This window comes from Streptomyces sp. NPDC014995 (assembly GCF_043080745.1).
Classification (GTDB): Bacteria; Actinomycetota; Actinomycetes; order Streptomycetales; family Streptomycetaceae; genus Streptomyces.
In genome coordinates this window covers 580,102-636,282 of the sequence record NZ_JBIBVX010000002.1, presented here as the reverse complement: position 1 = coordinate 636,282, position 56,181 = coordinate 580,102, and the positions used below count along the sequence as shown (strand labels likewise).

General features: G+C 72.9%; 52 protein-coding genes and 1 pseudogene (1 of these 53 only partly in view). 24 read left to right on the top strand and 29 right to left on the bottom strand.

What is annotated here, in order from left to right:
• On the bottom strand, positions 1–276 hold the 5' portion of the coding sequence (locus ACF1A1_RS07350) for a VOC family protein (RefSeq protein ID WP_391646337.1). 108 nt of this gene lie to the left of the window's left edge; the window shows 276 of its 384 coding nt (coding positions 1–276); it begins with the start codon at positions 274–276; its stop codon lies off the left edge, out of view.
• Between the two features lie 152 nt (positions 277–428).
• Positions 429–941, bottom strand: a complete 513-nt coding sequence (locus ACF1A1_RS07345) for a MarR family winged helix-turn-helix transcriptional regulator (protein ID WP_391646335.1) — start codon at positions 939–941, stop codon at positions 429–431.
• Between the two features lie 301 nt (positions 942–1,242).
• Here ACF1A1_RS07345 and ACF1A1_RS07340 point away from each other — a divergent pair, with 301 nt between their 5' ends.
• Positions 1,243–2,574, top strand: coding sequence for an MFS transporter (locus tag ACF1A1_RS07340; RefSeq protein ID WP_391646333.1), 1,332 nt, complete (start codon positions 1,243–1,245; stop codon positions 2,572–2,574).
• Between the two features lie 403 nt (positions 2,575–2,977).
• On the opposite strand, the gene ACF1A1_RS07335 is transcribed toward ACF1A1_RS07340, so the two are convergent.
• Complete coding sequence (locus ACF1A1_RS07335) at positions 2,978–3,967, bottom strand: LysR family transcriptional regulator (RefSeq protein WP_391646332.1); 990 nt, start codon at positions 3,965–3,967, stop codon at positions 2,978–2,980.
• Positions 3,968–4,088: 121 nt separating this feature from the next.
• Between ACF1A1_RS07335 and ACF1A1_RS07330 the strand changes: the two genes are divergently transcribed.
• The 9 genes from ACF1A1_RS07330 to ACF1A1_RS07290 all read left to right on the top strand — a co-directional run bounded on the left by ACF1A1_RS07330 (position 4,089) and on the right by ACF1A1_RS07290 (position 12,742).
• Entirely contained in the window at positions 4,089–5,072 is a 984-nt protein-coding gene (locus ACF1A1_RS07330) for a fumarylacetoacetate hydrolase family protein (RefSeq protein WP_391646330.1), read from the top strand.
• Positions 5,069–6,031 (top strand): cyclase family protein, encoded by a 963-nt coding sequence (locus tag ACF1A1_RS07325; protein ID WP_391646328.1) that lies wholly within the window; start codon positions 5,069–5,071, stop codon positions 6,029–6,031. The genes ACF1A1_RS07330 and ACF1A1_RS07325 overlap by 4 nt, the downstream gene beginning before the upstream one ends.
• Positions 6,032–6,294: 263 nt before the next feature.
• On the top strand, positions 6,295–7,458 hold the full coding sequence (locus ACF1A1_RS07320) for an FAD-dependent oxidoreductase (RefSeq protein WP_391646326.1): 1,164 nt from the start codon (positions 6,295–6,297) through the stop codon (positions 7,456–7,458).
• Positions 7,455–8,480 carry an amidohydrolase family protein gene (locus tag ACF1A1_RS07315; RefSeq protein WP_391646324.1) on the top strand — a complete coding sequence of 342 codons (1,026 nt, stop codon included), beginning with the start codon at positions 7,455–7,457 and terminating at the stop codon, positions 8,478–8,480. Before ACF1A1_RS07320 ends, ACF1A1_RS07315 begins: the two co-directional genes overlap by 4 nt.
• A gap of 13 nt (positions 8,481–8,493) precedes the next feature.
• Positions 8,494–9,432 carry a VOC family protein gene (locus ACF1A1_RS07310; RefSeq protein ID WP_391646322.1) on the top strand — a complete coding sequence of 313 codons (939 nt, stop codon included), beginning with the start codon at positions 8,494–8,496 and terminating at the stop codon, positions 9,430–9,432.
• A gap of 144 nt (positions 9,433–9,576) precedes the next feature.
• A complete protein-coding gene (locus tag ACF1A1_RS07305; RefSeq protein WP_391646320.1) occupies positions 9,577–10,548 on the top strand; it encodes a fumarylacetoacetate hydrolase family protein in 972 nt (323 codons plus the stop codon).
• On the top strand, positions 10,545–11,294 hold the full coding sequence (locus tag ACF1A1_RS07300) for an SDR family NAD(P)-dependent oxidoreductase (RefSeq protein WP_391646318.1): 750 nt from the start codon (positions 10,545–10,547) through the stop codon (positions 11,292–11,294). The genes ACF1A1_RS07305 and ACF1A1_RS07300 overlap by 4 nt, the downstream gene beginning before the upstream one ends.
• A 36-nt stretch (positions 11,295–11,330) precedes the next feature.
• Positions 11,331–12,086 (top strand): CoA transferase subunit A, encoded by a 756-nt coding sequence (locus tag ACF1A1_RS07295; protein ID WP_391646427.1) that lies wholly within the window; start codon positions 11,331–11,333, stop codon positions 12,084–12,086.
• Positions 12,087–12,106: 20 nt separating this feature from the next.
• Positions 12,107–12,742, top strand: a complete 636-nt coding sequence (locus ACF1A1_RS07290) for a CoA transferase subunit B (RefSeq protein ID WP_391646425.1) — start codon at positions 12,107–12,109, stop codon at positions 12,740–12,742.
• Between the two features lie 64 nt (positions 12,743–12,806).
• On the opposite strand, the gene ACF1A1_RS07285 is transcribed toward ACF1A1_RS07290, so the two are convergent.
• Positions 12,807–13,226: a DUF6069 family protein gene (locus ACF1A1_RS07285; protein ID WP_391646316.1), complete on the bottom strand. Its 420-nt coding sequence runs from the start codon at positions 13,224–13,226 to the stop codon at positions 12,807–12,809.
• A gap of 270 nt (positions 13,227–13,496) precedes the next feature.
• Here ACF1A1_RS07285 and ACF1A1_RS07280 point away from each other — a divergent pair, with 270 nt between their 5' ends.
• Positions 13,497–13,790 carry a zinc-ribbon domain-containing protein gene (locus tag ACF1A1_RS07280; protein ID WP_391646314.1) on the top strand — a complete coding sequence of 98 codons (294 nt, stop codon included), beginning with the start codon at positions 13,497–13,499 and terminating at the stop codon, positions 13,788–13,790.
• A 48-nt stretch (positions 13,791–13,838) separates the two neighbouring features.
• On the opposite strand, the gene ACF1A1_RS07275 is transcribed toward ACF1A1_RS07280, so the two are convergent.
• Positions 13,839–14,555: a TIGR03943 family putative permease subunit gene (locus ACF1A1_RS07275; protein WP_391646312.1), complete on the bottom strand. Its 717-nt coding sequence runs from the start codon at positions 14,553–14,555 to the stop codon at positions 13,839–13,841.
• A complete protein-coding gene (locus tag ACF1A1_RS07270; protein WP_391646310.1) occupies positions 14,552–15,571 on the bottom strand; it encodes a permease in 1,020 nt (339 codons plus the stop codon). The genes ACF1A1_RS07275 and ACF1A1_RS07270 overlap by 4 nt, the downstream gene beginning before the upstream one ends.
• A gap of 185 nt (positions 15,572–15,756) precedes the next feature.
• Between ACF1A1_RS07270 and ACF1A1_RS07265 the strand changes: the two genes are divergently transcribed.
• Positions 15,757–17,700 (top strand): NAD-binding protein, encoded by a 1,944-nt coding sequence (locus tag ACF1A1_RS07265; protein ID WP_391646308.1) that lies wholly within the window; start codon positions 15,757–15,759, stop codon positions 17,698–17,700.
• Positions 17,701–17,946: 246 nt separating this feature from the next.
• On the opposite strand, the gene ACF1A1_RS07260 is transcribed toward ACF1A1_RS07265, so the two are convergent.
• Positions 17,947–19,764: a prolyl oligopeptidase family serine peptidase gene (locus tag ACF1A1_RS07260; RefSeq protein ID WP_391646306.1), complete on the bottom strand. Its 1,818-nt coding sequence runs from the start codon at positions 19,762–19,764 to the stop codon at positions 17,947–17,949.
• A gap of 224 nt (positions 19,765–19,988) precedes the next feature.
• On the opposite strand from ACF1A1_RS07260, the gene ACF1A1_RS07255 reads away from it, so the two are divergent.
• Positions 19,989–20,816, top strand: coding sequence for an SURF1 family protein (locus ACF1A1_RS07255; protein WP_391646304.1), 828 nt, complete (start codon positions 19,989–19,991; stop codon positions 20,814–20,816).
• On the opposite strand, the gene ACF1A1_RS07250 is transcribed toward ACF1A1_RS07255, so the two are convergent.
• The 4 genes from ACF1A1_RS07250 to ACF1A1_RS07235 form a co-directional block, all read right to left on the bottom strand.
• Entirely contained in the window at positions 20,786–21,844 is a 1,059-nt protein-coding gene (locus ACF1A1_RS07250) for a hypothetical protein (protein ID WP_391646302.1), read from the bottom strand. The two genes, ACF1A1_RS07255 and ACF1A1_RS07250, sit on opposite strands and share 31 nt — an antisense overlap.
• 113 nt (positions 21,845–21,957) lie before the next feature.
• Entirely contained in the window at positions 21,958–22,650 is a 693-nt protein-coding gene (locus ACF1A1_RS07245) for a SigE family RNA polymerase sigma factor (RefSeq protein ID WP_391646300.1), read from the bottom strand.
• Positions 22,651–23,165: 515 nt separating this feature from the next.
• Positions 23,166–24,233 carry an aspartate-semialdehyde dehydrogenase gene (locus ACF1A1_RS07240; protein ID WP_391646298.1) on the bottom strand — a complete coding sequence of 356 codons (1,068 nt, stop codon included), beginning with the start codon at positions 24,231–24,233 and terminating at the stop codon, positions 23,166–23,168.
• Positions 24,233–25,525 carry an aspartate kinase gene (locus ACF1A1_RS07235; RefSeq protein ID WP_391646296.1) on the bottom strand — a complete coding sequence of 431 codons (1,293 nt, stop codon included), beginning with the start codon at positions 25,523–25,525 and terminating at the stop codon, positions 24,233–24,235. The genes ACF1A1_RS07240 and ACF1A1_RS07235 overlap by 1 nt, the downstream gene beginning before the upstream one ends.
• Positions 25,526–25,760: 235 nt before the next feature.
• On the opposite strand from ACF1A1_RS07235, the gene ACF1A1_RS07230 reads away from it, so the two are divergent.
• Both ACF1A1_RS07230 and ACF1A1_RS07225 read left to right on the top strand, forming a co-directional pair.
• Positions 25,761–26,465 (top strand): response regulator transcription factor, encoded by a 705-nt coding sequence (locus ACF1A1_RS07230; protein ID WP_391646294.1) that lies wholly within the window; start codon positions 25,761–25,763, stop codon positions 26,463–26,465.
• Positions 26,462–27,829, top strand: a complete 1,368-nt coding sequence (locus ACF1A1_RS07225) for an ATP-binding protein (protein WP_391646292.1) — start codon at positions 26,462–26,464, stop codon at positions 27,827–27,829. The genes ACF1A1_RS07230 and ACF1A1_RS07225 overlap by 4 nt, the downstream gene beginning before the upstream one ends.
• A gap of 17 nt (positions 27,830–27,846) precedes the next feature.
• Here the strand turns inward: ACF1A1_RS07225 and ACF1A1_RS07220 are convergent, their stop codons facing one another.
• The 4 genes from ACF1A1_RS07220 to ACF1A1_RS07205 all read right to left on the bottom strand — a co-directional run bounded on the left by ACF1A1_RS07220 (position 27,847) and on the right by ACF1A1_RS07205 (position 30,146).
• Complete coding sequence (locus tag ACF1A1_RS07220; RefSeq protein ID WP_391646290.1) at positions 27,847–28,344, bottom strand: SgcJ/EcaC family oxidoreductase; 498 nt, start codon at positions 28,342–28,344, stop codon at positions 27,847–27,849.
• Positions 28,345–28,457: 113 nt separating this feature from the next.
• Positions 28,458–29,111, bottom strand: coding sequence for a DUF5063 domain-containing protein (locus tag ACF1A1_RS07215; RefSeq protein WP_391646288.1), 654 nt, complete (start codon positions 29,109–29,111; stop codon positions 28,458–28,460).
• Positions 29,104–29,703, bottom strand: coding sequence for a recombination mediator RecR (gene recR, locus ACF1A1_RS07210; RefSeq protein ID WP_391646286.1), 600 nt, complete (start codon positions 29,701–29,703; stop codon positions 29,104–29,106). The genes ACF1A1_RS07215 and recR overlap by 8 nt, the downstream gene beginning before the upstream one ends.
• A 98-nt stretch (positions 29,704–29,801) precedes the next feature.
• A complete protein-coding gene (locus tag ACF1A1_RS07205) occupies positions 29,802–30,146 on the bottom strand; it encodes a YbaB/EbfC family nucleoid-associated protein (protein WP_391646284.1) in 345 nt (114 codons plus the stop codon).
• A 314-nt stretch (positions 30,147–30,460) separates the two neighbouring features.
• On the opposite strand from ACF1A1_RS07205, the gene ACF1A1_RS07200 reads away from it, so the two are divergent.
• Positions 30,461–31,198 (top strand): SLATT domain-containing protein, encoded by a 738-nt coding sequence (locus tag ACF1A1_RS07200; RefSeq protein WP_391646423.1) that lies wholly within the window; start codon positions 30,461–30,463, stop codon positions 31,196–31,198.
• A 47-nt stretch (positions 31,199–31,245) separates the two neighbouring features.
• On the opposite strand, the gene ACF1A1_RS07195 is transcribed toward ACF1A1_RS07200, so the two are convergent.
• The 3 genes from ACF1A1_RS07195 to ACF1A1_RS07185 all read right to left on the bottom strand — a co-directional run bounded on the left by ACF1A1_RS07195 (position 31,246) and on the right by ACF1A1_RS07185 (position 34,180).
• Positions 31,246–33,021, bottom strand: a complete 1,776-nt coding sequence (locus ACF1A1_RS07195) for a serine/threonine-protein kinase (protein WP_391646282.1) — start codon at positions 33,019–33,021, stop codon at positions 31,246–31,248.
• A 98-nt stretch (positions 33,022–33,119) separates the two neighbouring features.
• Entirely contained in the window at positions 33,120–33,578 is a 459-nt protein-coding gene (locus ACF1A1_RS07190) for a MarR family winged helix-turn-helix transcriptional regulator (protein WP_391646280.1), read from the bottom strand.
• On the bottom strand, positions 33,575–34,180 hold the full coding sequence (locus tag ACF1A1_RS07185; protein WP_391646278.1) for a DJ-1/PfpI family protein: 606 nt from the start codon (positions 34,178–34,180) through the stop codon (positions 33,575–33,577). Before ACF1A1_RS07185 ends, ACF1A1_RS07190 begins: the two co-directional genes overlap by 4 nt.
• Positions 34,181–34,356: 176 nt before the next feature.
• Here ACF1A1_RS07185 and ACF1A1_RS07180 point away from each other — a divergent pair, with 176 nt between their 5' ends.
• The 4 genes from ACF1A1_RS07180 (at position 34,357) to ACF1A1_RS07165 (ending at position 39,830) form a co-directional block, all read left to right on the top strand.
• A complete protein-coding gene (locus ACF1A1_RS07180; protein ID WP_391646276.1) occupies positions 34,357–35,712 on the top strand; it encodes an aspartate aminotransferase family protein in 1,356 nt (451 codons plus the stop codon).
• Between the two features lie 223 nt (positions 35,713–35,935).
• Positions 35,936–36,637, top strand: coding sequence for a GntR family transcriptional regulator (locus ACF1A1_RS07175; RefSeq protein WP_391646274.1), 702 nt, complete (start codon positions 35,936–35,938; stop codon positions 36,635–36,637).
• The gene (locus ACF1A1_RS07170; protein WP_391646272.1) at positions 36,634–39,108 is read left to right on the top strand and encodes a glycosyltransferase; all 2,475 of its coding nucleotides are present in this window, start codon (positions 36,634–36,636) and stop codon (positions 39,106–39,108) included. Before ACF1A1_RS07175 ends, ACF1A1_RS07170 begins: the two co-directional genes overlap by 4 nt.
• Positions 39,109–39,179: 71 nt before the next feature.
• Positions 39,180–39,830 carry a hypothetical protein gene (locus tag ACF1A1_RS07165; RefSeq protein ID WP_391646270.1) on the top strand — a complete coding sequence of 217 codons (651 nt, stop codon included), beginning with the start codon at positions 39,180–39,182 and terminating at the stop codon, positions 39,828–39,830.
• Positions 39,831–39,845: 15 nt separating this feature from the next.
• Here the strand turns inward: ACF1A1_RS07165 and ACF1A1_RS07160 are convergent, their stop codons facing one another.
• Both ACF1A1_RS07160 and ACF1A1_RS07155 read right to left on the bottom strand, forming a co-directional pair.
• A complete protein-coding gene (locus tag ACF1A1_RS07160; protein WP_391646268.1) occupies positions 39,846–40,139 on the bottom strand; it encodes a hypothetical protein in 294 nt (97 codons plus the stop codon).
• A 143-nt stretch (positions 40,140–40,282) separates the two neighbouring features.
• Entirely contained in the window at positions 40,283–41,566 is a 1,284-nt protein-coding gene (locus ACF1A1_RS07155; RefSeq protein ID WP_391646266.1) for an adenylosuccinate synthase, read from the bottom strand.
• Positions 41,567–41,799: 233 nt separating this feature from the next.
• Between ACF1A1_RS07155 and ACF1A1_RS07150 the strand changes: the two genes are divergently transcribed.
• Positions 41,800–42,636 carry a diacylglycerol kinase gene (locus ACF1A1_RS07150; protein ID WP_391646265.1) on the top strand — a complete coding sequence of 279 codons (837 nt, stop codon included), beginning with the start codon at positions 41,800–41,802 and terminating at the stop codon, positions 42,634–42,636.
• Between the two features lie 54 nt (positions 42,637–42,690).
• Here ACF1A1_RS07150 and ACF1A1_RS07145 read toward each other — a convergent pair whose 3' ends face one another.
• Entirely contained in the window at positions 42,691–43,185 is a 495-nt protein-coding gene (locus ACF1A1_RS07145; protein WP_391646263.1) for a GbsR/MarR family transcriptional regulator, read from the bottom strand.
• A gap of 73 nt (positions 43,186–43,258) precedes the next feature.
• Here ACF1A1_RS07145 and ACF1A1_RS07140 point away from each other — a divergent pair, with 73 nt between their 5' ends.
• Positions 43,259–44,155 carry an ATP-binding cassette domain-containing protein gene (locus tag ACF1A1_RS07140; protein ID WP_391646261.1) on the top strand — a complete coding sequence of 299 codons (897 nt, stop codon included), beginning with the start codon at positions 43,259–43,261 and terminating at the stop codon, positions 44,153–44,155.
• Positions 44,152–45,747: an ABC transporter permease gene (locus ACF1A1_RS07135; protein WP_391646259.1), complete on the top strand. Its 1,596-nt coding sequence runs from the start codon at positions 44,152–44,154 to the stop codon at positions 45,745–45,747. The genes ACF1A1_RS07140 and ACF1A1_RS07135 overlap by 4 nt, the downstream gene beginning before the upstream one ends.
• A 540-nt stretch (positions 45,748–46,287) precedes the next feature.
• On the opposite strand, the gene ACF1A1_RS07130 is transcribed toward ACF1A1_RS07135, so the two are convergent.
• The 8 genes from ACF1A1_RS07130 to ACF1A1_RS07095 form a co-directional block, all read right to left on the bottom strand.
• Positions 46,288–47,505, bottom strand: a complete 1,218-nt coding sequence (locus ACF1A1_RS07130; protein WP_391646257.1) for a cytochrome P450 — start codon at positions 47,503–47,505, stop codon at positions 46,288–46,290.
• Positions 47,506–47,636: 131 nt separating this feature from the next.
• A complete protein-coding gene (locus tag ACF1A1_RS07125; protein WP_391646255.1) occupies positions 47,637–48,302 on the bottom strand; it encodes a response regulator in 666 nt (221 codons plus the stop codon).
• Entirely contained in the window at positions 48,299–49,660 is a 1,362-nt protein-coding gene (locus tag ACF1A1_RS07120) for a histidine kinase (RefSeq protein WP_391646253.1), read from the bottom strand. The genes ACF1A1_RS07125 and ACF1A1_RS07120 overlap by 4 nt, the downstream gene beginning before the upstream one ends.
• Positions 49,661–49,758: 98 nt before the next feature.
• Positions 49,759–50,433 (bottom strand): response regulator, encoded by a 675-nt coding sequence (locus tag ACF1A1_RS07115; RefSeq protein ID WP_391646251.1) that lies wholly within the window; start codon positions 50,431–50,433, stop codon positions 49,759–49,761.
• On the bottom strand, positions 50,430–52,037 hold the full coding sequence (locus ACF1A1_RS07110; RefSeq protein ID WP_391646249.1) for a sensor histidine kinase: 1,608 nt from the start codon (positions 52,035–52,037) through the stop codon (positions 50,430–50,432). The genes ACF1A1_RS07115 and ACF1A1_RS07110 overlap by 4 nt, the downstream gene beginning before the upstream one ends.
• Positions 52,030–53,241, bottom strand: coding sequence for an acyltransferase (locus ACF1A1_RS07105; RefSeq protein WP_391646247.1), 1,212 nt, complete (start codon positions 53,239–53,241; stop codon positions 52,030–52,032). Before ACF1A1_RS07105 ends, ACF1A1_RS07110 begins: the two co-directional genes overlap by 8 nt.
• On the bottom strand, positions 53,234–54,319 hold the full coding sequence (locus ACF1A1_RS07100; protein WP_391646245.1) for an alpha/beta hydrolase: 1,086 nt from the start codon (positions 54,317–54,319) through the stop codon (positions 53,234–53,236). The genes ACF1A1_RS07105 and ACF1A1_RS07100 overlap by 8 nt, the downstream gene beginning before the upstream one ends.
• A 402-nt stretch (positions 54,320–54,721) precedes the next feature.
• The gene (locus ACF1A1_RS07095; protein ID WP_391646243.1) at positions 54,722–55,612 is read right to left on the bottom strand and encodes an alpha/beta hydrolase; all 891 of its coding nucleotides are present in this window, start codon (positions 55,610–55,612) and stop codon (positions 54,722–54,724) included.
• 220 nt (positions 55,613–55,832) lie between these two features.
• Here ACF1A1_RS07095 and ACF1A1_RS07090 point away from each other — a divergent pair.
• Positions 55,833–55,904 (top strand): annotated as a pseudogene (locus tag ACF1A1_RS07090) (TetR family transcriptional regulator); the annotation flags it as partial.
• Between the last annotated feature and the right edge of the window lie 277 nt (positions 55,905–56,181).

The window sequence follows — 56,181 nt, the reverse complement described above, 5'->3', positions numbered from 1 at the left end:
TTCGAGGTGCTCGTACCGCTCGAAACGCACGCCCCTGCCGCTCAGCTCGTCCACCGCCGCCTCGATGTCGTCGACGGGGAAGTTGAGGATCGTGTACGTGGCCGGGGTGTGGTCGGGCTTGGGGTAGACCAGGATGTCCCGGTCACCCGCGATGTGCAGGGTCAGCAGGCCGTTCTGCTCGGACACCCGGATCCCGAGCGTCTCGCCGTAGAACTTCCTGGCCGCGTCGATGTCGTCCACCGAGAAGCCGCTGAACGCCTTCGTCGTACCGAACATGATCGCCTCCGGGGGAGTTTGCACTCGGCTGAGTTCTCACCCATAGGACCGGCGGGCGGCTGGAAACTCATCGCTCCCGTTGGTTCCCGTGCCCATTCCCGTGCCCGTTCCCGTCCACGTTTCCATCCTCGTCCTCGTCCCCGTCCCCCGCTCTACCGTCGGCGCCAGGGCAGTTCCCGCTGGTCGTCGCCGACGGCGTCCGCGCGTTGCAGTGCGGCGTTGATCGCCTCGCCGATCTCCGCGAACTGCCGCACCTGTTCGGGGGTCAAGGCGTCGAAGACGGCTCGGCGTACGGCCTCCACGTGGCCCGGGGCCGCCCGTTCCAGCAGCTCGCGGCCCTTCGGGGCCAGGACGGCGAGCTGGTTGCGGCGGTTGCCGGGGTCCTCGCGGCGGTCGACGTAGCCGGCTTCCTGGAGCCGGTTCACGGCGTGGGTGAGCCGACTGCGGGTGATCTTCAGGCGCTCGGCCAGCTCGGACATGGTCAGGGCGCCCTCCGGGGTGGAGGACAGATGGGCGAGCAGGATGTAGTCGGCATGCGTCATCCCCGCGTCGCGGCGCAGCTGACGGTTGAGATGGTCGGCCAGCAGGGTCGAGAACTCGACGTAGGCGAGCCAGGCCCGTCGTTCCTCGGGGTCGAGCCAGCGCGGCGTGGTGGACGTGGGCATGCGCCAATCCTAACCCTTGACGTTTGAATATTAAAACGTAATTGCCGCCGATAAACGGTGACGGCAGGGCCAGTGCGTGCCCTCGGTCGCCGGTGCGGCTCATCCACGGCATGGATGAGCCGGATACGGGATTCGGATCGCGCCGAGGATGGTGACCGGGCGCCGGACGACCCATAGTCGTCCGTACCCGCACGCCGCTGTCCGGACCAGCCGCCACCGTGCGGCCGCCCTCAGCATGCCGTGCGCCGTCGGCGCCCGCGAAAGGCATGCCTTCTCCCGTACACCGTCTCCTGGAGTCGCCATGCCCGGTTCCGTCCCGCCGCCGTCTCCCACCGCGGTAGACGACACCGCTCCCGCACCCTCTCCCTCTCCCGTGGCCGTCTCGGGCCCGGCGCATCTGCTGCGCGTGACCCTGCTGATGGCCGGCAGCTGTCTGCCGATCCTGGGGGCGGTGCTGATCGCCCCGGTGCTGCCGAAGATGCAGGACCACTTCGCGTCGGTGCCGGGGGCCAAGGCGCTGGTTCCCCTCGCGCTGACCGTTCCGGCGCTGGCGCTGGCGCTGCTGGCCCCGTTCGCCGGTGTGATCGTCGACCGGCTGGGCCGCAAGCGGCTGCTGATCGTGGCGACCCTGCTGTACGCCGTGTTCGGAACGGCACCGCTCTACCTGGAATCCCTGGGCGCCATCATCGCCAGCCGCGCCCTGGTCGGTGTCGCCGAGGCCGCGATCATGACGTGCTGCACGACGCTGATCGCCGACTACTACTCCGGTCACCGGCGGGTGAAGTACCTCGCCCTGCAGACCATGTGCGCCTCCGCGTCGGCGACCGCCTTCTTCGTGCTCGGCGGCGCCGTCGGCTCGGCCGGCTGGCGCATGCCCTTCTGGGTCTACGCCGTGAGCCTGGTGATCGCCCCGCTGATGGCCACCGCCCTGCCCAACCCCGCGGCCCGCGCGGCCGCCGGCGGCAAGGCCCAGGACGTGGTGCCGGACGAGGCCACGGGCGAGGCCGGGGCCGGAACCACGGACGAGGTCACGGCCCGTCGTCCGTTCCCCTGGCGGCGGATGGCGGGCATCTGTGCCCTCACCTTCTTCGGGGCGATGGTCTTCTACACGGTCCCGGTGGAGATGGCGTACCTGCTCGACGACCTGGGGGTGGAGAACTCCGGTGTGATCGGTCTGGCCACCGCCATCGCGAGCGCCGCCACGGTGGGCGGAGCGGTCGCCTTCGCCCGGCTGAAGCGCTCCCCCGACCCGATGCTGCCCGCCGTTCTCGCGGTCTGTGCGGCCGGTTTCGGGGTGATGTTCCTGGCCGGCAACGTCCCGCTGCTCGTCGTGGGAGCGGTGATCAACTGTCTGGGCACGGGCATGCTGCTGCCCGCCCTCCTCACCAGCGCCATGTCCCGCCTGGCGTTCGAGGACCGTGGCCGCGGCACGGGGCTGTGGATGGCGGCCTTCTTCGGCGGTGAGTTCGTCTGCCCGCTGGTGCTGCTCGCCGTGGAGCCGGCGGTCGGCAGCCTCGCCGGTGCGGTGGGGGTGCTGGGGCTGGTCGCCGCCCTCGTCGCGGGCGGACTGCTGGCGGCCCGTCGCCGTGCGGACGCCGTCGCTCCCCGGCCGCTGCCGGAGCAGCCGGCCTGAGCCACGGAATCCGGCGGGCCGAGAGCGCGGTGCCGACGCCGGCGCCTCGGCCGGCGCCACGGCCGGCGACTGGACCGGCGACTGGACCGGCGCCACGGCCGGTGACTGGACCGGACGGCCGAGTCGGACGGCCGAGTCGGACGGCCGGATCAGACGCCTGGGTCAGACGGCCGGGTCAGCTGTGCGCTCGCCGTCGGCTCGGACAGCCGTATCGCCGTGGTGGATTCCTCGCGCGCCCGTTTCGCCGTCTCCGATACGACGGCGGGGCGGGCGCCCCCGGTCAGAGGGCCGTACGGCCGCGCCCCCGGTCAGAAGGCCGCACGGCCTAACCCCGCTCAACCGCCGCCGCCCAGGCGGCGGCTGGCGTGCCGGTCGCCGGACACCGGTTGCCGACCGCCCCCGATCAGGGCGACCGGTGCGACGCCCGCTGCTCGTCGCGTGCGGGTTCGTCGGGGATGCCGGGGGTGCCGGAGGTGCCGCGGCTGCCGGGGGTCGTCAGGGTTGCGCCCACCTCCGCGGCCTTCTGGCGGAGCCAGATGTGGGCCGCGTCCTGGGCGTGCACCGGGTGCCACCACATCGCCTCCTGCACCGGTACGGCCTCGAAGGGGCACGGCAGGACGCGTACGCCCGCGGAGCGGACCGCTCCGCGGGCCAGGCGTTCCTGGATCATCGCGACCCGGCGGGTGCCCTCGACCATGTGGGGCAGCAACTGGAAGGTCTGCACCGAGACCTCCACCCGGGGGCTGATGCCGATCATGCTCAGCTGGCGGGCGGCCGGGGCGTCGTAGGGCCTCTGGTAGACGGCCCAGGGCAGGCGGGCCAGCTGGTCGAGGGTGATGTCGTCGCCGATCTCGGGATGGTCGTCGGCGACCATGCACAGCCAGCGGTCCTGGTGCAGGTCGACGGCGGGGAAGCCGTCGATGACGCCGTGCGGCATCAGCAGTCCGTCGACGGTGCTCAGCACGGTGGCGGTGTTCTCCACGACGGAGGGCGCCGGGTGCTGGAAGGTGAGCCGGATTCCGGGGGCCTCCCCGTGCACGGTGCGGGCGAGCGCGGCGCCGAACACGGCCGCGCCGTAGTCGGAGGCGAGCAGGGTGAACTCCCGGGTCTCGGCGGCCGGGTCGAAGTCGGCCTGGCTGGAGAAGACCCGTTCCAGCAGGTCGCAGGCGGTGGCGCTGCGGTCGCGCAGGGCGACGCCGAGCGGGGTCAGCTCGTAGGAGTTGCCGGTCCTGGCGAGCAGTTCGTCGTCGAAGTGGCGGCGCAGCCGGGCCAGTGCCGCGCTCATCGCCGGCTGGCTCAGTCCGATGCGCTCGCCGGCCCGGGTGACGTTGCGCTCCTCCAGGAGGGCGCGCAGGGCGACGACCAGATTGAGGTCGAGTCGGGACAGGTTCACCGGGCAACCACCTAGCGGGCGAGAGGCATCCACGGCGTGGATTCGGGACATCCACAGAATCGATTTCCGTGATTTGTGGATCGGGGCCAGAGTAGACCGCAACCCAGCAGGAGGACATCTCATGGCAACGCTCGCGCAACCTGCCGGCCCGTTCGCGCTCGGCACGGTCTCCGCTCCGGACGGGGAGCCGTTTCCCGGCCTCCTGGTGAAGGACCGGGTCCTCGATCTGAGCAGGGCCCTGGACCGGGCGCCGTCCGGTGTGCGTGCCGTGCTGGAGCGGTGGGAGGAGACCCTTCCCGTCCTGCGCGCCCTGGCGGACGACGACTCCCTCGACTGGCTGCCGCTGGAGGGTCTGCGCGTGCACGCCCCGCTGGAGCCCCGGCAGGTCTTCCAGTCCGGCGCCAACTACCGGCAGCACGTGATCGACCTGGAGGTCGCCCACCGCTCCCCCGACGACCCGCGCACGGTCGAGGAGGCGCGCGCGGAGATCGCCGCGCTCATGGACCGGCGGGCGGCCGAGGACCTGCCCTACGTCTTCATCGGACTGCCCAGCACCATCGCCGGCCCGTACGACGACGTCGTCCTGCCTTCCTGGGCCCGGAAGCCGGACTGGGAGCTGGAGCTGGCGGCCGTCATCGCCAGGCCCGCCCACCGGATCTCCGTCGAGGAGGCCCTGGAGTACGTCGCCGGGTACACCATCGCCAACGACCTCACCGACCGCGCCACCGTCTTCCGGCGGGACATGCCGGCCATCGGCACCGACTGGCTGCGCTGCAAGAACGCGCCCGGTTTCACCCCGCTCGGCCCGTGGATCGTCCCGGCCGAGTCGATCGCCGACCCCGGTGACCTGCGGGTCACGCTGAAGCTCAACGGCGAGGTCATGCAGGACGAGTCCACCAAGGACATGCTCTTCGGCATCGCGCGGCTGGTGTCGTACATCTCCCAGACCTCCCGCCTGCTGCCCGGCGACCTGGTGCTGACCGGCAGCCCGGCCGGCAACGGCATCCACTGGGGACGCCTGCTGCGCCACGGCGACGTCATGGAGGGCTCCATCACCGGTCTCGGTGCGCAGCGCACCCGCTGTGTGGCGGAGGGCCCGGCATGAGCCTCGACCGTCACGACCCCGAGGGCGCGATCGCCGAGGCCGCCGAGGCGTACTCCAACTGGGGGCGCTGGGGCGCAGACGACGTGCTGGGCACGCTGAACTTCCTCGACGAGGCCAAGCGGCGCGAGGGTGCCGCGCTGGTGCGCCGGGGTGTCAGCTTCTCGCTCTCGCAGTCCTTCGACATGAACGGCCCGCAGAAGGGCTGGCGCCGGCGGACCAACCCGGTGCACACCATGCTCGACACGGGCACGGACGCGGCCCTCGGCAACCAGGGCTTCCCGCACGGCATCGGCGGCGCCGACGACGTGATCGCGATGCCGTTGCAGTGCTCCACCCAGTGGGACGGGCTCGGGCACATCTTCGACCACGGCAAGGCGTGGAACGGACGCGACGCCGAGAAGGTCGTCACCTCCGACGGCGACCTCGTCACCGGCATCGAGCACATGGCTCCGTACGTCGCGGGGCGCGGTGTGCTGCTCGACGTGGGCCGGGTCGTCGGCACCGACGGCGGGCTGCCCGACGGGTTCCCGATCACCGAGGAGCACCTGACCGCGACCGCCGGGGCGCACGGGGTGAGCGTCGGCCGCGGCGACATCGTCCTCGTCCGCACCGGACAGCTCGCCCGCGCCCGGCGGGACGGCTGGGGCGACTACGCGGGCGGGCCCGCGCCGGGGCTGTCGTTCACCACCGCCGGCTGGCTGCACGGCACCGAGATCGCCGCGATCGCCACCGACACCTGGGGTTTCGAGGTGCGGCCCAACGAGTTCGAGAACGCCTTCCAGCCGCTGCACCAGGTCGTCATCCCCAACATGGGGCTGCTGATCGGCGAGATGTGGGACCTCGACGCGCTCGCCGCGGACTGCGCGGACGACGGCGTGTACGAGTTCTGGCTGACCGCCGCTCCGCTTCCCATCACCGGCGCTGTCGGCTCCCCCGTGAACCCCGTCGCCGTCAAGTAGCCGCCCGGCCGCCGGCTGCGCGGCCTCCCGGACAGCAGCGGCGCGTCCGGCCCGCACTCCCGGCGACCAGCGGCTCACCATCCGCCCACCAGCCGCACCACCGTCCCCACACCCGGCGGGCGAGCCGCACCCCGTCCCCCACACCCGGCCCGCTCCCGACAGCAAGCCGCACCCCGTCCCACCCCCGGCCCGCGCCCCCAGCGGGCGAGCCGCACCCCCGCCGCCCGAAGTCGTGCGGCCCAACCCCGGGAGGTATCCCCGACATGGCTGACCGCCCCACCCTCCCCCAGCCTCCGGCCGGGGGGACCCGCACCGTCCTCGTCATCGGCGGGGGCGCCGCCGGCAGCGCCGTCACCATCCTGCTGCGCCGCGCCGGTGTCGCCGTGGACCTGATCGAGGCCACGCCCGACTGGAACGCCACCACCGGCTCCGGTATCACCCTCCAGGGCAACGCCCTCCGCGTCCTGCGTGAACTGGGCGTGTGGGAGCGGGTGCGCGCCTCCGGCTTCGCCTTCGGCTCGCTGGGCGTGACCGCTCCCGACGGCACCGTCCTCTTCGTCGCCGAGGACATCCGGACCGGCGGTGAGGACCTGCCCGCCACCCTCGGCATGCAGCGCCCGCAGTTGCAGCGGATCCTCATCGACGCGGTCCGCGCCTCGGGCGCCACCGTCCGCCTGGGCACCACCGTCGACACCCTGGAGCAGGACGCCGACGGCGTCTCGGTCCACTTCAGCGACGGGGCCGAGGGCCGCTACGACCTCGTGGTCGCCGCCGACGGCCTGAACTCCGCCACCCGCTCCGCGATCGGCGTCACCGACAGACCCGAACCCACCGGCATGGCCATCTGGCGCGTCGCGGCCCCCCGCCCCGAGGGCGTGACCCGCACGGACCTGGCGTACGGCGGCCCGGCCTACATCGCGGGCTACTGCCCGACCAGCGAGAACACCATCTACGCCTACGTCGTCGAGGCCAACCGCGACCGCGCATCCATCGACCCGGCCATGTACGCGGACGAGATGCGGCGGCTCGCACAGGGCTACGGCGGTCTCTGGCCCGAGATCACGAAGCACATCGACGATCCGGCCGGGGTCAACTACACCTGGTTCGACCGGCACCTGGTGGAGGGGCCGTGGCACCGCGGCCGGGTGGTGCTCGTCGGCGACGCCGCCCACTGCTGCCCGCCCACCCTCGCCCAGGGCGCGGCGATGTCCCTGGAGGACGCGTCCGTCCTCGTCGAGCTGCTCACCACCCGCGACGACTGGGACGACCAGCTCCTCACCGACTACCGGGCCCGGCGGCTGCCCCGTGTCCGCATGGTCGTCGACGCCTCCGTGCAGCTCGGCCGGTGGCTGCTCGACGGGGAGCGCGACGCGGACGTACCCGGCCTGATCGGCCGCACGATGACGGCGCTGAAGGAACTCCCGTGACCGAGCCCGTGCCGACACCGACGATCGACGTGCACGCCCACCTCCTGCTGCCGGAGGTCGAGGAGGCCGTCGCCGGTCACCCCGGCCTCGCCGAGGCCCGCGCCCTCGACGCCCGCCGCAACGGGCCGGCGGCCCTGGCCGTGAACGGGCCCATGGTCGGTGAGCGTGTGCCGCCGCTGACCGACGTCGCCGTGCGCCTGGCGGCCATGGACACGGCCGGCGTGGACGTGCAGCTGGTGAGCCCCTCGCCGTCGCACTACCACTACTGGGCCGGGCCCCGACTGGCCGACCGGATCTGCCGGCTGGCCAACGAGGGCACCGCCGGGCACTGCGCGAAGGCGCCGGACCGGCTGCGCGGCCTCGGCCTGGTCCCCCTCCAGCACCCCGGACTCGCGGTGGCCCTGCTCGACCACGCGCTGGAGCGGGGACTGAGGGGCGTGGAGATCTCCTCGCACGCCCCGGCGCCCGACGGGGGCCGGGAGGTGGAACTCTCCGACCCGCGGCTCGCCCCGTTCTGGGCGCGCGCCGAGGAGACCGGCGCCCTGGTCTTCCTGCACCCGTTCGGCTGCACCCTCGACGAGCGGCTGGACCAGTGGTACCTGTCCAACACGGTCGGCCAGCCCACCGAGAACGCGGTCGCCCTCTCCCACCTGGTCTTCTCCGGCGTCCTGGACCGGCACCCCGGGCTGAGGCTGATCGCCGCGCACGGCGGCGGCTACCTGCCCACCCACATCGGCCGCTCCGACCACGCCTGGCGGGTCCGCCCCGACGCCCGAGGCTGCTCGCGGGAGCCCAGCAGCTACCTGAGGCAGCTGTACTTCGACTCCCTCGTCCACGACCCGGCCGTCCTGCGGGAGCTGGTGCGGGCCGCGGGCGCCGACCGCGTGCTGCTCGGCTCCGACTTCCCCTTCGACATGGGCGCCGAGGACCCGCTGGGCGCGCTGCGCGCCGCGGACCTGCCCGACGCCGACTTCCACGCCGTCCGTGGCGGAAACGCCGCCGCACTGCTCGACCTCGCCTGAGGAGGATCCCCCCATGAGCGACCGCCTGCTCACCCATCTGCGGCACGTCGACCTCGCCGTGCCCGACTACGACAAGCAGCTCGACTTCTACGCCGGCGTCTGGGGCCTGACCAAGGTCGCCGAGGACTCCGGCATCTCCTTCCTGGCCGCCGAGGGCTCGCCCGAGCAGTACGTCGTCCGGTTGCGCAAGGCCGACGAGAAGCGGCTCGACCTGGTCTCCTACGGGGCCGGGAGCGCGAGCGACGTGGACACCCTCGCCGAGCGGCTCCTCGCCGGTGGCGTGCAGTTGGTCTCCCGGCCGGGCACGGTGGACACCCCCGGCGGCGGTTACGGCTTCCGCTTCTTCGACATCGACGGCCGCACCATCGAGGTCTCCGCCGACGTCGAGGTCAGGCGGCACCGCAGGATCGAGGAGAAGGAGTCGATCCCGGTCAAGCTGTCGCACGTCGTGCTCAACTCGCCGGACCTCGACACGACCCGCGAGTGGTACGAGCGCCACCTCGGCTTCCGCCACTCCGACACGCTCAGCTCGCCGTACGTCGGTGACGTCATGCACTTCATGCGGATCAGCAACCAGCACCACTCCATGGCCATCGCCAAGGGCCCGCACACCTCCCTGCACCACGTCTCCTTCGAGATGCGCGGCCTCGACGAGTACATGCGCGGCTCCGGCCGGGTGATGCGGGCCGGCCACCGCAAGATCTGGGGCCCGGGCCGGCACCTGGCGGGCGACAACACCTTCACGTACTTCCTCGACCCGCACGGCAACACCGTCGAGTACACGACGGAGCTGGAGCTCCTGGACGAGGACACCTGGCACCCGCACGTCTACGACTTCTCCCAGCCCGAGGTCACCGACCAGTGGGGCACGGCGAACCCGATGAACGAACTGGTCGCCAAGGAGTCCTTCAACGACGTCGACCGCGGCGTGTTCGTCGCCCCGCCGGTCTGACGGGCCGTCCGGGCGTCCGGCCGGCCGGGTCCCCCGTCACCGGGGGCGCGGCGATCCCCTGTCACGCCCTGACCGCCCGCCGAGCCCCCGGCTGTCCGAGCCCGCCCCCGCCCTCACGCCCCCGACGCCCCCAGGAACCCGCCCATGCGTTTCGCCACCTACGAACACCGCGACCGGCACCGTGTGGCCGTCGTCGACGAGGACGGCACGCTCCGCCCCCTGCCCGGTGTCCACTCCCTGACCGGGCTGCTCGCCGAGACGGGAGGCCTGCCCGGACTGCTCGCGGCGGGCTCGGAGACGCTCCACGTCCCGGCCGGCCCCCACGTCGGCGAGGTACGGCTGCTGCCGCCCCTCCAGCCGCCCACCGTCCGGGACTTCGTCACCTTCGAGGAACACGTCGAGGGCGTACGGCGGTCCGTGGACGGCGCGGCCGGGGTGCCGCAGCGGTGGTACGCGGCGCCGACGTTCTACTTCGGCAACCCCTACGCGATGTACGGCCCGCACGACGACGTCCCCGTGCCGCCGGGGTCGGGCGTGCTCGACTTCGAGCTGGAGGTCGCCGCCGTGATCGGCGGGGAGGGCCGCGACCTCACCCCCGAGCAGGCCCGGGACCACATCGTCGGCTACACCGTCTTCAACGACTGGTCGGCCCGTGACCTCCAGTCCGCCGAGATGAAGGTCGGCCTCGGCCCGTGCAAGGGCAAGGACACCGCGACCACGCTGGGCCCGTACCTGGTCACCGCCGACGAGCTGGAGCCGTACCGCGACGCGGACGGTTTCCTGCGGCTGGCGCTGACCGCCGAGGTCAACGGGCGGGTGGTCGGCGAGGACCTGCTGTCCAACATGAGCTGGACCTTCGAGGAGATGGTCGCCTACGCCTCGCGCGGCACGGTCGTCCGCCCCGGCGACGTCCTCGGCTCGGGCACCTGCGGCAACGGCGGCTGTCTCGCCGAGCTGTGGGGCGTACGAGGCACCCGGGACCCGGCGCCGCTGGAGCCGGGCGACACGGTGACGCTCACCGTCGAGGGCATCGGCACCGTCTCCAACACCGTGGTGAGCGGTTCCCCTCCCGTGCCGGTCCCCGCCGCCCGGCGCCGCCCGCGGGAGCGGCCGTGACCGGCCCGCACGCCCAGCGGCTGCTCGGCAGGGTCGTCGTGGTCACGGGCGCGGCCGGCGGTCAGGGCGCCGCGGAGGCCGAGGCACTGACCCGCGAGGGCGCCCGGGTCATCGCCACCGACGCGGCCAAGGCGCCCGGCTGCCGCCGGCTCGACGTCACCAGCGAGCAGGACTGGGCGCGGCTCGCCACCGAACTGCGCGCGGCGTACGGGCAGGTGCACGGGCTGGTCAACAACGCGGGCGTCACCTGGCGCGCCCGGATCGACGACGTACGCCCCGAGGACATGGCCCGGGTCCACGCGGTCAACGTCACCGGGCCGCTGCTGGGCATCCAGCACCTGGTGCCGCTGATGCGGGCGGGGGCGTCGATCGTGAACGTCGGTTCGTCGGCGGCGCTGACCGCCCACTACCCCGTCGCGTACACCGCCAGCAAGTGGGCGCTGCGCGGCCTGTCGAGGACCGCCGCCATGGAGCTGGGGCCGCGCGGCATCCGCGTGAACACGATCCATCCCGGCTTCGTCGAGACCGCGATGACCGCCTCCGCCGCGCCCGCGTTCCGGGAGGCGAACCTGCGTGCGACGCCGCTCGGCCGCACCGGGACCGTCGACGACATCACCCCGCTCGTCACCTTCCTCCTCTCCGACGACTCCGCCTTCGTCACCGGAGCGGACATCCCGGTCGACGGCGGCCTCACCGCGCACGGCGGCGCCATGCCGATCTCGGACGCCCTGCGCCCGGACGGCTGAGCGGCAGCGATGGACGACAGAAAGGTTCTCTCCCCCATGGACAAGGTCCGCGCGAGCGCCGCCGAGGCGGTCGCCGACATCCCCGACGGCGCGTCGCTGGCCGTCGGCGGCTTCGGCCTCAGCGGCATCCCCGACGTGCTCGTCCGGGCCCTGCACGAACAGGGCGCGACCGGCCTGGAGGTGGTGTCGAACAACTGCGGCGTGGACGGCCGGGGCCTGGGCGTCCTGCTGACCGACGGACGGATCGCCCGCGTGACGGGCAGTTACGTGGGCGAGAACAAGGAGTTCGCCCGCCAGTACCTGTCGGGCGAACTGGAGGTGGAGCTGGTGCCGCAGGGCACGCTGGCCGAGCGGCTGCGCGCCGGTGGCGCGGGCATCCCCGCCTTCTACACCCCCGCGGGGGTGGGCACCCAGGTCGCCCGCGGCGGACTGCCCTGGCGCCACGCGGCCGACGGCTCGGTCGCCGTGGCCTCGCCGCCCAAGGAGACCCGCGACTTCGCCGGCCGCCGTCACGTCCTGGAGCACGGCATCACCACCGACTTCGCCCTCGTACGGGCCTGGCGCGGCGACCGCCACGGCAACCTGGTCTTCCGCGGGTCGGCGGCCAACTTCAACCCGGTGGCCGCCATGGCGGGCCGGATCACCGTCGCCGAGGTGGAGGAACTCGTCGAGCCGGGCGGCTTGGGCCCGGACGGGATCCACCTGCCCGGCGTCTTCGTCCAGCGGGTCGTGGCCCTCACTCCCGCCGAGGCCGCCGACAAGCACATCGAGAAGAGGACCGTACGCGCATGACCACCACCGTCCGTACGCACCTGGGGTGGACCCGCGACGAGATGGCCGCCCGCGCCGCCGCCGAACTCACCGACGGTTCCTACGTCAACCTCGGCATCGGCCTGCCCACCCTGGTCCCCGGCCACCTCCCGCCCGGCGTCCACGTGGTCCTGCACTCCGAGAACGGCATCCTGGGCACCGGCCCGTACCCGGCCGAGGACGAGGTCGACCCCGACCTGATCAACGCGGGCAAGGAGACCGTCACCGTGCTGCCGGGCGCCTCCTTCTTCGACTCGGCGCTGTCCTTCGGCATGATCCGCGGCGGCCACATCGACACCGCCGTGCTCGGCGCGATGCAGGTGTCCGCCGCCGGCGACCTGGCCAACTGGATGATCCCCGGCAAGATGGTCAAGGGCATGGGCGGCGCGATGGACCTGGTCCACGGCGCCCGCCGGGTCGTCGTCCTGATGGAACACACCGCCAAGGACGGCAGCCCGAAGATCGTGCGGGAGTGCACCCTGCCGCTCACCGGCGAACGCTGCGTCCACCGGATCATCACCGACCTCGGCGTCCTCGACGTCACGCCGGAGGGCCTCGTGCTGGTGGAATGCGGGCCGGGCGTGACGCCCGGGGTCATCGCCGACCGCACGGACGCGCCGCTGGTCCGCAGGCCGTGAGCCGGGGACGCGTCGGGCGGGCGGGGACCGTGGTCCCCGCCCGCCCGACGTGTTCCGTCCGTCCTCACCGCCCCGACAGGGGCATGACCTTGCGGTAGGCGAACACGGCGACCGCCGCGACCACGACGTGCATCAGGAGCAGCGCCGCGACGCCGGTCGCGCCGCCGTCGCCGAAGAGCAGGAAGTCGGGGACGAAGGACACCACGACGACGGCCGGCACCAGCCATCGCACCAGCGCCTCGGGGTCCTTCGACACCTTGCGCACGACGGCCCAGCCGACGGCGCCCGCGATCACCCCGACCGCGGTCAGGAAGACGTACGAGCCGGGCTCCAGCGGCTGGAAGTCGTCGGGCGCGCCCGCGGCCAGGGCGAGGAGGGCGAGCACCGCGTCCGCGAGAGAGGCCACCATGATCGCGGCGATCACCCCTCCCACCACGACGAGCGGACCACGGCGGACAGCGGCTGCCTCGGAGGTGACGGACATGGCGACTCCAGGAAGGGCGAGGGGAAGAACCGACGGACGTTTGAACACTCAAGCATCAGCAGTCTGATGCGCATCGTTTGAAATTTCAAGCTCATGCACCGACCGTATCCGTCCGTTGCTGCCCGGCCGGAAGCCCGCCACGAGGCAGCGGCGCATGACGCGCGCAGGCAGGGGTTCGTTTTCGCTGGCCCGTGAGGGAAAGCCGGGAGAGGATCTGGACCGGCTCACGGATGAGACATCGCAGGAACGATCACAGGAAGGACCGACGAAGTGATCATCTTCGGCACCAAGGGATACCTGTACCAGCTGGCGATACTGACGCTGGTCTGCGGCCGCTGCGGCAACCCCGCCGCGCACACGCTGCGCAAACGCGTCACCAAGTTCACGTTGTTCTTCGTGCCGCTGTTCCCGGTTTCCACGAAGTACGCGACCCAGTGCACCTTCTGCGGCGCGGAGCAGAAGGTGACCAGGGAGCAGGCGGAGCAGTTGCAGGCGCAGGAGGCGGGCGGTCCCGGCGGTCAGCCGTACGGGCAGCCGCAGCGGCAGCCGTACCAGGGCGGATGACGGGCCTCGGGGAGGGCCTCGCCGGCCCGTCATCGGTTGTTCGGTCGGTCAGTCGTTCCAGGTCTCGTCGTACGGGTCCCGGGGCGTGGCCACCGGCCTGGCGGTGGCGACCTCGATGAACGGGATCGGGCCGTCGTTGACCGGGTCGCGGGCCAGCCGGGCGGTGTAGGTGCCCGTGACCTGGAGCCAGGTGTCCGGCTGGAGGACCGGCGGGATGCGGCCGGTGAGGCCCACCTTGACCGGCTGGGCGTCGGCCGCGCAGCAGTTGAGGGCCATGCGCACCAGGTACGGGGTGCCGTCGCGGTCGAGGGCCACGAAGCCGGTGAGGGCGATGCGGCGGCCGGTGAGGGTGCGGCCGTGGTCGTACACCGCGCGCCCCGCGTAGTCGGCCACCCCGAGGGGCAGCGGGTCGGTGGCGGGGAGGGCGGGGTAGGCGACGGGTTCCTGGAGGGCCGTGCCGGTGCGGGTCGCGCTGTAGGAGCCGAGGGCCGGCGGCGCCACGAGGATCAGGGCCAGGAGGGGGAGGAGCAGGAGCCAGGAGATCCGGGGTTCGGGGTGCTGGTCCCGGTGCCGGCCGGGTGTCTTCGGCAGCCGCCACTCGTACCACGCCGTCGCCAGCGCCGTGATGACCAGGATCGCTCCGGAGGCCAGCAGGAGCGGCTGCAGGCCTGCCTTGACGTAGCGCAGGTACAGGTCGGTGGTGCCGGCGTGCAGGAGGCTCGCGCCGAGCAGGAACAGGACCGCGGCCTGGGCCTGGCGGTTCACAGCAGCACCGCCCCGGTCAGCACCGACACGGTGACGGCCAGGACGAAGGTGGCGGGCGCGAAGCGCAGGGCGAAGGCACGGCCGAAGGTGCCCGCCTGCATCGCGAACAGCTTGAGGTCGATCATCGGGCCGACCACCAGGAACGTGAGCCGGGCGGTGAGCGAGAACTGGGTCAGGGACGCCGCGACGAACGCGTCCGCCTCCGAGCAGATCGACAGGACCACGGCCAGGACGGCCAGCGTCAGGACCGCCACCGCCGGATGGCCGGCGGCCGTGCGCAGCCAGCTCTCCGGGGCGACCGCCTTCAGGGTCGCCGCCGCCATCGCGCCCACGACGAGGAAGCCGCCCGCGTGCACCACGTCGTGCCGTACCGAGTCCCAGAACGCCGCCCCCTTGCTCCGGCCCTCGTGCGGCGCGCGCGTCGGCGGGCGCAGCCAGTCCGCGCGGCCGAGGCGCTGCCAGAGCCAGCCCATCGCGCACGCCACGAGCAGGCTGGCGACGAAACGGGCCAGGACCATCTCGGGGTTACCGGGGAAGGCGACGGCCGTGGCCGTCAGCACGATCGGGTTGATCGCCGGGGCGGAGAGCAGGAAGGCGAGGGCCGCGGCGGGGGTGACCCCCCGGCGCACCAGAGCGCCGGCGACCGGGACGGACGCGCACTCGCAGCCCGGCAGCACCGCGCCCGCGGCCCCCGCCACCGGGACCGCCAGCGCGGGGCGGCGGGGCAGGGCGCGGGCGAAGAACGACGGGGGGACGTGGACGGCGATCGCCGCGGACAGCAGGACGCCCAGCACGAGGAACGGCAGGGCCTGCACGACCACCGCCACGAAGACCGTCGTCCAGCTCTGCATCACCGGTGCGGACAGGGCCCGGCGGAGCGGGCCCTGCGACAGCACCAGGAGGAGCAGCAGCAGGGTCAGGGCCAGGGGGGAGGTGAGACGCCGGGGTTCCCGGGGAGGGCCGGGCTCGTCGAGGTCCGTGCCCTCCTCGCGGGCGGCCGCTTCTGTGATGGCCACGGGTGGGCACCTCCGGGTTCCGTGTCTCTCCCTCCCCTCCCATACGGCCGCACGGCCCCGCGCGTTCACCGCCTTCACCGGTGCCGCACCGCACGGGTGGAACCACCCGTCCCGGTGAGGCAGTCTCACCCCTCGTGGGGACCCTTCCGAATCAGAGTGCGCCGTCGGGCGACGCCGGAGCGCACATGGTGGTGTGCGGCGACGACGGGCTCGCGCACCGGCTGGCCGCCGAGTTGCGGCACGCGTACGAGGAGCAGGTCACGCTCGTCGTACCGCCCTCCGAGCGCACGGTACGGCCACCGGTCGTCGGGCGGGCCCGCGCGGTGTCGGCGGCGCTGCTGGACCGGGTGGTGAGCGCGGCCGTCAGCCGGGCCACGGGCACCGGCAGTAACGGTTCGGCGGGTACCGGCGCCAGGGGCGCCGCGGGGGGCGCCGCAGCGGGCGGCGGCGGTGAAGACGGCGGGGTCCGGCCGCTGTTGGAGGCCGCCGAGCCCACCGAGGCCGTGCTCGCCGAGGCCGGGGTGGAACGGGCCGCCGCACTGGCGCTCGTGTACGACGACGACGAGACCAACATCCGCGCCGCTCTCACCGCCCGACGCCTCAACCCCCGGCTGCGGCTCGTCCTGCGGCTGTACAACCGGCGGTTGGGCCAGCACATCGAGGACCTCCTGGACCAGGCGGCCGCCCTGGCGGTCGGCGGAGCGGCGGACGGCGCGGCGGGAGGCGCCGTCGTGGCCGACGCGTCGACGACGGTGCTGTCCGACGCCGACACCGCCGCGCCCGCGCTGGCCGCGACCGCCGTCGCCGGGACCACCAAGGTCGTCCAGACCGACGGGCTGCTGCTGCGGGCCGTGGAGCGTCCGCCGCCCGGGCCGGGGCGGGTCGCCGACCCGGGACTGGCCACCCTCGCGCTGTTGTCCTCGACGAGCAACGACCCCGCCTTCGCGGACGGGTCCGAGGCCAGCGGCGAGCAGGGACCCCGGCTGCTGCCGGACGCGGCGACCGTGGCCGCCGCGACCGGGCGCGGCAGTGTCGTCCTGGAGCAGGTCGCGTACTCGGCCGGCACCGCGCTGCCGCCGGGGCGGGGCGTCGGAGTCGTCGCGCCGTTCGCCTCCTTGTTCTCACGGCGGTTGCGGTGGTCCCTGGCCGGGCTGGTGGGCTGTGTGATCGCGCTGGCGGTGGCGCTGTGGCTGGCGACCGGGATCCATCCGCTGGGGGCGCTGTACCTGACGCTGCTGGATCTGTTCGCGATCAACGATCCGGCGGTCGGGTCGTCGACGGAACGGCAGGTGCTGCAACTCCTGTCCGGGCTGGTTGGGTTGCTGCTGCTGCCGGTGCTGCTGGCGGCGGTGCTGGAGGCGTTGGGGACGTTCCGCGGGGCGGGGTCCCTGCGCAAGCCGCCGCGCGGGCTGGGCGGGCATGTCGTGCTGCTCGGGCTGGGCAAGATCGGGACGCGGGTGCTGACCCGCCTGCGGGAGCTGGACATTCCCGTGGTGTGCGTCGAGGCCACGCCCGAGGCGCGGGGCGTCGCGGTGGCGCGGCGGTTGCGGGTGCCGGTGGTGCTCGGGGACGTCACGCAGGAGGGGGTCCTCGAGGCCGCCAAGATCCGTCGGGCGCACGCGCTGCTCGCGGTGACCAGCTCCGACACGACCAATCTGGAGGCCGCGCTGTACGCCCGGTCCCTGCGGCCCGACCTGCGGGTGGTGCTGCGGCTGTACGACGACGACTTCGCGACCGCCGTGTACCGCACCCTGCGGGCCGCGCACCCCCATGCGCTCACCCGGAGCCGGAGTGTGTCGCATCTGGCGGCGCCGTCGTTCGCCGGGGCGATGATGGGGCGGCAGATCCTGGGGGCGATCCCCGTGGAGCGGCGGGTGTTGTTGTTCGCCGCGCTGGAGGTCGCCGGGCACGGGCAGCTGGAGGGACGGACGGTCGGGGAGGCCTTCCGGGCCGGGTACTGGCGGGTGCTGGCGCTGGACACGGGCGAGGAGGGGCGGGGCGGCTCCGGGCTGGTGTGGGACCTGCCGGAGACGTATGTGCTGCGGGGCGCGGACCGGGTGGTGCTGGCGGCCACCCGGCGGGGACTGGCGGAATTGCTGGGACGCAGGCGAAGGGCTTCGGGGGTGTAGGGGATCGGGGATCGGGGGAGCTGGATCGGGGGCCGGGGCCACCCCGCCGGGACGAGGACCGGAACCGGGACCGGGACCAGGACCGGGATCAGGACCGGGACCAGGACCGGGATCAGGACCGGGGCCAAGACCAGGACGGGACCGGAACCAGGACCGGAACCGGGACCAGGCACGGGGGCCGGACCAGGACCGGGCCGGACCAGGACCAGGACCAGGACCGGATGCGGAGTGGCCCCCGGGAACCCCCTACTTGCCCAGGTACCTCTCCGCGAACTCCAGTTCCAGCCTGACCTGCTTGATCCGCTCGTCCACCACCAGGGAGCCGTGCCCGGCGTCGTAGCGGTACACCTCGTGGATCGCGCCGCGGGACTCCAGGCGTCTGACGTAGTTGTCGATCTGGCGGATGGGGCAGCGCGGGTCGTTCACACCGGCGGAGATGTAGACGGGGGCCTTGACCTGGTCGACGTAGGTCAGGGGGGAGGACGCCTCGAAGCGCTCGGGGACTTCCTCGGGGGTGCCGCCCAGGAGGGTGCGGTCCATGGCCTTCAACGCCTCCATCTCGTCGTGGTAGGCCGTGACGTAGTCGGCGACGGGAACCACCGCGATGCCCACGGCCCACGCGTCGGGCTGGGTGCCGAGGCCGAGGAGGGTGAGGTAGCCGCCCCAGGAACCGCCGGTGAGGACCATGCGGTCGGGGTCGGCCAGGCCGGAGTCGATCGCCCACGCGCGGACCGCCGCGATGTCCTCCAGCTCGATCAGGCCCACCCGGTGCTTCAGGGCGTCCGTCCAGGCGCGGCCGTAGCCCGTGGAACCGCGGTAGTTCACCCGCACGACCGCGTAGCCGTGGTCCACCCAGGCCGCCGGGCCCGCCGCGAAGGAGTCGCTGTCGTGCCAGGTGGGGCCGCCGTGGAGGTCGAACACGGTGGGCAGCGGGCCGGTGGCGCCCCGCGGTTTCTGGACCAGGGCGTGGATGCGGCCGCCGGGACCCTCCACCCACACGTCCTCCACCGGGACCGAGCCGGGGGACTTCATGCCGGGCGGGTCGAGGACCACCTCGCCGGTCGTCGAGCGGACCGCCGGCGGCCGGGCGGCGGAGGACCACAGGTACTCCACGCTGCCGTCGGGGCGGGCGGTCGCCCCGGACACCGTGCCCGGCGGGGTCGGCACCTTCACCAGCTCGCGGGTCGCCAGGTCGTAGCGGAACAGTTCGCTGCGCGCCTCGAAGCCGTGGACGACCAGGAGGCCCGAGCCGTCCGGGTACCACTCGGCGCCGACGTCGCCCGGCAGCTCCAGCGCCAGGTCCGTCTCCTCGCCCGACGCCACGTCCCACACCAGCGGCTCCCAGCGGCCCCGGCGCTGGTGGCCGATGAGCAGCCGGGTGTCGCCGTCGACCGGCGCGAAGCCCAGCACCTCCAGGCCCAGCTCCCGCGTGCCGCCCTTGGTGTCGTCCAGCTCGGCGACCGTCGTGCCGTCGGGGCGCAGGACGCGCAGCGCGGAGTGCATCGCGTCACCGTGCTCGGTGTGCTCGATGGCGATGAGGGAGCCGTCGTGGGAGAGGTCGCCCACGCCGGCCGACTCGCGGTGACGGTACAGCTCGAAGGGGGGCTCACCCACCCGGGCGACGTGGATCGTCGTACCGTCCTCGTCCGTGGAGCGGCCCACCACCGCCGTACGGCCGTCCCTGGCCAGTGCCAGGCCCGCCGGGTACGACGGGTCGAGGCCGGGCGTCGCCAGTTCGTCCTCGCCGCCCTCGAAGGGCTGGCGGCGCCAGACGCCGAACTCGTCGCCGTCCTTGTCGTCGAACCACCAGATCCACGCGCCGTCCGGGGAGAGCACGCCGTCCGTCGTGCCGTTCGCCCGGTTCGTCACCTGGCGCTGGGCGCCGGTGGACCGGTCCCAGGCGTACAGCTCGTAGGTCCCCGTCGCGTTCGACACGAACAGGGAGCGGTCCGGCGCGTCCTCCGCCCAGTCGGGCAGCGACACCCGGGGCGCCCGGAAGCGCTTCTCCCAGTCCGGCATCTCCTCGTACCGCTGCGGCGCGGCGGACCCGTTGCTCTCAGTCATGGCCCCATACTGCCCGCCCGCGACCACAGGTGAGCGCCAAGGTCCCCAGCCTGTGGACAACTTTGCACGGACCCCACCGCGCACCCTCACTCCCACCACCGCCACCCCTGCCGCACTCCCACCACCGCCACCCCTGCCACGCACCCGCCCCCCACCCGCACCGCGCGGCCCTCGGCCTCACCCCGCGGGCCGCTCCCCCGCGCCCGCCCCGTACCGTTGAGGGCGTGTACCGGTTTCTGCTGACGCCCCGCTGGTGGGGGATCAACGTCTTCGTCCTGCTGGCCATCCCCTTCTGCGTGTTCATGGGGTCCTGGCAGCTGAGCCGGTTCGAGGCGCGGGTCGCCGACCACCGCAGCGCGCAGGAACAGGCCTCGTCGGAGCGGACGGAGGCGGCGCGCCCGTTCGCCGGGATGCTGCCCGTGGACAAGTCCACCTCCGGCAGGCGCGTCAGCGCGACCGGCCGGTACGGCGAGCAGCTGCTGGTCCCGGACCGCGAGCTCGACGGCGAGCGGGGCTTCTACGTCCTGACCCTGCTGCGGACGGACGCCGGCAAGGCGCTGCCCGTGGTGCGCGGCTGGCTGCCCGGCACGGCGGACGCGGCGAAGGCCCCGGCCCCGCCCACCGGCGAGGTCACCGTCACAGGAGCGCTCCAGGCGTCCGAGACGCCGGGCGACAACGGGGTGAGCGCGCAAGGGGGCCTGCCCGCCGGCCAGACGGCCGCGATCAGCGCCGCCTCCCTGGTCAACCTGGTGTCCTACGACCTCTACGACGCCTGGATCACGCTCGACACCGCCGACTCGGGGATGAAGGCGGTGCCCGCGAGCGCGCCGACCGGCACCGGGCTGGACCTGAAGGCGTTCCAGAACCTCGGGTACACCGGCGAGTGGTTCGTCTTCGCCGGGTTCGTGGTGTTCATGTGGTTCCGGCTGCTGCGCCGCGAGGTGGAGTTCGCGCGGGACGCGGAGCTGGGGATCGGCCCGGACGACGGGACGGACCCCTCACCCGCGGCGGGCGCCGAGGCTCACGACGAGGCCAGCACGCCCGTCCGGTAGACGGTCCCCGCGCACGCGTCCGACACCGTCGCCGACACCGTCGGGAAACCGCCCTCGGCGGTGTACGTCACCACGACGCTGCCGTCGGCCGTGCCGTCCTCGACGAGCATCTGGGTGGAGGTGCCGTCGGTGGCCGTGGTGGTGCCCGAGGTACCGGTGGTGCCGGTGGTGCCGGACTGCTCGCTCGGGCTGGGGCTGGGGGAGGCCGAGCTGCCGCCACTGCCGCTGCCGCCGCTGCCGCCGCTGTTGGTGGGGCAGGTCTGGGAGGGCACCCAGGCGAACTTCACGTCGTAGGCCGAGCCCGGGGCGAGGGACAGCTGGGAGACGTAGAGGGCGGGGTCGGGCAGGCCGGCCGCCGCGTCGCCGGAGGTGTGCTCCACCACGCTGATCTTCGTGGCGTCGGCGGCGCCCTGGGCGGTGGGCGTCAGGGAGACGGCCCCGCCGACCGTGCAGGCGCTGCCGGAGACGTTGACGACGCGGAAGGTGCCGTAGACGATGCCGGCCGAGTCGGGGACCTCGACACCGGCGGAGGACTCGCCGAGCTGGGACGCCGTGCAGGCGGGGGCGGTCGACTCGGCCGTGGACGCGGGGTCGTCGGCGGAGCCGGTGGCGCCGCCGGGGTCCTTGCCGGGGCCGGTGCCCTCGGTGGTGTCCTTGCCCTGCTCGCCGGTCTGACCGGCGGAGCTGTCGGCCTCGCCGGAGGAGCCGCCGTCGGGGACCTTGCCCTCGCCGGCGCCGCCCTGGGCCTGCGAGGCCTGGCCGGCCATGGCGGGGTTGGGGTCGGCGCCACCGGCGTGGGAGACGTGCAGGAGGGCGGGGACGGCGGTGCCGACGAAGAGCGCCGCGGCCGCCATGCCGACGGCGGCCTGCCGCTTGCGGGCCCGGCGGACCGGGACGGCCCGCCGGAGGTGCTCCAGCGTCCCGTCGCGCGGCTCCATCTCCTGGACCGCCTGGTGCAGCATCCGGCGCAGTGCCAGCTCGTCCGAGTCGAGCCCGTCGGGGCCCTGGTCGTCGAGGTGGTGGTTCACGGTTCGGTTCCCAGCGTGCGATTGCTTCGGCTCTTGCTTGTGCGCCGTCATCGGCTCGTGCCACGAGTACGGCTCGTGCCGCTCGCGGGGGTCCTCTCCCTCGTCGCCTCCGCTCACGCCCGCGCCTCCATGGCGACGCGCAGGGCGGCGATACCGCGGGAGCCGTACGCCTTGACCGAGCCGAGCGAGACGCCGAGGGTCTCGGCGACCTGGGCCTCGGTCATGTCGGCGAAGTAGCGCAGGACGAGGACCTCGCGCTGGCGGCGCTGCAACCCCTTCATCGCCTTGATGAGGGAGTCGCGCTCCAGCTGGTCGTAGGCGCCCTCCTCCGCGCTGGCCATGTCCGGCATCGGCTTGGACAGCAGCTTCAGTCCGAGGATGCGGCGGCGCAGGGCGGAGCGGGAGAGGTTGACGACCGTCTGGCGCAGGTAGGCGAGGGTCTTCTCCGGGTCGCGGACGCGCTTGCGGGCGGAGTGGACCCGGATGAAGGCCTCCTGGACGACGTCCTCGCAGGAGGCGGTGTCGTCGAGGAGGAGGGCGGCGAGACCGAGCAGCGAGCGGTAGTGGGCCCGGTAGGTCTCGGTGAGGTGGTCGACGGTGGTGCCGGCGGCGACCGTGTCCTCTGCGTAGTCGGCGTACTCGGCACCGTCACGCTGGCTGGGTACGCGGGCGGGCCGCGCTGCGGGCATGGGCGCGATCACCGGCATGCCACCGGGCGCCCCGGCCAGGCGGGGGCGGAAGGCGGCGCGGGGTGGCCGTAGGGCCGTACCGCGGGTCGCCACAGGGAAGTCGAGTACCTCTGCCACGCCAGTTGGACACGCGTCCCCCCGCAGGGGTTGTACGCGCCGGGCATCCCTTTCGCGCCGTCCGGCGAAACGCGCCCCCGTCTCCTGCCGGACGCCGCCCCGGATGCCCGTCTCGCACCGGCCGGCACCAGCACTGACGGCGCCTCACATGCCCTCATGTGTCCCGCTCTTCCCCTATATCCCATATGAACGGGCGTCCCCACGCCCCGATCACGGCGTCCCCTACGCGCCGGGATCACTTCCGCACACCCCCGAGGGGTGACCGCAAAGACGCTCCCCGCACTCCACGTGGTTGCGGAGTGCGGGGAGGAAATCTTCGGATACATCTTCGATCGCCAAAGGTGTCCGATACAAGCGTCCGGACCGTCGACCGGCTCACATTCGGCCCGCAGATCCTATGAGAACCCCAAGCCATGGCCAGGGATTTTCCGGCCGAGGGCCCTCACCTCACCAAGCGTTGCGCGAGCCGCCGACGTCGCACGAGCCGTCGGTCGGCCCTCCTCGCACGACGTTCGTCAGCCGAACTCCGCCGCCACCAGCTCCGCGATCTGCGCGGTGTTCAGCGCGGCTCCCTTGCGCAGGTTGTCCCCGCACACGAACAGCTCGAGCGCCGTGGGGTCGTCCAGCGCCCGGCGCACCCGGCCCACCCAGGTCGGGTCGGTGCCGACGACATCGGCGGGCGTGGGGAACTCCCCGGCGGCCGGGTCGTCGCACAGGACGACACCGGGGGCGGTGGCGATGATCTCGCGGGCCCGGTCGACGGTGACCTCGTCCTGGAAGCGGGCGTGGACGGTGAGCGAGTGCACGGTGATCACCGGCACCCGTACGCAGGTCACGGCCACGGGCAGCTTCGGCAGGCCGAGGATCTTGCGGGACTCGTCCCGCACCTTCATCTCCTCCGACGACCAGCCGTCCTCGCGCAGCGAACCGGCCCACGGCACCACGTTCAGCGCGACCGGCTCCGGGAACGGCCCGGTCCGGTCGCCCACGGCCCGCCGTACGTCACCGGGGCTGGTCCCCAGCTCCGTACCGGCCACCAGCGACAGCTGCTGCCGCAACGTCTCCACGCCGGCCCGGCCCGCCCCGCTGACGGCCTGGTACGACGACACGACCAGCTCGCGCAGCCCGAACTCGGCGTGCAGCGCGCCCAGGGCGACGATCATCGACAGGGTGGTGCAGTTCGGGTTGGAGACGATCCCGCGCGGACGGGTGCGCACCGCGTGCGGATTGACCTCGGGGACGACCAGCGGCACGTCGGGGTCCATCCGGAAGGCGCCGGAGTTGTCGACCACGACGGCGCCCTTGGCGGCGGCGATCGGCGCCCACCGCTCGGCGACCTCGTCCGGCACGTCGAACATCGCGACGTCGACGCCGTCGAAGGCCTCCTCGGTGAGCGCCACCACCTCGACCTGTTCACCGCGCACGGCCAGCTTGCGGCCGGCCGAGCGCGGCGAGGCGACCAGACGGATCTCGCCCCAGACGTCGGCACGCTGGGACAGGATCTGGAGCATGACCGTGCCGACCGCCCCGGTCGCTCCCACGACCGCGAGCGTCGGACGCACCGTCACACGAGGGCCCGTCATCAGCGCCCGGTGCCTCCGTAGACGACGGCCTCGTCGCTGTCGGAGTCGAGACCGAAGGCGCTGTGCACGGCGCGCACGGCCTCCGGCACGTCGTCGGCGCGGGTGACCACCGAGATGCGGATCTCGGAGGTCGAGATCAGCTCGATGTTCACGCCCGCGTCGGACAGGGCCTTGAAGAAGTCGGCCGTGACGCCCGGGTTCGTCTTCATGCCGGCGCCGACCAGGGAGATCTTGCCGATCTGGTCGTCGTAGCGCAGCGAGTCGAAGCCGATGCCGGCCCTGTTCTTCTCCAGGGCGTCGATGGCCTTGCGGCCCTCGGCCTTCGGCAGCGTGAAGGAGATGTCCGTCAGGCCCGTGGAGGCCGCGGACACGTTCTGCACGATCATGTCGATGTTGATCTCGGCGTCGGAGATCGTGCGGAAGATCGCGGCGGCCTCGCCCGGCTTGTCCGGCACGCCCACGACCGTGACCTTGGCCTCGGAGGTGTCGTGCGCGACACCGGAGATGATGGCCTGCTCCACCTGCTTGTCCCCTTGCTGCTGGGTCTTTCGAACGACTGGCTCGCTGCTGACCCACGTGCCCTGGAGTCCGCTGAAGGACGAGCGGACGTGGATCGGGATGTTGTAGCGGCGCGCGTACTCCACACAGCGGTGGAGCAGCACCTTGGACCCGGACGCGGCCAGCTCGAGCATGTCCTCGAAGGCGATCCAGTCGATCTTCCGGGCCTTCTTCACCACGCGCGGGTCGGCGGTGAACACGCCGTCGACGTCGGTGTAGATCTCGCACACCTCGGCGTCGAGCGCGGCCGCGAGAGCCACGGCGGTGGTGTCGGAGCCACCGCGTCCGAGGGTGGTGATGTCCTTGGTGTCCTGGCTCACGCCCTGGAACCCGGCGACGATGGCGATGTTGCCCTCGTCCAGCGAGTCACGGATCCGGCCCGGCGTCACGTCGATGATGCGGGCTTTGTTGTGGACCGAGTCGGTGATGACACCCGCCTGGCTGCCGGTGAAGGACTGGGCGCTGTGGCCCAGGTTTTTGATCGCCATGGCCAGCAGGGCCATGGAGATCCGCTCTCCCGCGGTCAGCAGCATGTCGAGCTCGCGCCCGGCAGGGATCGGGGAAACCTGCTCGGCGAGATCGATCAGCTCGTCCGTCGTGTCGCCCATCGCGGAAACGACAGCCACCACCTGGTGACCGTTCTTCTTCGCTTCCACGATCCGCTTGGCGACGCGCTTGATGCCCTCGGCATCGGCTACGGAGGAGCCTCCGTACTTCTGCACGACAAGGCCCACGTGCGCTCCTCGCTCAGTTTGTCTCTTTCCGCACATACGCCCTTGTACTGCGGGTCGGCTCAGTCTAACGAGCGCCCGAATTCCGCCCCCGAGGTATCGCATCGTGAGATCTCGTGGCGAGATCGCCCGGCGAGACCGGCTCGGGGACGGGACCGGCCGCCCGTCCAGGACGTTCCCTGCCCACTTCCACCGATCTGATAGCTGTGAGTTAAATTTCAAGCACTATCGTGCGGCTGTGCACGTACTCCTGGTGGAAGACGACGAACCGGTCGCCGCGTCACTCAGACGCGGCCTCAAGCGCTACGGCTTCGAGGTCGAGTGGGTCAGCACGGGCGCCGCCGCCCTCGCCCACACCGGCCCCTGCGACGTGGTCCTGCTCGACCTCGGTCTGCCCGACACCGACGGCCTGGACGTCTGCAAGGCGCTGCGCGAGCGCGGCGACGTCCCGATCATCGTGATCAGCGCGCGCAGCGACGAGACCGATCGGGTGGTCGGCCTGGAGCTGGGCGCCGACGACTACGTCTCCAAGCCCTTCGGGGTGCGCGAGGTGATCGCACGAATACGGGCGGTGATGCGCCGCGTCCAGCCCCGTACCGCCGAGGAGAACGCCGGCGGCGGCCCCGACCGCTACGGCTCCCGCCTCACCCTCGACCGCAAGGCCGCCCGGGTGCACGTGGACGGCGAGGAGGTCGCCCTCGCGCCGAAGGAGTACGACCTGCTGGCCTTCCTCACCGAGGAGCCGGGCGCGCTGATGACCCGCGAACAGATCATGGAAGCGGTCTGGGACGCGAACTGGTTCGGCCCGACCAAGACCCTGGACGTGCACGTGGCGGCGCTGCGCCGGAAGTTCGCCGGAGTGATCACCATCGAGGCGGTCCGGGGGGTCGGCTTCCGCCTGGAGATCACGGCCGGCACCCGGACGGGCGGCGCGTCCTCATGATCCGCCAGCTCATCCGCAGCTACGTGGTGCTGGTCGCCGTGGCCATCGGCCTGTTCACCGTGCCGGTGGCGTTCACGCTCACCGCCCAGCTGCGCGGGGACACCGAGGTGTCCATCCAGCGCGAGGCGACGACCATGGCACTGCTGCTGGGCAACGGCGACACCGCGTCCTGCCAGGCACTGGAGGAGATGGCCAAGGCGTACGCGGAGGAGACCCGGGACGAGGTCCAGGTCACCGCCACCGCCCAGTGCGCGGCGGACCTGCCCCGGCCGGCGACGGACACGGCCCTCAACCGGGCCCTGGAGCAGGGGAAGCCGACGACCGACTGGGGATCGGACTTCATCTGGGGCCCCCGGCTGGTGATCACCGTCCCGGCGAGCGACGACGGGCGGGTCGTCGGCGCCGTACGGATCGTGTACTCCACCGACAGCCTCACCAACCGCCTGTGGACGATCTGGGGCTTCCGGGCGGGCCTCGCGGTCGCCGTGCTCGGGGTGGCCGCCGTGATCGGCGCGGCGGTGGCCCGCCGGCTCACCGCCCCGCTGCGCCAGCTCAACGACATGGCGAGCAAGCTCAGCGACGGCGACCTCACTGCTCGCGCACCCGTCACGGGCCCCCAGGAGACGCAGACGCTGGCCCGCACCCTGAACCAGGCCGGCGAGCGCCTCGACACGCTGATCGCCTCGCAGCGCATCTTCGTGGCGGACGCCTCCCACCAGCTCCGTACCCCGCTGACGGCCCTCAGGCTGTCGCTGGACAACATCGCGGACGGCGTCGACGACGAGTTCGTACGGGAGGACGTGGAGCAGGCGACCGCCGAGGTGGTGCGGATGAGCCGGCTGGTCAGCGGGCTGCTGGTGCTGGCGCGGGCCGAGGCCAAGGTGTCGGCGGCGGAGCCGCTGTCCCTGCACGACATCGTGGCCGAACGCCTGTCGGTGTGGAGGCCGGCCGCCGACGAGCGCGGAGTCACCATCGCGCTCAGGGGGAGTGGTGTCGGCGACCGGCCGCTTGTGCTGGCCAGCCCCGGTCATCTGGACCAGGTACTGGACAACGTGCTCTCGAACGCCCTGGAGGTCTCACCGGACGGCGGGACGATCACCGTCCGGTCGGAGGTCAGGACCGACCAGGTGGTGCTGTCGGTCCTGGACGAGGGTCCGGGCATGTCGGACGCGGAGAAGTCCCGCGCCTTCGACCGCTTCTGGCGCGGCCAGGGTCTGACCGGGCGCTCCGGTTCCGGGCTCGGCCTCGCCGTCGTCAGGCAGCTGGTGACGGACGACGGCGGGACGGTGACCCTGACGGACGCTCCCGGCGGCGGACTGCGCGTGCGGATCGCCCTGCGGGCGGCCCAGCGCGGTCATGGCTGACGGTCAGCCCTCGGGCATCAGCCCTCGGGCATCGCCGAGGAGTGGTGGTTGACGATCTTCCACTCGCCGTCGCGCTTCTCGTACCCGTAGGTGTAACGGGCCTCGACGACGCGCTGCGTGCCGGTCGCCGGGTCGGTGAGGGTGAAGGCGTACACGCCGGTGTCGATCGCGGAGTCGCCGTCGAGGACGTTGACGATCGTCCGGATCTTCTTGCCGACCGGCTTGTTCTCCAGGAAGTGCTCGAAGTAGTCGACGATTCCGGCGCGGTCGGTGCGGACCTTGTTGGAGACGGTCGGCAGCAGCACGGCGTCGTCGGCGTACAGGTCCGCCACCTTCTGCGCGTCACCGGTCTGGAGCGCGGCGTTCCAGGTGTCGAAGAGGGACACGACCTGGTTCGCGGCGGGCTTCGCGGACTTCTCGGGGCCGGCCGCACTGATCCCGACCGTCACCGTCGCGGCGGTGACGAGGGCGGTGGCGGTGACGAGGGCGGCGCGTATGCGGGTCTTGCGGGTCATCGCAACTCCTGTGCGGGCTGTGCCTGTTGGGATGACCCAAGACTCTCTGCAGGCCGGTTAGGGCCCGTGCAGCCGCTGTACAGGAGACGTTTAAGACCCTTCCAATTCCGCGGTTACCGGACCGGCCCCAGTGGTCCGCCGATCTCCTCCGCCATCACCCTGCCCGCCTCGAACTCCAGCGTGTCGTCGCCCATGCCCTGGTCCGTGTCCAGGCCGTCCAGTTCTTCCAGGGGCTGGTTGAGGCGGACGTGGGCGAGGACGGAATGCAGGGCGCGCAGGGTCGCGGAGGCGGTGGAGCCCCAGTTGGAGAAGTAGGAGAACTGCCACCACCACAGGGCCTCCGAGGTGCGGCCGGCGCGGTAGTGGACCATGCCGTGGCGCAGGTCGGCGATGACGTCGGAGAGGTCGTCGGAGATGCGGGCGGGCACGGGCGCCTTGCGGGGCTCGTAGGGGTCGAAGACCTCCGAGTAGACGTCGACCGGGTCCAGGAGGCGGGCGAGGTTCTCGCGGAGTTCGTCGACGTCCGGCTCCGGACCGGGGTCGGGCTCGTAGCGCTCGTCGGGGACGATGTCCTCGTGGGCGCCGAGACGGCCGCCGGCCAGCAGGAGCTGGGAGACCTCCAGGAGGAGGAAGGGAACGGCCGAGTCCGGCTCGTCGCCCTTCGCCACCTCCGTGACGGCCACCAGGAAGCTCTCGATCTGGTCCGCGATCTGGACCGCGAAGTCGTCCGGGTTCTGGTCGCTGGCGTGCAGCGTGGCGTCAGACATCTAGGAGTCGTCTCCCCTCGAAGGCGCGTCCGAGGGTGACCTCGTCCGCGTATTCCAGGTCGCCACCCACCGGGAGGCCGCTGGCCAGGCGGGTGACCTTCAGGCCCATGGGCTTGATCATGCGGGCGAGGTACGTGGCCGTCGCCTCGCCTTCGAGATTCGGGTCCGTGGCGAGGATCAGTTCGGTGACCGTGCCGTCGGCGAGCCGCGTCAGCAGTTCCCGTATGCGCAGGTCGTCCGGGCCGACTCCCTCGATCGGGCTGATCGCTCCGCCCAGGACGTGGTAGCGGCCCCGGAACTCGCGGGTGCGCTCGATGGCCACCACGTCCTTCGGTTCCTCGACGACGCAGATGACGGACAGGTCGCGGCGGGTGTCGCGGCAGATGGCGCAGTGTTCCTCCTGCGCCACATTGCCGCAGGTCGCGCAGAAGCGGACCTTCGCCTTGACCTCCATCAGGGCCTGCGCGAGGCGCCGTACGTCCGTCGGCTCCGCCTGGAGGATGTGGAAGGCGATCCGCTGCGCGCTCTTGGGACCGACGCCGGGCAACCGCCCCAACTCGTCGATGAGGTCCTGGACCACGCCTTCGTACAACGGACTGCCGTCCTTCCCGGGGTTCCTTGCAGTACGTACGGTAGTTGGCCGCCACCCGTCCTAGGAAGGCGGTGCGGGCGTCGCGCAGGCGACGAACATCAGAACGGCAGGCCGGGGATGCCGCTGCCGCCGCCCAGCCCCTGGGCCAGCGGGCCGAGCTTCTGCTGCTGGAGGTTCTGGGCGTTCTCGTTGGCCGCCTGGACGGCCGCGACGACCAGGTCGGCGAGGGTCTCGGTGTCCTCCGGGTCCACCGCCTTCGGGTCGATCTTCAGCGCGCGCAGTTCTCCGGCGCCGGTCACCGTCGCCGTCACCAGCCCGCCGCCCGCCTGGCCGTCGACCTCCGTGTTCGCCAGCTCCTCCTGGGCACGCGCCAGGTCCTGCTGCATCTTCTGGGCCTGCTGGAGCAGCTGCTGCATGTTGGGCTGGCCACCACCGGGAATCACGATCAGCTCCTCTTCCGGGCCTGAGGTCGGTGCGGGTTTTTTCCCGCTCGGCACGAGCCTACGTGGTCTGTGCGGGTGTCGCCGCGCCACTCTTTCGAGTGACTCTCGAGGCAGGCCTATACCTGATCAAGGCCCTCTTACGGGCGTAAAGGCGCTGAAACCTTCCTCTCCGCCACCCATTGGGAGGTAGGAAAGGTGCGGCGCATCGGGCGTCATCGAGTGTCACGCAGGGTGATCGGGTCGTCGTCGGGTGTCGGTCGGGTGCCGGTCGGCTCGGGATCAGTAGGGAGTGCCGGGTGGGTCAGCAGCCGGAGATGCAGCCCGAGGGTCCGCCTCAGGACGGGCGGGGCGAGGGCGGGGCCGGACTGCGGCCGGGCGATCTGACCGGGCGGGCCTTTCCGCTCGGTGACTGGGGGGAGCCCGCGGAGCGGCTGAACGAGCTGTACCGGTGGGTGGAGCGCGGAGCGCTGGAGACGGCGGCCTGGTATCTCGCCGACCGGGTGTGGAAGCGGCGGGGGGCGCGGGTGCTGCGGGGCGGGGCGGCGGCGGGGGCGGTCGCGGGGGCCGCGCTGCCGTTGCTGGATCTCACCGGGGTGATGGGCGGGGTGGCTCCGTGGGGGTATCTCGCGTTGCTGCTCGCGGTGGCGTGTGTGGGCGTCGACCGGTTCTTCGGGGTGACGTCGGGGTGGATAAGGGACGTGGCGACCGCGCAGGCCGTGCAGCGGCGGTTGCAGGTGTTGCAGTTCGACTGGGCGTCGGAGAGCGTGCGGGAGGTGCTGGGGCCGGCGGAGGGGACGGCGAGTGAGGCCGCCGAGCGGTGTCTGGGGGTGCTCCGGCGGTTCTCGGAGGACGTGACGGAGCTGGTGCGGGCGGAGACGGCGGACTGGATGGTGGAGTTCCGGACGGGGTCGGCGCCGCTGGGGATCCAGGGAGCGGTGACCTCCGGCGGCGGGCGGGTGGAGTCGGCGGGGTCGCCCGGGCGGTTTCCGCTGCCGCCGGGGACGGGGGCCCGGCCGAACATGCCTCGGCAGCGGCCGCCGGAGCCGCGCTGACCGGCCGTTTCACCCCGCCATCGCCGACCCTGCGGTCCGCCGGACGTTCACCGGCGGGTGTAGGTGAGTTTCTCCCCGGTGGCGGGGTTGAGCCGTTGCAGTGTGCCGTCGGACAGCAGGGTGACCTCGGTGGCGGCGCCCGGCGTGCAGGAGGAGAGGGGCCGGCCGGTGGTGACCGTGGAGGGACCTATCTCCAGCACGCCGCCGGTGGTGGGCCGTTGGGCGAGCCGGGCGGTGAACTCGCAGTGGTACGCGTCCCCGTCGGCGACCAGCGTCAGGACCTGGTCGCCCACCTCGCCCTGGGTGAGGGTGAGCCGGCGGGTGTTGGTGCCGGGCGCGTTCTCTATGGAGGCCGTCCAGGTGCCCAGGTAGGCCGCGGGGACGGCGCCGGCCTCCGACGCGGACGGGGAGGGGGAGGAGTCCGGGCTGTCGGACGCGGCGGGGGTCGGGCTCGGCGTCGGGCTCGCGGGTGCGGTGGCCGTCGAGGCGGTGGGGCGCGCGGTGGGCGTGCCGGTGTCGCCGCCGTTCATCAGCGCGTACACCGAGCCGCCCGCGGCCAGCGCGACGACCACGGTGACCGCGACGAGCAGCACGGTGGAGCGGCCGCTGCGGCGGGGCGGTTCCTGGGGCTCGCTCCCGTGGGCGGCGTACGGGGGCTGCGGCGCGGTCACGCCGGGGCCGCCCGCCGCGTACGGGTTGTACGGCACCGGCCGCGGGTGGCCGTAGGCAGGGGGCGCGGGCTGCGGGTGCTGCTGCGGATGGCCGTACGCCGGGTGGGCCGGGGCGCCTGCGGGCCCGCCACCCGGCACCGGCGGGATGCCGGCGGCCAGCGTGGCGGTGTGGTCCGGGGAGGGGAAGTCCCCGCGCGGGCCCGAGTGCTCCGGGGCGGCCTCGCCGCCTTCCGGGTCCTCCGTCTCCAGCAGCCGCACCGCGTGCCGGCCCAGCTGGGCGACCAGGGTGTTCGGCAGCCAGGGATCGCGGGAGCGTCCCTCGGCGACGGTGTCGTGCGCGCCGGTGCGCTCCAGGATCCACTCCAGGGACGGCCGGGCGGCCGGGTCCTTGCGCAGGCAGGCGCGGACCAGGTCGGCGATGCCCTCGGGGAGGGCCGACAGGTCGGGTTCCTCCTCGGCGATGCGGAACATCAGGGCGTGGACGCCGCCGTCGGCGGAGCCGAAGGGGAGGGTGCCGGTGGCGGCGTAGGCGAGGACGGAGCCGAGGCAGAAGACGTCGCACGCGGGGGTGATCCGGTCGCCGCGCACCTGCTCGGGCGCCATGAAGCCGGGCGAGCCGATCACCGCGCCGGTGCGGGTGAGACCGCTGTCGCCGGGCACCGTCTCCAGCGCCCGCGCGACGCCGAAGTCGATGACGCGGGGGCCTTCGATGGTGACCATCACGTTGGACGGCTTCAGGTCGCGGTGGACGATCCCGGCCGCGTGGATGTTGGTGAGCGCGTGGGCGAGCCCGGCGGCCAGGATGCGGACCGACCGCTCGGGCAGCGGGCCGTGGTCGTGGGCGACGACCTGCTGGAGGCTCGGCCCGGCGACATAGCCGGTGGCGACCCAGGGCACGGCGGCCTCGGTGTCGGCGTCGAGGACGGGCGCGGTCCAGAACCCGCCGACCCGCTGGGCGTTGCGCACCTCCTGCCGGAACCGCGCCCGGAACTCCTCGCGCGCCGCCAGTTCCCGCCGGATGAGCTTCACGGCGACGGTCCGCCCGCGGTCCGAGCGGGCGAGGTAGACCTGCCCCATCCCGCCGGCCCCCAGCCGCGCGAGCAGCCGGTAGCCGCCGATGCGCTGGGGATCCCCCGGCTCCAGCTTCTCCATGGCCCCGCCGCCTCTCCCCCGCATGTGTGAACGAGCCGAGAATAATCCGGCCATTCGGGGAGTCGAGCGGTGCGGTGTCTACGGTTCCATAACGGGCGCTACGACTCCGCCACAGGCGGTTCCAGCTCGTCCAGCACCTTCGACAGCCGTTCCAGGACCCGTACGGCCTCGGCGAGCTCCGCCTCCCCGTACGCGTGGGCCAGCCGGTCGGCGAAGGACGCGTGCCCCGGGTCGATGCGGGCGATCGCGTCGCGCCCCTGCCGTGTGGGCGCCAGCAGCTTGGCGCGCCGGTGGGCCGGGTTGGGCCGGTACTCGGCGAGCCCCTGGTCCACCAGCAGGTCGGCGACGCGCTGCACGCTCTGCCGGGTGATGCCCATGGCGCGGGCGATGCCGGACACCGGCAGGGGCTCGGTCAGCACCGCGCCGAGCACCTGCCACCAGGCGGCGGTGAGCCCGGCGGGCCTGGCCAGTTCCTCGGCGACGGCGAGGAACTGGCCGTTCAGCCGGAAGACGCCGAGCGCGCTGCGGCTGAGCAGGTCCTGATGGTCACGGCTCACCGCGCGGCCGCCTCCTCCAGCACGGCGTACGCCTCCGCGTCCGAGTCGTGGAACAGCCGGTACCAGGCGTCCAGCACCTCTCCCTCGTAGACCCCGAGGAGCCGGAGGATCTCGCGGGCGAAGGCGACGGGTTCGGTGGGGCCGGCGGTGATCAGGTTGCCGTCGGTGACGGCGTCGGCGTCGACGTACCGGTCGCCGCCCGCGTACCCGGTGGCGGCCAGGTAGAAGGAGACGGCGCTGGTGTGGGCCCGGTCGTCGAGCAGGCCTTCGCGGGCGAGCCCGGCGGTGGCGCCGCAGATCGCGGCGACGGGGGTGCCGGCGTCCAGGAAGGCGCGGGCGGCGCGGGCGAACGGGGCGAGGTCGGAGGACGTGTCCCACAGGTCGGCGCCCGGGAGGATCAGCAGGGCGCCGTCCTCGGGGCGCACGTCCGCCAGGGCCAGGTCGGGGCGGACGCGGAGGCCGCCGAGGCTGCGGACCTCCTGGGTGGTGGGGCCGACGGTGCGGACGTCGTACCCGTTGCGCGCCAGGTAGGCCGTGGCGTACCCCGTTTCCCAGTCGGCGAGGGTGTCGTAGACGGCGAGATACACGGGCTTGCGGTTCATGGTTCCTCCCCGGATCCATCGATGACAGCAGCCTGTCATCTAGACAGTTTGCTGTCAAGAGTGGGGCTGCCCGCCCCGAGCCGCCCGCTCATGCGCGACAACCTGTCGCGGAAACCCCCCGTCACCCGACAGGACGCCGATACCGCTTCCGCATCGCGGACATTTACGCTCACCGCATGACCCCTCAGCCCAACCCCCAGGCCGGCGCCGCCGTGAAGGCCGCGGACCGCGCGCACGTCTTCCACTCCTGGTCCGCGCAGGAACTCATCGACCCGCTCGCCGTGGCCGGCGCGGAGGGGTCGTACTTCTGGGACTACGACGGCAGGCGCTACCTCGACCTCACCAGCGGGCTCGTCTTCACGAACATCGGCTACCAGCACCCCAAGGTCGTCGCCGCGATCCAGGAGCAGGCCGCACGCCTGACCACCTTCGCGCCCGCCTTCGCCGTCGAGGCCCGTTCCGAGGCGGCCCGGCTGATCGCCGAGCGCACCCCCGGCGACCTCGACAAGATCTTCTTCACCAACGGCGGCGCCGACGCGGTGGAGCACGCGGTGCGCATGGCGCGGCTGCACACCGGACGCGCCAAGGTGCTCTCGGCGTACCGCTCGTACCACGGCGGCACCCAGCAGGCCGTGAACATCACCGGCGACCCGCGCCGCTGGGCCTCCGACAGCGCCGCGGCCGGCGTCGTGCGCTTCTGGGCGCCCTTCCTGTACCGCTCCCGCTTCTACGCGGAGACCGAGGAGCAGGAGTGCGCGCGGGCGCTCGAACACCTGGAGACGACGATCGCCTTCGAGGGGCCGGGGACGATCGCCGCGATCATCCTGGAGACCATCCCCGGCACGGCCGGGATCATGGTGCCGCCGCCCGGCTACCTCGCCGGCGTCCGGGAGATCTGCGACAAGTACGGGATCGTCTTCGTCCTGGACGAGGTGATGGCCGGGTTCGGGCGCACCGGCGAGTGGTTCGCGGCCGACCTGTTCGGCGTGGTACCGGACCTGATGACCTTCGCCAAGGGCGTGAACAGCGGATACGTGCCGCTGGGCGGTGTGGCCGTCTCCGGCGCCATCGCGGAGACCTTCGGGAAGCGGCCCTACCCGGGCGGCCTGACGTACTCCGGGCACCCGCTGGCCTGCGCCGCCGCCGTCGCGACCATCAACGTCATGGCGGAGGAGGGCGTCGTAGAGAACGCGAAGAACCTCGGCGCGTCCGTCGTCGGGCCGGGACTGCGGGAGCTGGCGGAGCGCCACCCGAGCGTGGGCGAGGTGCGGGGCACGGGCATGTTCTGGGCCGTCGAGCTGGTGAGGAACCGCGAGACGCGCGAGCCGCTGGTGCCGTACAACGCCGCCGGTGAGGCGAACGCGCCGATGGCCGCCTTCGGCGCCGCCGCCAGGAAGGCCGGGGCGTGGCCGTTCGTCAACATGAACCGCACCCACTTCGTGCCGCCGTGCACGGCGAGCGAGTCCGAGGTGAAGGAGGGCCTGGCGGCGCTGGACGCGGCGCTGTCGGTGGCCGACGAGTACACGGAGTAGGGCGGAACGCACCGGGTTCCGGGCGCGTGGCGTGGACGCAACACGTGCGAGATCTTCGAATCCGTCGAACGCGTAAGGTGGCGTGCTCGTAGATGAGTACGAGTGCGAGTCCGGGTACGGGTACGAGTGCGAACGCGACACGAGTGCGCGTACGCGTACCCGTGCGAGACGAGTGCCCGTACGAGCACGCCATCGACGTCCGCGACGAGGAGACGCCCCGACCATGCCCGGCAGCAGCGGCAACGGCGCCGTGACCCGCAGCACCCTGCGGCAGCAGATCGCCGACGCGCTTCGCGACGAGGTGCTGGCGGGACGGCTCCAGCCGGGCCAGGAGTTCACGGTGAAGGAGATCGCCGAGCAGTACGGCGTCTCCGCGACCCCGGTCCGCGAGGCCCTGGTGGACCTGTCCGCGCAGGGCCTCCTCGACGCCGACCAGCATCGCGGCTTCCGCGTCCACGAGTACTCCGCCGACGACTTCCGGGGCATGATCGAGGCGCGCAGCCTGGTCATCGAGGGCATGTTCCTCGCCCTGGACCAGGGCCGCGGGGGCTCCCGGAACCCGCAGGACCCGCGGATCGCCGCCGCCGTCGCGGGCGTGCGCCGGCGCGCGGAGGAGGCCCAGCGCGCCGCGACCGCCGGGGACCTCACCGTCCTCATCGGCTACGACCTGCGTTTCTGGCGCGAGCTGAGCGCGCTGTTCGGCAACCCGTATCTCGTGGACTTCCTGCACCGGCTGCGCGTGCAGACCTGGGTGTGCCTGGTGCAGCACCTGCGCCGGCTGAGCGAGCTGCGCGGCCACCTATGGTCCGGCCACACCGAACTGGTCGACGCCCTGTACCGCCGCGACACCACCACCGCCCGCTCGATCCTCGAGGCATACAACGCCCACTCGATCGCGCTGATCGAGCGGCCGACGGCCGAATGAGACCGGCCGACACCGGCGGGAGGCAGGCGGCGCGGACCCGGGAGGCGGTCGTCGACCTCTCCGTCGTCATCCCCGCCTACAACGAGGAACGCCGCATCGGCCCCACCCTCGACGCCGTCACCCGCTACCTCGACCAGACCGCGTCCCGTTGGGGCAGCTGGGAGATCGTGGTCGCCGACGACGGCTCCACCGACGCCACCCGCGAGATCGTCACCCTCCGCCGCGACCCCCGTCTGCGGCTGATCACCAGCCCCGGACACCGCGGCAAGGGCCACGCCCTGCGCCTCGGGGTCACCGCCAGCCGGGGACGCCGCGTCCTCGTCACGGACGCCGATCTCGCCGCGCCCGTGGCCGAACTGGAGCAGCTGGACGAGGCGCTCGGGGAGGGACACGCGGCGGCCGTGGGATCGCGCGCGGTACCGGGGTCGACGCTCGGCGACCGCCGGCACCGGGTGCGCGAACTCCTCGGCACCGCGGGCAACTTACTCATACGCGGGACGGCCGTACGCGGGATACGCGACACCCAGTGCGGGTTCAAGCTGTTCGACGGCGAGAAGGCCCGCACCGCCTTCGCCGCGTCCCGGCTGGACGGCTGGGCCATCGACGTGGAGGTGCTGCGCCACTTCCAGCAGGCCGGCTGGCCGGTCGCCGAGGTGCCCGTGCACTGGTCGCACCGGCGCGGCTCGAAGGTCCGCCCGCTGGACTACCCACGCTTCCTGCGGGACCTGGTCCGGCTGCGGACCCCGGTGCCGAGACCCGCCGACGCCGTCGCCGCCGCCCTGTTCCTCGCGATGGCCGTGGCGCTCTACTCCGGCCGCTTCTTCGACCCGGCCCACCGCTACCTCACCGACTCCCTCCAGGACCAGAACCAGTGGGAGTGGTTCTTCGCGGTGACCGCCGACAACGTCGCCCATCTGCGCAACCCGCTCTTCAGCGACCTCCAGGGCGTCCCCGGGGGCGTGAACCTGATGGCGAACACGGCCATGCTGGGCCTGTCCGTCCCGCTCACGCCGGTCACGCTCCTCCTCGGCCCGGCCGTCACCCTGAGCCTGGTGATGACGCTGGGCCTGGCCGCCACCGCCACCGCCTGGTACTGGCTGATCGCGCGCCGGCTGGTGCCGCAGCGCGGGGCCGCCTTCGCCGGAGCCGCCCTGGCCGCCTTCGCCCCGCCGATGGTCAGCCACGCCAACGCCCACCCGAACTTCGTCGTGCTGTTCATGATCCCGCTGATCGCCGACCGGGCCCTGCGCCTGTGCGCGGGCACCCGGACCACCCGGGACGCGGTGATCCTCGGCCTGATGGCGGCCTACCAGCTCTTCCTGGGCGAGGAGCCCCTGCTGCTGGCCGCGCTCGGCATGCTGCTCTTCGCCGCCGCGTACGCCGCCGTACACCCCCGGGTGGCCCGCGCGGCCGTACGCCCCCTGCTGCGCGGCCTGGCGATCGCCGCGGCCGTCTGCCTCCCCCTCGTCGTCTATCCGCTGGCCTGGCAGTTCAACGGCCCGCAGAGCTACACCCACATCGAGCACGGCCCCGGCACCGCCAACACCGTGCGCGCCCTGCTCACCTTCGCCGAACGCTCCCTGCTCGCCGGCGACGCCGACCGCGCGAGCGCCCTCTCCCTCAACCCCACCGAGCAGAACGCCTTCTACGGCTGGCCGCTGCTCCTCCTGGCCCTCGCGATCACCGTACGGCTGTGGCGGCAGCCGGCCGTCAAGGCGCTCGCGTTCACCGCGGCCGCGGCGGCCGTCCTCTCCCTGGGCCCGCGCTTCCACGTCCCGCTCACCGGCACGACCGTCCCCGGCCCCTGGGCCCTCCTCGCCGGCCGCCCCCTGTTCGAGTCGGTCATCGAGAGCCGGGTCGCGATGGTCTGCGCCCCCGTCCTGGGCATGCTGCTCGCCCTCGCGATCGGCCGGCTGGCGGCGGCCCGCTCCCTGGGCACGCAGTACGCCGGCCTGCTCGCCGTCGGCCTCGCCCTGCTCCCCCTCGTCCCGGCCCCGCTGAGGTCCGAGCCGCGCGCCGAGGTGCCCGCCTTCTTCACGGAGGGCACCTGGAAGGCGTACGTCCGCCCCGGCGAGTCCCTCGTGCCCGTGCCGCTGCCCGAGCCGGCCGACGCCGAGGCCCTGCACTGGCAGACCGGCGCCGGCCTCGGCTTCCCGGTGCCCGGCGGCTACTTCAACGGCCCGTACGGCGAGGGCGACCGCAGCGGCGTCTACGGTGTCCCGCTGCGCTGGACGGCGAGCGTGCTCCAGGACGTGCGGGCCACGGGCGTCGCGCCGGTGATCGACGAGCGGGCCCGGGACGCCACACGCGCCGACCTCGCCCACTGGAGGGCGGGCGCGCTGGTCCTCGCCCCGCAGCCGCGCGACGAGGTGCTGCGCACGACCGTGGAAAAGCTGGTGGGCCGTCCCGGTAGATGGGTGGACGGCGTGTGGGTATGGGACCTGCACCAGGGGACGCGCAAGGGGAGCTGAGGCCGTGCCGCACCGACTACCCTTCCCTGACCGGGCAATAGCCGACGAACGCGCTGAGTGAGGAGCTCTCTTTGGCCTGTGACCTGTGGCTGGTACCGCTCGTCGACGTGTTGTGCCACACCCCCGACAACCCGTTCGCCGAGGAACTCGCGCAGTACAACAAGGTGCTCGCCGAGTCGGGACTCCCGCCCGTGCCGGTGTACCAGTACATGCCGGGCCTGTCCGGTGACGTCGCCCCCGTCGCCGGTTTCGACTACGACGCGCTGCACTTCCTGCGCCGCGCGTACCTGTTGCAGGTCTGCGGGCTCCCGGTGACGCCCGTCGACGAACTCGGCGGCGACTACGAGCAGCTCCTGGAGATGTTCGAGGCGACGGCCCAGCAGTCCCACCTGGTCTGGCACTACGACCACGCGGGCGCGTACGTCCCCGTCGACTTCCCGCAGCCGCTGTCCAACGACGAACTCCTCGCCGGGGGCGGCCCGTTGGGCTCCTCGCAGTCCCTGCTGCGGGAGCTGGAGTACGTCGCCCCGTCGATCGGCATCGACCCGGCGAACCCCCCGGCGGCTCCACAACCCCCGGCCGCGCCGACGGAGTTGGAGGAGCCGGCGGTCGCGGCGCCGTACGACCCCAGCCCGTTCGCCCGCGAGCGGCACGTCTGGCTGGGGCTGCACGCGGCGGCGACGCGGAGTCTGGCGCAGGGGTCGATGATCGTCTTCAGCTGAATGCGCCGCCGGTGGTCAGCGGCCCAGCTGGGAGAGGCCCTTCTTCACGTCGTCGAAGTTCATCACCGGCGTGTAGCTGATCTCCGCGCCGAGCTGGAGGAAGAACGGCTCGCTGAGCACCGGCATCTGGGAGCTGTCCTGCATGTCGAAGACCAGGAAGGCGGTGCGCTTGCCGTGATCGGTGGTGAAGTAGGCCGCTTCGGGCTTGATCTGCTCCACCGACTCCTGGATCAGCTTCCCCAGGGTGCCGTTCCGGATGGCCTCGTTCGCCTTCTCCGTGTCCATGGACGCCTTGAGCAGTACGCGCATCGCACTCACCTTCTTCTGGTCGACGCACGTCTGGATAGGGCTTCAGAATATGCCCGTTCACGGCATATCTCCTGCGCGGAGCAGCGGGGGCGCGGCGGGCCTTCCGAGCGAAGGCCCGCCGCACACCCGTGACCCGGCGTGTCCTACAGGAACGAGTTGATCTCGATCGTCTCGTCCCGGCCCGGGCCCACGCCGATCGCGGAGATCGGGGCGCCGGACATCTCCTCCAGCGCCTTGACGTAGTTCTGGGCGTTCTTCGGCAGGTCGCTGAAGGACTTCGCCTTGGTGATGTCCTCGGACCAGCCCGGGAGGGTCTCGTAGACCGGCTTCGCGTGGTGGAAGTCGGACTGGGAGTACGGCAGCTCCTCGACGCGCTTGCCGTCGACCTCGTAGGCGACGCAGACGGGGATCTCCTCCCAGCCGGTGAGGACGTCGAGCTTGGTGAGGAAGAAGTCCGTCAGGCCGTTGACGCGGGTCGCGTAGCGGGCGATGACGGCGTCGAACCAGCCGCAGCGGCGGTCACGGCCGGTGGTGACGCCCCGCTCGCCGCCGATGCGGCGCAGCGCCTCGCCGTCCTCGTCGAACAGCTCGGTCGGGAACGGGCCGGCGCCGACACGGGTCGTGTACGCCTTGAGGATGCCGATGACGCGGCTGATCCTCGTCGGGCCGACGCCGGCGCCGGTGCAGGCGCCGCCCGCGGTCGGGTTCGACGAGGTGACGAAGGGGTACGTGCCGTGGTCGATGTCCAGCAGCGTGCCCTGGCCGCCCTCGAAGAGGACGACCTTGTCGTTCTCCAGGGCCTGGTTGAGGACCAGGACCGTGTCGGCGACGTACGGCTGAAGCTTCTCCGCGTAGCCGAGCAGTTCCTCGACGACCTGGTCGACGGCGATCGCGCGACGGTTGTACAGCTTGGTCAGCAGCTGGTTCTTGACGTCGAGCGCCGCCTCGACCTTCTGCTGGAGAATCGACTCGTCGTACAGGTCCTGGACGCGGATGCCGACGCGGTTGATCTTGTCCGCGTAGGTCGGTCCGATGCCCCGGCCGGTGGTGCCGATCTTCCGCTTTCCGAGGAAGCGTTCCGTCACCTTGTCGACAGTCACGTTGTACGGCGTGATGATGTGCGCGTTGCCGCTGATGAGCAGCTTCGACGTGTCGACGCCGCGCTCGTTCAGACCGCTCAGCTCGGAGAGCAGGACCGACGGGTCGACAACGACGCCGTTTCCGATGACGGGTGTACATCCGGGCGAGAGGATTCCGGAAGGGAGGAGGTGGAGTGCGTACTTCTGGTCGCCCACGACGACCGTGTGGCCGGCGTTGTTGCCGCCCTGGTAGCGCACTACGTAGTCCACCGAGCCACCGAGCAGGTCGGTGGCCTTCCCCTTGCCTTCGTCACCCCACTGAGCACCGAGCAGCACAAGTGCGGGCACGCGCGTACACCCCTTCCGGGTGGGGCATGTCCAAGGTCAGGGGCGTACGCGGAGGGTGTTCCCACCGCGTGCACCGCGACCGTCGTTGGCCGCACCGCGACCGTCGTAGGTCGCACACCGTCGGACCCGGATGCCCCGGAATAGACGAAGCCCCTGGCGCAATAGCGCAAGGGGCTCTTGCACAAAGATGCTACCCGAGGAAGCGAGGCAGGACCGAGGTGGCGACTTTCGCGATGCCGGATCAGCTGCTGGTGATCATCGATCCGGTCGCCCGGAGGACGGACGGGGAGTCCGTACGAATCGCGAAAGACGTGCTCAGCGCGGGTGCGGCCGCGAAAGTGTGTCTGCCGGACGGCCCGGAGGAATTCGCCCGGATCCTGGCCCGGCGCGGCTCGCGGCGGCCGGTGGTCATCGGCGACGACCGCGCTCTGATGCGGGCGGTGGCCCTGCTGCACCGGCAGCGGGCGCTGGCCGAATGCGTGCTGTCGGTGGTGCCGGTGGGCAGCGCCCTGGGCGTCGCGCACTCCCTGGGGGTGCCCACGGGGGCCGTGGCGGCGGCGCGGGCGGTCCTCGACGGGGCCGAGCGGCGGCTGGACCTGCTCGTCGACGACAGCGACGGGGTGGTGCTCGGGGCACTGCGGATACCGGCGGTGCCCCTCGCCCCCCAGGGGGAGGCGGCGCTCGCGCAGGGGGCCCGGCCCTGGCTGCGGACGTGCCAGTCCCTCGTACGGACGCTGGTGCCCTCCCGGCCGTCCCGGATCGCCGACGACTCCGACCCGCCCGGGCCCTCGCGGCTGCGGGTGGAGGTGGACGGCGAGACGCTCGTCGACCTGGACCAGCCGGTGGAGGCGGTCTCGGTGACCCCGGACGCCTCCGGCACGGCCGCCGTGCGGGTACGGCCCCTGTCCCTGGGCGCGGAGGCGTCGCCACTGGAGGCGCGGGGCCGGACGGTGACCGTGTCGGGCGCGGACTTCCGCTACCGGGCGGACACGGCGGTGGCCGGACCGGTACGGAGACGGACGTGGACCGTGCGGGAGGGCGCACTGGGGCTGGTGCTGCCGTCGGCGTGACGGGTCAGGCCTCGGGCGGTCGCTCGGGGACGCCGGGAGAGCCGACCGGGTGCGTCACCGCCCGAAGGTCCGGTCCCGGTGGGTGCGCCAGCGGTCCATCATGGCGATCATCTCCCCCTCGAGGAACTCGAAGAAGGCGAGGGTTTCCGCGAGCCGCCGTCCCGCCGGGCTGTCGGCGCCGAGGCTCGCCACGCCCTCGCGCAGGGCGTCCTCCCACCGCTTGATGATCACCTCGCGGTTGGTGACCGCCTCGTACCACTGGTCGCTGTGCACGCGGTACCGCTCCCGGCGGGAGCCCGGCTCGCGCTCCCGTGACACCAGGCGCACCTGCGCCAGATAGCGCACCGCCCCGGAGACGGCCGCCGGGCTGATCCTCAGCCGCTCCCCGAGTTCGGCGGAGGTGAGGGTGCCGTCGTCGGAGGCGAGCAGCGCGGAGAAGACCCGGGCCGGCATCCGGGGCACCCCGGCCTCCACGAGCTGGGCGGCGAAGGACTCGACGAACCGCGACACGGCCTCCGTGTCCCGCTCGGCCTCGGCTGGTTCCCTCATGGCGCCATCGTAGCTTCGCTTCATAGGCTTCCTTAACTTCACAACTTTCTGAAATAAGCGTATGTTCTGAAGCATGACCAAGTCCCTCACGGTGTCCGGACTGCACAAGTCCTTCGGCCGTACCCACGCGCTCGACGGCCTCGACCTGGAGGTCGAGACGGGTGAGGTGCACGGCTTCCTCGGTCCCAACGGCGCCGGCAAGTCCACCGCCATCCGCGTCCTGCTCGGCCTGCTGCGCGCCGACTCCGGCACCGCCCGGATCCTCGGCCGCGATCCGTGGAAGGACGCGGTGGAGGTGCACCGCCGGATCGCGTACGTCCCCGGCGACGTGACCCTGTGGCGGAACCTGTCCGGCGGCGAGGTCATCGACCTCCTGGGCCGGCTGCGCGGAGGCCTGGACGCCCGGCGCCGCGCGGAGCTGGTCGAACGCTTCGAGCTGGACCCGACCAAGAAGGGCCGCACCTACTCCAAGGGCAACCGGCAGAAGGTCGCCCTGGTCGCCGCCTTCGCCTCGGACGTCGACCTGCTCATCCTGGACGAGCCGACCTCGGGACTGGATCCCCTGATGGAGGAGGTCTTCCAGCGGTGCGTGCGGGAGGAACGCGACCGGGGCCGTACGGTCCTGCTGTCCTCGCACATCCTGAGCGAGGTCGAGGAGCTCTGCGACCGGGTCAGCATCATCCGCAAGGGCCGCACGGTCGAGACGGGTTCGCTGGCCGACCTGCGCCATCTGACCCGCACCAGCGTCACGGCCGAACTCGCGGGCGCCCCCAACGGACTGGCCGGCCTGCCCGGCGTCCACGACCTCGACGTGCGGGGCGGGCGGGTCCGGTTGCAGGTCGACACCGACAAACTGGACGCCGTCCTGCGGTCGCTGAGCGAGTCGGGCGTCCGGTCGCTGACGTCGACGCCGCCGACCCTGGAAGAGCTGTTCCTCAGCCACTACCAGGACGGGGTGGCCGCCCGATGACGACGCTCACCGCCCGCGGGACCGGTCAACTGGCGGGCACCGGCGTTCTGGTGCGCTTCGCGCTGCGCCGCGACCGGGTGATGATCCCCGTGTGGACCGCGGTCAACACCCTGATGGTCCTGTCCATGCCGAACTCGTTGAAGGGCCTGTACGGCACGGACGCCGAACGGGCCGACCTGATGCGGCAGATGACCACCAACTCCTCGATGCGCGCCCTGGTCGGCCCCGTCTTCGACGACTCCCTCGGCGCCCTCACCGCCTGGCGCGCCGGCGTCTACGCGGGTGCGCTCGCGGCGGTGACGAGCCTGCTGATCGTCGTACGGCACACCCGTGACGAGGAGGAGAGCGGCCGCCAGGAACTCATCGCCTCCGGCATGGTGGGCCGCCGCGCCTCCCTGACGTCGGCCCTGCTGACGGCTGCCGTCGCCAACGCCGCCCTGGCGCTGCTGGTCACGGCCGGCCTCGCGGGCCACGGAACCGCCGGGGCACTGGCCCTCGGGCTGGGGCTGGCGGCCGTGGGGATGCTCTTCGCCACGACGGCGGCGATCGTCGCGCAGCTCACGGAGAGCGCGCGGCTCGCCCGGGGCCTGACCGCGGCCGTCCTGGGCGCCGCGTTCGTACTGCGCGCGGCGGGCGATTCGGCGACGGACGACGGCTCGTCGCTCCTGACGTGGCTGTCACCGCTGGGCTGGCTGGAGAACCTGCGGGCGTTCGCGGACGAACGGTGGTGGGTGCTGCTCCTGTTCGCGGCGGCGATCGCCGTACAGGGCCTGCTCGCGTACGAGCTGGCCGGCCGCCGGGACGTCGGCATGAGCTTCCTGCCCACCCGCCCGGGACCGGCCGCCGGCCGCCTCGGCACCGCCGGGGCACTGGCCTGGCGGCTGCACCGCGGCAGCGTGCTCGGCTGGAGCGTCGCCTTCTTCCTCGCCGGGGTCGTCTACGGCGGGATGACGGAGAGCGCGGCCGACCTGGTCGGTGACAACGAGCGGGCCCGCGAGGTCATCGAGCGGATGGGCGGCCAGTCGGCGATCACGGAGGCCTTCCTCTCGGCGATGGTCGGCATGCTCGGCCTGGTGGCGAGCCTCTACATCGTCGCGTCGGTGCTCCGCCTGCACGGCGAGGAGACCTCCGGCCGCGCGGAACCGGTCCTCGCGAACGCCGTCGGCCGTCTGCGGTGGGCCGCCGGCCACCTGGTCGTCGCCTTCGGCGGCGCCGCCCTGATCATGCTCGTCGGGGCCCTCGGCTTCACCGCCGGCTACGGCAAGGACCTCGGCCCCCTCCTGGCCGCCGCCCTGGTCCAGCTGCCGGCGATCTGGGTGACCGGCGGCCTGGCGGTCCTCCTCCACGGCCTGACCCCCCGCCTGGCCCCCGCCGCCTGGGGCGTGGCCGGCGCCGTCCTCCTCCTCGGCTGGATCGGCCCCGCGCTGGACGTCCCCCGGTCGGTGCTGGACCTCTCCCCGTACGGCCACCTCCCGAAGCTGCCGGGCGGCGAGATGTCCTGGACACCGGTCGCGGCCCTGACCGCCCTGGCGGCGCTGCTCGTCACGGCCGGACTGGCGGGGCTACGACGACGGGATGTGACCAGCAGCTGATGGGCGGGTCGAGCAGCTGACGCGGCGGTATCGGGGGCTGATGGGACGGATCGAGCGACTGACGGGGCGGCCCCGAGGGCTGATGGGGCGGATCGAGCAGCTGACGGGGCGGCCCCGGGGCTGCCGGGACGGGGCCAAGAGCTGACGGGAGGGGTCAAGCAGCTGATGGGACGGTCCCGGGGCTGGTGGGACGGATCGAGCAGCTGACGGGGCGGTATCGGGGCTGGCGGGACGGTCCAGGGGCTGACCGGGGGGAGCAGAGGCCGCGGGACGTGACCCCCGGCTGGGGCAAGTGGCCACCGATCGCGGGGACGTGACCCACGGCCGGGGCAAGTGACCACCGGCCGCGGGGACGTGACCCACGGCCGGGGCAAGTGACCACCGATCGAGGGGAACCCCCGGCCGCAGGGACGTGACCCACGGCCACGGGCAGGCGGCCACCGGCCGCAGGGACGTGACCCACGGCGGCCGGGATCTCAGCAGTGGACGAGAGGCCGGGCCGGGGCGGCGGGAACTCCCGTCGGGCCGGCGGCCGGGGTGTCAGAGCCGGACGGTGAGTCCCTCCAGTCCCCTGATCACGAAGTTCGGCTTGCGGCGCGGCTCCGTCGCCAGGCTCAGGGTCGGGGCCCGCTCCAGCAGGGCCGTCATCGAGGCCGCCAGCTCGATGCGGGCCAGCGGGGCGCCGATGCAGTAGTGGATGCCCGCGCTGAAGGAGATGTGCGGGTTCTCGGCGCGGGTGAGGTCCAGGCGCTCCGGGGCGGTGAAGACCGCCGGGTCGTGGTTGGCGGAGCCGAAGAGCATCGCGATCTCCGCTCCCCTCGGGATCACCGTGCCGTCGACCTCGATCTCGTCCAGGACCCACCGCTCGAAGAGCTGGAGCGGGGTGTCGTAGCGCATCAGCTCCTCCACGGCGGAGGGGACCAGGGAGCGGTCGGCGCGCAGGGCGGCCAGCTGGTCGGGGTTGCGGAACAGCGCCCACCAGCCGTTGACGGTGGCGTTCACCGTGGCCTCGTGGCCGGCGTTCAGCAGCAGGACCGCCGTCGAGATCATCTCCTGCTCGGTCAGCCGGTCCTCCTCGTCGTGGGCCGCGATCAGCCCGGAGACCAGGTCGTCACCGGGCTCCTTGCGGCGGGCGGCGATCAGCTCCCGCAGATACCCGGAGAACTCCACCGAGGCCCGCACCGCCTTGCGCGCGGTCTCCTCGGAGGGGTTCAGCTCGTACATCCCGCAGATGTCCGCCGACCAGGGCCGCAACTGCGCCCGGTCCGCCTCCGGAATCCCCAGCATCTCCGCGATCACCGCGACCGGCAGCGGCTCCGCGACATCGGTCAGCAGATCGCCGCCGCCCGCCGCGACCAACCCGTCCACCAGCTCACCGGCCAGCCGCTCCACGTACGGCTTCAGCCGCTCCACCGTGCGCGGTGTGAACGCCTTCGACACCAGGCGGCGGATCCGCGTGTGGTCCGGCGGCTCCAGGTCGAGCATCCCGTGGTCGTTGAGCGTGTGGAACGGCTCCTGGAATGCCGGCGGCGCCGTCCGCCCGAAGTCCTCGTGCGAGAACCGGTGCTGGTACGTCCGCCCCAGCCGCCGGTCGCGCAGCAGCGCCGAGACGTCCGCGTGGTGCGGAACGAGCCACTGGCCGGTGGGCTCGTAGTGGATCACGCGGCCCCGGTCACGCAACTCGGCGTAGGCGGGGTACGGGTCCGCGACGAACGCCGGGTCCCAGGGGTCGAATGCGAGAGCGGTAGGGCCTGACATGCCCGGACGCTAACCCGTCGGACCGGCCCCTGACCAGGGGTCCCTGATCTGCGGAGCATCGACGACCGACGACGACGGGGCAGATGCGCGTGCCAGGCCCCGCGCCGGGATGATCCGAAGGACACGGCCTGCTAGCCCGGCGTCACCAGCCGCGCCTCGTACGCGAACACCGCCGCCTGGGTGCGGTCCCGCAGGCCCAGCTTCACCAGGATCCTGCTGACGTGGGTCTTGATCGTGGACTCGGCGACCACCAGCCGCTCGGCGATCTCCGCGTTGGACAGGCCCTGCGCGATCAGGACGAGGACCTCCGTCTCCCGTTCGGTCAGGTCGCCGTAGGACGCCTGGGCGGTGTGGAGCAGGCGGGGGCCGTCGGTCAGCTTGGAGAACTCGGTGATCAGGCGCTTGGTGACGGACGGGGCCAGCAGGGCCTCGCCGGAGGCCACCACCCGCACCCCGTCGGCGAGTTGGCGTGCCGAGGCGTCCTTCAGGAGGAAGCCCGAGGCTCCCGCGCGCAGGGCCTGGTAGACGTACTCGTCGAGGTCGAAGGTGGTCAGCACGAGCACCTTGGCCGTGTCGTCCGAGGCGACGATCTCCCTCGTCGCCTCGATGCCGTTCAGCTCGGGCATGCGGATGTCCATCAGGACGACGTCCGGAGCCAGCTCCCGGACGCGTTCCACCGCCTCACGGCCGTTGACCGCCTCGCCGACGACCTCGATGTCCGGCATCGCGTTCAGCAGGACGGAGAAGCCCTCGCGGACCATCATCTGGTCGTCCGCGATCAGTACCCGGATCGTCATGCTCCACCCTCGTCCGCGGAGGCCAGCGCCACGGGCAGGAACACCGTCACCTCGTAGCCCCCGCCGGGCACCGCGTCCGCCGTCATCTCGCCGTTCAGCATGGTCACCCGTTCCCGCATGCCCGTGATGCCGTGCCCGGCGCCGGGCGAGGGCTTCAGCAGGGAGGGGTTGGGCGGCGGACCGTTGACTATGCGCAGCCCCAGGCCGCCGAGGACGTAGCCGATCTCGACGCGGGCGCCCGCCCCGGGCGCGTGCCGCAGGGTGTTGCTCAGGGCCTCCTGGACGATGCGGTACGCCGACAGCTCCACCCCCGGCGGGAGTTCGCGCACCGCTCCGGTCACCACCTTCTCCACCTCCAGGCCCGCCTCCCGCACGTTGGCGAGCAGCGCGTCCAGCTCGGCGAGCGTGGGCTGGGGGGTGTCCGGGGCCTCGTAGTCCTCGGCGCGGACGACGCCCAGCACCCGGCGCAGCTCCGTGAGGGCCGCCACCGCGTTCTCCCGGATCGTGGCGAACGCCTTCTCCAGCTCCGGCGGCGGGTTCTCCACCCGGTAGGGCGCGGCCTCCGCCTGGATGGCGACCACCGACATGTGGTGGGCGACCACGTCGTGCAGCTCACGGGCGATCGTGGTGCGCTCCTCCAGCAGGGTGCGCCGGGAGCGCTCGTGCTCGGTCACCGTCTGCTGGGCCGTCACCTCCTGCTCGGCCTGCCGGCGTATCTGCCAGACGGTCACGGCGAGCAGTGCCAGCGCGGAGAAGACCAGCATCGGCGCGACGTTGTTGCTGGAGTGGCCCCAGCTGAAGGCGGTCTCCGCGACGAAACCGTAGGCGGCCGTCAGCAGCCACATCCATGCCGCCGTGCGCGGCCGGGTGCGTATGGCGACGACCGTGAGCACCACCAGGTGGGAGACGAAACTGCCCGGCAGCCAGGGCCAGTTGCTCCACGCCGTGCCGACGGCGGCGACGAGCGTGGTCGAGACGAGCGACAACCAGAACGCGCCGACCGGCCGGACCAGCGTCAACAGGACCGGGACCAGCGCGAGCAGACCGCAGATGACGGGCGTCGTGGTGGAACCGTCGTCGTCCACCCAGGCGACCAGCATCGCCAGCAGACCGCCCGCCACGACCAGCGCGTGCGCCCGCCAGGCCGCGTACTCCCGCTTGCGGCCCGTCAGCCGGCGGGTGAGGAAGCCGTCGGGCTCCCTGGGGGGCAGCGGCCGGTAGGCGAAGGCGTCCTGGAACAGGTCCTCGCGCAGGCCTCGCAGGGCGCCCATGGCCGCCCGGAACTCCGGGCTGCGCGGCCGGTAGGCGCCGTACGGGTTGTCCGGGGGCGTCATGTGCGTCTGCGTCGTCTCTGTCACATCGAAAACGGTAGGCGGAGGCCCACGTCGCGGTCGTCACCAGTGAGGGGGGTTCTGTGGAATCCGTCTCAGGTACTACGGGTGGCAGAGCGCCCACGTCAGTACCCGGCCGGTCTCACCAGACCCGACTCGTACGCGAACACCGCCGCCTGGGTGCGGTCCCGCAGGCCCAGCTTCACCAGGATGCGGCCCACGTGCGTCTTCACGGTCTGCTCGGCGACGACGAGGTGACCGGCGATCTCCGCGTTGGACAGGCCCTGCGCGATCAGTGTGAGGACCTCCGTCTCGCGTTCGGTGAGGTCGCCGACGCGCTCCTTCAGCGGGGCCCGGGGCGTGCCGTTCAGGCGGGAGAACTCGGAGATCAGCTTGCGGGTGATGCCGGGCGCGAGCAGGGCGTCGCCGGCCGCGACGACCCGGACCGCCTCCGCGAGCTGGTCGGCGGAGGCGTCCTTCAGCAGGAACCCGGACGCGCCGGCGCGCAGTGCCTCGTACACGTACTCGTCGAGGTCGAAGGTGGTGAGGACGAGGACCTTGATGTGCGGGGTCGCGACGGTGATGCGGCGGGTGGCCTCGATACCGCCGAGCTCGGGCATGCGGATGTCCATCAGGACGACGTCCGGGGACAGCTCGGCGACCTGGGCGACGGCGTCGAGGCCGTCGACCGCCTGCCCGATCACCTCGATGCCCGGGTGGGCGTTGAGCAGCACGGTGAAGCCCTGCCGGACCATCTGCTGGTCGTCGGCGATCACTACGCGGATGGTGCCGCTCGTCATGGCGTTCCTTCGTCGGTCGAGGGCGATGCCGGACCCGTGGTGGCACTCCCCCGCGGGGCTCCGCCCGTCTCGGTTCCACCCGTCTGGGTCGTGCCCGGCCCAGGTCTGTCCGGCCCAGGTCTGTCCGGCCCGGTTCCGTCCGGCCCGGTTCCGTCCGGCATCCGGGGCGGGTCGTCCGGGAAGAGCAGTTCGAGGCCCTCGGGGGTTCCGGGGTCCCCGGGGGTTTCCGGGTCCCCGGCGGGCGGGGCCGTGGTGCCGTTCTTCGGGAGGAACGCCGACACCGTGAATCCGCCGTGCAGCGTCGGGGTCGCCGTGACGTGACCGCCCAGCATCGCGGCCCGCTCCCGCATGCCCAGCAGGCCGTGACCCGCCCCCGGGGAGGGTGTCACGGGCCCGTCCGGGCGGGAGTTGGTGACCTCCAGGTGCACGCCGCGCGAGTCGTGGGTGATCCCGACGCGCACGCGGGAACCGGGCGCGTGCCGCAGGGCGTTGCTGAGAGCCTCCTGCACGATCCGGTACGCCGACAGCTGCACGCCCGGCGGATACCCGGACGCCTCGCCCCGCACCTCGGCGGCGACGCGCAGTCCGGCGGCGCGGGTGTTGTCGATGAGGGCGTCGAGGCGGTCGAGGGTGGGCTGAGGGGTGTCCGGCGCGGTGCCGGTGCCGGCCGCGCCGAGGCCGTAGGGGTCCTCGGGGTTCTCGGAACGCAGCACGCCGAGCACCCGGCGCAGTTCGGTGAGCGCTTCCAGGGCGTTCTCGCGGATGCCGGCGAGGTTCTCCTTCAGCTCCTCGGACGGGTTGTCCACCAGGTGGGGGGCGACCTGGGCCTGGATGGAGATCACCGACATGTGGTGGGCGACCACGTCGTGCAGTTCGCGCGCGATGCGGTTGCGCTCCTCCAGCAGGGTGCGGCGGGCACGTTCCTCGGCGGTGATGGTCTCCTGCTCGACGAGCTGGGTGCGCGCCTCGCCGAGACCGCGGAAGGCGGTGCCGACGAGGACGACCGCACCGAAGATCCCCACGGACGTGACACCTGTCGAGGTGTAGGTCGCCCCGCCGATCAGTCCCTGGACCACCCAGGTCGCCACGCCGGTGCCGGCCAGAACGGCGAAGGACACCCGGGGGTGCACGCGGAGCGCCAGGAACAGGAACACCACGGCGTGGGCGAAAACTTCGGAAGCGGTCCAGGGCCAGGCGGGACCCGGGAGCGGATGGCCCTGGAGGGTCGGCCGGGCGGCCACCGCGGCGACGACGGTGCCGGCCAGGGACAGCGCCCAGGCGGGGAGGGGCCGCCACAGGGCGAGGACGACGGCCGCGCCCTGTGCGAACCCGGTCAGCACCGCGAGTTCCGTGCCCAGGTGGTAGCGACCCATCTGCTCCGTGCCGGCCAGTGAGACGCCGAGGGCGATCCAGCACATCAGCAGGTACCCCGGCACGCGCAGCCAGCGCAGTCTGCGCCAGGGCGGGGAACCGGAGGAGCGGCGACCGTCGCGGATGGCACGGAGACGGGGGAAGCGGCGCCGTCCGAGGGGGGCGGACGCGGGGGCGGCGGGGTGGGGTGGGGTGGTCGTCTCCTCGCCGGTCACGGACTCAACCCTAGGCATCGCGGGCGGCCTTCGCTTCCGTCGGTGTGGAACGGTGGTGGACGCGGACCACCCGGGACCGGTGGCCGGCGGGCCGACGCGGCCCCTGTTCGCCGGTCCGGAAGGCCACCCAGCACACCGCCAGCGCCAGCGCGAAGACCGGCAACCACAGCAGCCGCGCCCCCACCCAGCCCAAGCCGTCCGGCACCGTGTGCAGGCCGGGGAGGCGGCCCGCGAGGAGGCCCGTCGCGGTGGTCGCCATCAGGGCGGTCTGGTGCCAGAGGAAGACCGTCATCGCGGACAGGTTGACCAACGCCACCGCCGCCCAGGCGAGCGGGCGTCGCATCGCTCCACGCAGTCGGTCGCGCAGCAGCAGGGCCGCGCCGCACTGCGCCAGACCGAAGGTGACGGCCGCCAGCGTCGGCGGGTTGAGGTTGGAGACGGCCTCATCGGGCACGCCCACCATCGACGCCGGATAGCCCGCCCACGCCACCAGCACCGCCGTCACCACCGCCCCGCCGGTGAGCAGGACCCAGCCCGCGCGCGGGCGCTCCAGTTCGCCGCGCGTCCACGCCGCGCCCAGGGTGTACGGCACCAGCCAGCCCGCCGCCACGTTCACCCAGCCGAGCCAGGAGGGGCCGCCCAGGCCGAAGCGGAACAGGTCCACGTGGAGGACGACGGCCAGCGGCCACAGCGGGCCGAGGCGGGCCAGCAGCGGGGTCGCCGCCGTCAGCGCCGCGAACACCAGCAGGAACCACAGCGGGGACAGCGCGAGCTTCACCAGTGTCCGCACGGTGACGAGGGACGCGCCGCAGAGCAGGAGGCAGAGGGCGGTCGTCGTCCACAGGGCGAGCAGGGCCGCCACCGGCCCGAACAGCCTGGACAGACGTGCCCGAAGCCACGCCCGGTACGTGCCGCCCCTGGCGCGGGCCGAGGCGTGGCTCTTCGTCGCCACGTGGCCGCCCACCATGAAGAACACCGCGAGCGTCTGGAACGTCCAGGACACCGGCGCCAGCCAGGGCATGTGCGCGAGGGGGCTCGCGGCGCGGAGGGTGCCGCCGTCCGCGACGAGAGCGGTGACCAGCCAGTGGCCGAGGACGACGCCGAGGATCGCGAAGGCTCGCAGGGCGTCCACGGCTCGGTCCCGGTGGGCCGGCGTCGAAGCCTCGATGGTGCGGGCTGCCCGGCGTACGGCGGCTTTCACGGGGAAGGGCCTCTCACGCATGGGTGACCTCCGTGGTCTCGCCCAGGACGATCCGGGTGAGGTTGGCCAGGGAGGCCGAGCCCGGGCGGAAGTAGTCGCTGTGGCCGGCGTCGCCGGCGGTGAAGACGCGGGCGCCGAAGGAGGGGGCGACCGGGTCGGTGCCGAAGCCGACCGTCGTGCCGAACAGGTCGACGCTGGCGTGTGGCACCTCGGCCACCCAGTCGTCGGCTCCCCGGGCCGCCCAGACCCGTGCGCGGGTGCGCAGGGCCGTGACCGAGTCGGCGCCCGTGCCCGGGCTGCCGAGGAGGACCAGGTCGTCCACGTCCAGACCGGCCGCGGCACGGCCGCACACCACAGAGCCGTAGGAGTGGCACAGGAGGCTGACGTGAGTGTCCGGGCCGGTGAGGGCGTGCAGCCCGCGTATGAACTCCCGCAGGGCCGGGGCCGCTTCGTCGGCGCGGTCGGTGGTGAGGACGGTGGAGCTGACCGTGCCCGGGGTGGTGTAGCCGAGCCAGGCGACCACCGCGGTGGACGTGCCCGCGGGGGCCTGCCCGGTGAGCCGCCGGTGCAGGGCTGCCGCGGCCTCGTGGAACCGCTCGTAGGTGTCCAGCGAGGTGTCGGAGCCGGGTACGAGAACCGCGACGCGATCGGCGTGGGCGAGGTCTCCGAAGATTTCCGCCAGACGGCCGGCGCCGCGGCCGTCGTAGGAGAGGAGTCTGCGGGAGGGCGCCGCCACCGCGCGGTCCGCCGCCGCGCGGTGCGCGTCCCCGTGGGCCGCCGCCATCCGGGACGCCAGCTCGGCGTTGGCCCGGTTCGCCGCGTACGTCCGATCCAGGGTCGCCGCCGTCACCGGGGCGAGGGCGGCGGGGGCCGGGGCGGGGATGGCCGGCCGGGCCGCGGCCGTGAGCGGGACGACCACGGCGGCGGTGACGAGGACGGCGAGAAGGACGCGGATCCGACGGCGGAGAAGGCTCCCCTCGCCAGGGGCCGTCCCGCCCCGGAAAGCGACCCCACGACGGGAGGCGGCCTCACGGCGGGAAGCGGCCCCACGGCGAGAAGCGACCCGGCTGCGGAAGGCGATCCCACGGCGAGAGGCCATCCCGCCACGGGAGGGAACCCCATACCCACCGCGCGCCGTTCCGTCCTCACGGCCCCGTCCTGCCCGACGGCCCTTCCCCGCGCCGACCCCCATGACCCCGGCCCTCCCCCTCCAGTCCGCCCGGCCCTCGGACGTCCCTGGTGGGGAAATTACGGATCAGCCGTCGTCGCTCGCGTCCCACCGCAGAGCTGTCCTCGCACGTAGCTCTCAGGTATTACGGGTATGACGGGACAGCGGAGCGGACCCCCACGGCACGGACCCGCACGGTGCGGACCCCTGGCGCGGACCCCTGGCGCGGACCCCGACCAAAGCCGCCACCACAGCACGAACCCTCATGCCAAAGCCGCCCACCACGCCCAGGACCACTCACCACCACAAGGCCACTCACAGCCACAAGGCCACTCACCACGCCAGCTGTGCGATCTCCTCCGCCACCACCGCGCACGCGTCCGCCGCCGGATCGATCAGCGGGAAGTGTCCGACGTCCTCCAGCAGCGTCAGACCCACCACCTCCCCCGCCTTCGCCGCCGCGTCCGCGTACGACTCGGCGACCGCCTGCGGGACGACCAGGTCGGTGCGGCCCTGGACCAGGGTCGTCGCGATGCCGGTCGGCACCAGGAGCGCGGGGTCGGCGTACGGCCGGCGTTCGGCGAAGTGCTCGTCCCCGCCTAGGAGTTGGCGGGACGCGCCGCCGCAGACGTCCAGTTTGTCGGCGACCTCGAAGTCGGCGATCGGGGCGAGCGCGACCACGCCCCGCAGTGCGGCGGGACCGCTGGTGCGCCAGGGCGCGTCGGCGGGCAGCAGGTGCCGGGCCGCGGCCCACAGGGCGAGGTGCCCGCCCGCCGAGTGACCGGTGAGCACGGTGCGGCGCGCGTCGGCCTGCGGCAGGGCCTCACGGACGAGACCCGGGAGCGCGTCCAGGGCGGCGGCGACGTCGTCGAGGGTGTCGGGCCAGCGGCCCGCGACCGGAGACGGCCCGGAGGGCTCGCCCTCCGCGCCCCGCCGGTACTCCACGTTGGCCACGGCGAACCCGCGCCGCGCCAGGAAGCCGGCGAACGGTGTGATGTGCCGCCGGTCGTACGGTGCCCGCCAGGCACCCCCGTGCAGGACGACGACCAGCGGGGCGGGGACACCCGGGCCGCCCGTTCCCGCCGTTTCCCGCGGCGCGTAGAAGTCGATCACCTGGTCGGGGTGGTCGCCGTAGGCGGCGGTGGTGTCGGGGTCGACCGCCGGGTGCGAGAAGGCCGACTCCTCTTCGGCGGCGGCCCGGGCTGCGACGACGTCGTCCGGCATGCTCCAACCTCTCAGCAACGAAACGTATTTGGACGGAACGGATGTGGCGGACCAGGTGGGGATTCGGCCGTTGGCGGGGACGGTATCAGGACCGTGACGTGCGCGGACACGGGCATGTCACGCTCGGTGAGGACTGAACGGTTCCACAGTGTCGCCCGGCTGACATCATGGCCCGTTCACCGCCCGTACGCGCACCTCCGCGCGCCCGAAGAGGGAGGTCATGTCCGCCGAGCCCGGCACCGTGCGCCCCGGCGGGCGTACCGCACGTGTGCGTACGGCCGTGCTGCGGGCGACCACTCGGCAAGGGGCACTGGCCGCGGGTTGTGATCGCGGCGGCGTGCGACGAGCGGGCGGCCGGCGCACTGCGGCGGTTCCTCGAGGTGCCGGCGGCGGAGCAGGCGGCCCGGCCCGCTCACGCCGCTGCCGTGGCCGGGACGTACGTCCGTTCGCGGGGAGCGTCCGGCGAGGTGCCGGCGCCCCCGCCGGGCCGTGGGGGGGGGGGGCCCCCCCCCGGCGGGGGGGGCGGCCCCCCCCCCCCCCCCACCCCCCCCCCCCCCCCCCCCCCCCCG

Coding starts and splice junctions, on each gene's coding strand:
- ACF1A1_RS07140 (WP_391646261.1), top strand. CDS start 43,259: ATGACCAAGTCCCTCACGGTGTCCGGACTGCACAAGTCCTTCGGCCGT.
- ACF1A1_RS07125 (WP_391646255.1), bottom strand. CDS start 48,302: ATGACGATCCGGGTACTGATCGCGGACGACCAGATGATGGTCCGCGAG.
- ACF1A1_RS07170 (WP_391646272.1), top strand. CDS start 36,634: ATGAGACCGGCCGACACCGGCGGGAGGCAGGCGGCGCGGACCCGGGAG.
- ACF1A1_RS07220 (WP_391646290.1), bottom strand. CDS start 28,344: ATGACCCGCAAGACCCGCATACGCGCCGCCCTCGTCACCGCCACCGCC.
- ACF1A1_RS07150 (WP_391646265.1), top strand. CDS start 41,800: ATGCCGGATCAGCTGCTGGTGATCATCGATCCGGTCGCCCGGAGGACG.
- ACF1A1_RS07180 (WP_391646276.1), top strand. CDS start 34,357: ATGACCCCTCAGCCCAACCCCCAGGCCGGCGCCGCCGTGAAGGCCGCG.
- ACF1A1_RS07200 (WP_391646423.1), top strand. CDS start 30,461: ATGCAGCCCGAGGGTCCGCCTCAGGACGGGCGGGGCGAGGGCGGGGCC.
- ACF1A1_RS07130 (WP_391646257.1), bottom strand. CDS start 47,505: ATGTCAGGCCCTACCGCTCTCGCATTCGACCCCTGGGACCCGGCGTTC.
- ACF1A1_RS07325 (WP_391646328.1), top strand. CDS start 5,069: ATGAGCCTCGACCGTCACGACCCCGAGGGCGCGATCGCCGAGGCCGCC.
- ACF1A1_RS07330 (WP_391646330.1), top strand. CDS start 4,089: ATGGCAACGCTCGCGCAACCTGCCGGCCCGTTCGCGCTCGGCACGGTC.
- ACF1A1_RS07340 (WP_391646333.1), top strand. CDS start 1,243: ATGCCCGGTTCCGTCCCGCCGCCGTCTCCCACCGCGGTAGACGACACC.
- ACF1A1_RS07305 (WP_391646320.1), top strand. CDS start 9,577: ATGCGTTTCGCCACCTACGAACACCGCGACCGGCACCGTGTGGCCGTC.
- ACF1A1_RS07265 (WP_391646308.1), top strand. CDS start 15,757: ATGGTGGTGTGCGGCGACGACGGGCTCGCGCACCGGCTGGCCGCCGAG.
- ACF1A1_RS07115 (WP_391646251.1), bottom strand. CDS start 50,433: ATGACGAGCGGCACCATCCGCGTAGTGATCGCCGACGACCAGCAGATG.
- ACF1A1_RS07195 (WP_391646282.1), bottom strand. CDS start 33,021: ATGGAGAAGCTGGAGCCGGGGGATCCCCAGCGCATCGGCGGCTACCGG.
- ACF1A1_RS07295 (WP_391646427.1), top strand. CDS start 11,331: ATGGACAAGGTCCGCGCGAGCGCCGCCGAGGCGGTCGCCGACATCCCC.
- ACF1A1_RS07175 (WP_391646274.1), top strand. CDS start 35,936: ATGCCCGGCAGCAGCGGCAACGGCGCCGTGACCCGCAGCACCCTGCGG.
- ACF1A1_RS07105 (WP_391646247.1), bottom strand. CDS start 53,241: ATGCGTGAGAGGCCCTTCCCCGTGAAAGCCGCCGTACGCCGGGCAGCC.
- ACF1A1_RS07345 (WP_391646335.1), bottom strand. CDS start 941: ATGCCCACGTCCACCACGCCGCGCTGGCTCGACCCCGAGGAACGACGG.
- ACF1A1_RS07310 (WP_391646322.1), top strand. CDS start 8,494: ATGAGCGACCGCCTGCTCACCCATCTGCGGCACGTCGACCTCGCCGTG.
- ACF1A1_RS07145 (WP_391646263.1), bottom strand. CDS start 43,185: ATGAGGGAACCAGCCGAGGCCGAGCGGGACACGGAGGCCGTGTCGCGG.
- ACF1A1_RS07225 (WP_391646292.1), top strand. CDS start 26,462: ATGATCCGCCAGCTCATCCGCAGCTACGTGGTGCTGGTCGCCGTGGCC.
- ACF1A1_RS07110 (WP_391646249.1), bottom strand. CDS start 52,037: ATGCCTAGGGTTGAGTCCGTGACCGGCGAGGAGACGACCACCCCACCC.
- ACF1A1_RS07095 (WP_391646243.1), bottom strand. CDS start 55,612: ATGCCGGACGACGTCGTCGCAGCCCGGGCCGCCGCCGAAGAGGAGTCG.
- ACF1A1_RS07285 (WP_391646316.1), bottom strand. CDS start 13,226: ATGTCCGTCACCTCCGAGGCAGCCGCTGTCCGCCGTGGTCCGCTCGTC.
- ACF1A1_RS07240 (WP_391646298.1), bottom strand. CDS start 24,233: ATGACGGGCCCTCGTGTGACGGTGCGTCCGACGCTCGCGGTCGTGGGA.
- ACF1A1_RS07320 (WP_391646326.1), top strand. CDS start 6,295: ATGGCTGACCGCCCCACCCTCCCCCAGCCTCCGGCCGGGGGGACCCGC.
- ACF1A1_RS07215 (WP_391646288.1), bottom strand. CDS start 29,111: ATGTCTGACGCCACGCTGCACGCCAGCGACCAGAACCCGGACGACTTC.
- ACF1A1_RS07135 (WP_391646259.1), top strand. CDS start 44,152: ATGACGACGCTCACCGCCCGCGGGACCGGTCAACTGGCGGGCACCGGC.
- ACF1A1_RS07100 (WP_391646245.1), bottom strand. CDS start 54,319: ATGGCCTCTCGCCGTGGGATCGCCTTCCGCAGCCGGGTCGCTTCTCGC.
- ACF1A1_RS07160 (WP_391646268.1), bottom strand. CDS start 40,139: ATGCGCGTACTGCTCAAGGCGTCCATGGACACGGAGAAGGCGAACGAG.
- ACF1A1_RS07185 (WP_391646278.1), bottom strand. CDS start 34,180: ATGAACCGCAAGCCCGTGTATCTCGCCGTCTACGACACCCTCGCCGAC.
- ACF1A1_RS07260 (WP_391646306.1), bottom strand. CDS start 19,764: ATGACTGAGAGCAACGGGTCCGCCGCGCCGCAGCGGTACGAGGAGATG.